The 57671-nt window shown below is 56.8% G+C and carries 39 protein-coding genes and 2 pseudogenes; 20 read left to right on the forward strand and 21 right to left on the reverse strand.

Features of this window, described 5'->3' with window-relative positions:
• Together SO156_RS32120 and SO156_RS32125 are read left to right on the forward strand one after the other, a co-directional pair.
• Window positions 1-189, forward strand: a 189-nt coding sequence (locus tag SO156_RS32120) for a hypothetical protein (protein ID WP_498537557.1), incomplete at its 5' end; no start/stop codon positions are given.
• A 1604-nt stretch (window positions 190-1793) separates the two neighbouring features.
• On the forward strand, window positions 1794-2735 hold the full coding sequence (locus SO156_RS32125) for a dihydrodipicolinate synthase family protein (RefSeq protein ID WP_498537558.1): 942 nt from the start codon (window positions 1794-1796) through the stop codon (window positions 2733-2735).
• 724 nt (window positions 2736-3459) lie between these two features.
• Here the strand turns inward: SO156_RS32125 and SO156_RS32130 are convergent.
• The 3 genes from SO156_RS32130 to SO156_RS32140 form a co-directional block, all read right to left on the reverse strand.
• Window positions 3460-4266, reverse strand: coding sequence for a GSU2403 family nucleotidyltransferase fold protein (locus tag SO156_RS32130; RefSeq protein WP_498537559.1), 807 nt, complete (start codon window positions 4264-4266; stop codon window positions 3460-3462).
• Window positions 4267-4602: a hypothetical protein gene (locus SO156_RS32135; protein ID WP_498537560.1), complete on the reverse strand. Its 336-nt coding sequence runs from the start codon at window positions 4600-4602 to the stop codon at window positions 4267-4269.
• Between the two features lie 736 nt (window positions 4603-5338).
• Window positions 5339-10909, reverse strand: coding sequence for a trifunctional serine/threonine-protein kinase/ATP-binding protein/sensor histidine kinase (locus SO156_RS32140; RefSeq protein ID WP_498537561.1), 5571 nt, complete (start codon window positions 10907-10909; stop codon window positions 5339-5341).
• 689 nt (window positions 10910-11598) lie between these two features.
• Here SO156_RS32140 and nolL point away from each other — a divergent pair.
• A complete protein-coding gene (gene nolL / locus SO156_RS32145; RefSeq protein WP_498537562.1) occupies window positions 11599-12723 on the forward strand; it encodes a nodulation factor fucose acetyltransferase NolL in 1125 nt (374 codons plus the stop codon).
• Between the two features lie 733 nt (window positions 12724-13456).
• On the forward strand, window positions 13457-14098 hold the full coding sequence (locus tag SO156_RS32150) for a hypothetical protein (protein WP_498537563.1): 642 nt from the start codon (window positions 13457-13459) through the stop codon (window positions 14096-14098).
• A gap of 1129 nt (window positions 14099-15227) precedes the next feature.
• Here SO156_RS32150 and SO156_RS32155 read toward each other — a convergent pair.
• Window positions 15228-15470 (reverse strand): annotated as a pseudogene (locus tag SO156_RS32155) (IS481 family transposase); the annotation flags it as partial.
• A 242-nt stretch (window positions 15471-15712) separates the two neighbouring features.
• On the opposite strand from SO156_RS32155, the gene SO156_RS32160 reads away from it, so the two are divergent.
• The 11 genes from SO156_RS32160 to SO156_RS32210 all read left to right on the forward strand — a co-directional run bounded on the left by SO156_RS32160 (window position 15713) and on the right by SO156_RS32210 (window position 29895).
• On the forward strand, window positions 15713-15907 hold the full coding sequence (locus SO156_RS32160; protein ID WP_498537564.1) for a hypothetical protein: 195 nt from the start codon (window positions 15713-15715) through the stop codon (window positions 15905-15907).
• 1197 nt (window positions 15908-17104) lie between these two features.
• A complete protein-coding gene (locus SO156_RS32165; protein ID WP_498537565.1) occupies window positions 17105-17353 on the forward strand; it encodes a hypothetical protein in 249 nt (82 codons plus the stop codon).
• Between the two features lie 156 nt (window positions 17354-17509).
• Window positions 17510-18985, forward strand: coding sequence for an acetyl-CoA carboxylase biotin carboxylase subunit (locus SO156_RS32170; RefSeq protein WP_498537566.1), 1476 nt, complete (start codon window positions 17510-17512; stop codon window positions 18983-18985).
• A gap of 1 nt (window position 18986) precedes the next feature.
• The gene (locus tag SO156_RS32175) at window positions 18987-19490 is read left to right on the forward strand and encodes an acyl-CoA carboxylase biotin carboxyl carrier protein subunit (RefSeq protein ID WP_498537567.1); all 504 of its coding nucleotides are present in this window, start codon (window positions 18987-18989) and stop codon (window positions 19488-19490) included.
• 1 nt (window position 19491) lies between these two features.
• Entirely contained in the window at window positions 19492-21099 is a 1608-nt protein-coding gene (locus tag SO156_RS32180) for an acyl-CoA carboxylase subunit beta (protein ID WP_498537568.1), read from the forward strand.
• 1244 nt (window positions 21100-22343) lie between these two features.
• Window positions 22344-23093 (forward strand): P-loop NTPase family protein, encoded by a 750-nt coding sequence (locus SO156_RS32185; RefSeq protein ID WP_498537594.1) that lies wholly within the window; start codon window positions 22344-22346, stop codon window positions 23091-23093.
• Between the two features lie 33 nt (window positions 23094-23126).
• A complete protein-coding gene (locus SO156_RS32190) occupies window positions 23127-23798 on the forward strand; it encodes a hypothetical protein (protein ID WP_498537595.1) in 672 nt (223 codons plus the stop codon).
• Window positions 23799-24100: 302 nt separating this feature from the next.
• Window positions 24101-25621, forward strand: coding sequence for a class I adenylate-forming enzyme family protein (locus SO156_RS32195; RefSeq protein ID WP_498537596.1), 1521 nt, complete (start codon window positions 24101-24103; stop codon window positions 25619-25621).
• A 269-nt stretch (window positions 25622-25890) separates the two neighbouring features.
• On the forward strand, window positions 25891-26322 hold the full coding sequence (locus tag SO156_RS32200; protein ID WP_498537569.1) for a LysR family transcriptional regulator: 432 nt from the start codon (window positions 25891-25893) through the stop codon (window positions 26320-26322).
• 1059 nt (window positions 26323-27381) lie between these two features.
• A complete protein-coding gene (locus SO156_RS32205; RefSeq protein WP_498537570.1) occupies window positions 27382-28203 on the forward strand; it encodes a transglycosylase domain-containing protein in 822 nt (273 codons plus the stop codon).
• A gap of 384 nt (window positions 28204-28587) precedes the next feature.
• Window positions 28588-29895, forward strand: a complete 1308-nt coding sequence (locus tag SO156_RS32210; protein WP_498537571.1) for an MFS transporter — start codon at window positions 28588-28590, stop codon at window positions 29893-29895.
• Window positions 29896-30029: 134 nt separating this feature from the next.
• On the opposite strand, the gene SO156_RS32215 is transcribed toward SO156_RS32210, so the two are convergent.
• Window positions 30030-30245, reverse strand: a complete 216-nt coding sequence (locus SO156_RS32215) for a helix-turn-helix domain-containing transcriptional regulator (protein WP_498537597.1) — start codon at window positions 30243-30245, stop codon at window positions 30030-30032.
• A 77-nt stretch (window positions 30246-30322) separates the two neighbouring features.
• Entirely contained in the window at window positions 30323-31465 is a 1143-nt protein-coding gene (locus tag SO156_RS32220; protein ID WP_498537572.1) for an IS630 family transposase, read from the reverse strand.
• A gap of 512 nt (window positions 31466-31977) precedes the next feature.
• On the opposite strand from SO156_RS32220, the gene SO156_RS32225 reads away from it, so the two are divergent.
• A complete protein-coding gene (locus SO156_RS32225) occupies window positions 31978-32223 on the forward strand; it encodes a hypothetical protein (RefSeq protein ID WP_498537573.1) in 246 nt (81 codons plus the stop codon).
• 269 nt (window positions 32224-32492) lie between these two features.
• On the opposite strand, the gene SO156_RS32230 is transcribed toward SO156_RS32225, so the two are convergent.
• A complete protein-coding gene (locus SO156_RS32230) occupies window positions 32493-33401 on the reverse strand; it encodes a LysR family transcriptional regulator (protein ID WP_498537574.1) in 909 nt (302 codons plus the stop codon).
• A gap of 377 nt (window positions 33402-33778) precedes the next feature.
• Between SO156_RS32230 and SO156_RS32235 the strand changes: the two genes are divergently transcribed.
• Window positions 33779-34393, forward strand: coding sequence for a VOC family protein (locus SO156_RS32235; RefSeq protein ID WP_498537575.1), 615 nt, complete (start codon window positions 33779-33781; stop codon window positions 34391-34393).
• Window positions 34394-34558: 165 nt separating this feature from the next.
• Here SO156_RS32235 and nifA read toward each other — a convergent pair whose 3' ends face one another.
• The 10 genes from nifA to SO156_RS32285 form a co-directional block, all read right to left on the reverse strand.
• Window positions 34559-36376: a nif-specific transcriptional activator NifA gene (nifA, locus tag SO156_RS32240; RefSeq protein WP_498537576.1), complete on the reverse strand. Its 1818-nt coding sequence runs from the start codon at window positions 36374-36376 to the stop codon at window positions 34559-34561.
• A gap of 1844 nt (window positions 36377-38220) precedes the next feature.
• On the reverse strand, window positions 38221-39210 hold the full coding sequence (locus SO156_RS32245) for a nodulation protein NodZ (protein ID WP_498537577.1): 990 nt from the start codon (window positions 39208-39210) through the stop codon (window positions 38221-38223).
• Window positions 39211-39444: 234 nt separating this feature from the next.
• A complete protein-coding gene (locus tag SO156_RS32250) occupies window positions 39445-41493 on the reverse strand; it encodes a carbamoyltransferase family protein (protein WP_498537578.1) in 2049 nt (682 codons plus the stop codon).
• A 166-nt stretch (window positions 41494-41659) separates the two neighbouring features.
• On the reverse strand, window positions 41660-42448 hold the full coding sequence (locus SO156_RS32255) for an ABC transporter permease (protein ID WP_498537598.1): 789 nt from the start codon (window positions 42446-42448) through the stop codon (window positions 41660-41662).
• On the reverse strand, window positions 42448-43362 hold the full coding sequence (gene nodI / locus SO156_RS32260; protein WP_498537579.1) for a nodulation factor ABC transporter ATP-binding protein NodI: 915 nt from the start codon (window positions 43360-43362) through the stop codon (window positions 42448-42450). Before nodI ends, SO156_RS32255 begins: the two co-directional genes overlap by 1 nt.
• Before the next feature lie 9 nt (window positions 43363-43371).
• On the reverse strand, window positions 43372-45078 hold the full coding sequence (gene nodU / locus SO156_RS32265; protein ID WP_498537580.1) for a nodulation protein NodU: 1707 nt from the start codon (window positions 45076-45078) through the stop codon (window positions 43372-43374).
• Window positions 45079-45090: 12 nt separating this feature from the next.
• The gene (gene nodS / locus SO156_RS32270) at window positions 45091-45720 is read right to left on the reverse strand and encodes a nodulation methyltransferase NodS (protein ID WP_498537581.1); all 630 of its coding nucleotides are present in this window, start codon (window positions 45718-45720) and stop codon (window positions 45091-45093) included.
• 14 nt (window positions 45721-45734) lie between these two features.
• On the reverse strand, window positions 45735-47096 hold the full coding sequence (gene nodC, locus SO156_RS32275; protein WP_498537582.1) for a chitooligosaccharide synthase NodC: 1362 nt from the start codon (window positions 47094-47096) through the stop codon (window positions 45735-45737).
• Between the two features lie 15 nt (window positions 47097-47111).
• Window positions 47112-47771 (reverse strand): chitooligosaccharide deacetylase NodB, encoded by a 660-nt coding sequence (gene nodB, locus SO156_RS32280; protein ID WP_498537583.1) that lies wholly within the window; start codon window positions 47769-47771, stop codon window positions 47112-47114.
• Window positions 47768-48361, reverse strand: a complete 594-nt coding sequence (locus SO156_RS32285; RefSeq protein WP_498537584.1) for a NodA family N-acyltransferase — start codon at window positions 48359-48361, stop codon at window positions 47768-47770. The genes nodB and SO156_RS32285 overlap by 4 nt, the downstream gene beginning before the upstream one ends.
• 965 nt (window positions 48362-49326) lie before the next feature.
• Between SO156_RS32285 and SO156_RS32290 the strand changes: the two genes are divergently transcribed.
• Window positions 49327-50295: a LysR family transcriptional regulator gene (locus SO156_RS32290; RefSeq protein WP_498537585.1), complete on the forward strand. Its 969-nt coding sequence runs from the start codon at window positions 49327-49329 to the stop codon at window positions 50293-50295.
• A 355-nt stretch (window positions 50296-50650) separates the two neighbouring features.
• Here SO156_RS32290 and SO156_RS32295 read toward each other — a convergent pair whose 3' ends face one another.
• From SO156_RS32295 to SO156_RS32305, 3 genes are all read right to left on the reverse strand, one after another.
• Window positions 50651-51763: a branched-chain amino acid ABC transporter substrate-binding protein gene (locus tag SO156_RS32295; RefSeq protein ID WP_498537586.1), complete on the reverse strand. Its 1113-nt coding sequence runs from the start codon at window positions 51761-51763 to the stop codon at window positions 50651-50653.
• 123 nt (window positions 51764-51886) lie between these two features.
• The gene (locus SO156_RS32300; protein ID WP_498537587.1) at window positions 51887-52345 is read right to left on the reverse strand and encodes a MerR family transcriptional regulator; all 459 of its coding nucleotides are present in this window, start codon (window positions 52343-52345) and stop codon (window positions 51887-51889) included.
• A gap of 227 nt (window positions 52346-52572) precedes the next feature.
• Window positions 52573-52791, reverse strand: a complete 219-nt coding sequence (locus tag SO156_RS32305; protein ID WP_498537588.1) for a hypothetical protein — start codon at window positions 52789-52791, stop codon at window positions 52573-52575.
• A 936-nt stretch (window positions 52792-53727) separates the two neighbouring features.
• Here SO156_RS32305 and SO156_RS32310 point away from each other — a divergent pair.
• Together SO156_RS32310 and SO156_RS32315 are read left to right on the forward strand one after the other, a co-directional pair.
• On the forward strand, window positions 53728-54627 hold the full coding sequence (locus tag SO156_RS32310; protein WP_498537589.1) for a LysR family transcriptional regulator: 900 nt from the start codon (window positions 53728-53730) through the stop codon (window positions 54625-54627).
• A 98-nt stretch (window positions 54628-54725) separates the two neighbouring features.
• Window positions 54726-55715 (forward strand): annotated as a pseudogene (locus tag SO156_RS32315) (thiamine pyrophosphate-dependent enzyme); the annotation flags it as partial.
• A gap of 207 nt (window positions 55716-55922) precedes the next feature.
• Here the strand turns inward: SO156_RS32315 and metC are convergent.
• On the reverse strand, window positions 55923-57164 hold the full coding sequence (gene metC, locus SO156_RS32320; protein WP_498537590.1) for a cystathionine beta-lyase: 1242 nt from the start codon (window positions 57162-57164) through the stop codon (window positions 55923-55925).
• Between the last annotated feature and the right edge of the window lie 507 nt (window positions 57165-57671).

A 57671-nucleotide genomic window follows, 5' to 3' on the forward strand; every position in this document is an offset into this window, starting at 1 on the left:
AATCCACCAATTGCTCTGCAACCGGTTCGCGCCCGAGAATGCCGACAATCCCGCACATGCGGATCAATATCCCCCAACCTCAAAGGTAACTTTCAACGCAGCTTCATTGTTCTGCGCACGCGATCGCCCAAGATACTAAAACAACTATTCGAGAAGATTGATGATTTCGGTTCAGCGATGTGCCGTTAGCTTCATGCACGCTTACGCGCGAGGTCGCTTCAGCAGTCCCATTTCCCCAAGCCGCAGCGCGCCTTCGGTGAGAGCGATCGAATACCAGCACGTGAAAGCAGCAAAGCAAACGACCGCTTCGAAGCAATTCGAATAGTCATGCGCGAGTCGACGGATCCCGCATTTTATCGCAAACCATGGGACGCATAGCATCTTCTCCCGATAACGAAGATAACAATCGTAGTCACAATAGGGCTGTCGCGTGGACATATCTCGCAAGTAACCTGTCTCCAAGCATCGATGACACTCGGCGCAGATAGACGAGTTGCTTGGCGTCCTGTGATTTACCAAAATGAACTTCATGATCGTTGGCTGCGCTGAGATTCATTCATGGAGGACCAACTCGACAACAGAGGTGCCACTTGCTGTTAGAACGAAGCGCATAGCTTATTTACGAAACCTCCGCCTCCACGCTGTCCCTCACGCTCGGCACACAAAAGAGGCCCGGCCACATTCAGTGGCCGGGCAAAGTCAGTCTAGGGAGGAGCGACGCTACCAACATCGCGCCAGCTTCCATCGGCAGCAGGAGGGCTACCACCGATGGTCCATTTGCGGCGAGGGCATTCGCCGCTAACCTTAGGCCACAAAAGGCCAATGTCCGTTCCGAGCGAAATTTGGCGTCTCTTTCTTCTGTTCAATTGAACCAGAGTCCAAGGAATTCGACCTAACGATCGGCCCGATACAAGGATTTGGCGAACAACGGCCAACCCTTCGGGCGGTGCCGGTCGCGCCGAACCTGCGGCGCTAGGTGAGTGGCCAGACTGCAGCGCGTGGCTTGATGCCTGACCCACACCAAGAATGTTTCTTCTCGCCTAGGCAAAGATCGATAATCATTCTGATGAGACCGAGGCTTTTCTCCAAACCGACATTCTTCTTATGCGACATCCAACAAGGTTGGTAAAATTCATTGTATTGATGTACCGCATCAACATTATGGATATTGTGGACTCGCTCATTCGATCTCGAGACCGCCGGCGCATCATCCGTAAGAGTTTGGGCAGGTCAGCAATCGAACTGGTTTGCAATTAGTCCTGGGCTTGGCTTTATATCGTGCGCCGAACGGAGCCGTGCTTTCGGCAGGTGAGCGGCCAAGCTTTTTCTACTTCGATCGCCGCTCAACTGGCTGGATAGGACGTTTTGGTTTGGAATTTCTAGAATGGGTATCAACTTGGGAGGCGGCAGCACTACGATGCTGCGCGGCGAGCCAGGGTTGGGTGGCCTATCGGTTCCATCTGCCAAAAGAACGGATCCGGCCTGATGGCAAACAACTGACTGATTTTGGTCAAGAAGCTTGCGATCGGTTTGCAAACGGTGTCGTCTGCGTCTGTCTGGCGGCTATCGTTACCGACATGCTATAAGAGGGCGCGCCTTATGCGCGCCGCCGCCAGCCGCTTCTCGTCGGAATTCGCCTGCCTTGAAGGCGGGCAGTACAATTTGGCGGTCACGCGAGACGGCGCATGGAATCTGGATAGAAATTCGGCGCCTATTTCCGCGGTTCCGAGTCGGTTTGCTTTGCTCACGCCCGGAAAATAACGAGGAATAGGAGGCGGGCCATGCCCCGACACGTGAACTATGTCCCGCATGGCGTGATTCCGGCGGTGCTGCTGCCATTTGATGGCGATCTCACGATCGACGAGGTGAGTTTCCGTAAGCACCTTCGAGACGTCGCCTCTGTGCAAGACCTCTCGGCCATCACCGTCAATGCGCACTCGACCGAGGTTGGCTCCTGCAGTTTCGACGAACAGCGCCGGGTGCTTGACATCGCGCAGGACGAGATCGGAACGAAGCTGCCGTTGATCAACGGCCTCTGGGCCGACGGCAGCATTGAGGCGGCGCGCGTTGCACGCATGGCAACACAAGGCGGCGCTTCCGCGCTCTTAGTATTCCCGCCGACGCTGTTCACCCTCGGCCAGTCGCCGCAAATGGTGCTCGCACATTTCAAGCGCATCGCCGACGCGACTGACCTGCCGCTGATCGCCTTCCAGTATCCGCTCGCGACCGGTCAAGGCTATCCGAAGGACACGCTGCTGAAGCTGTGCGCGGAGGTACCGACCATCCGCGCCATCAAGGACTGGGTCGGTAACGTGCCACATCACGAGTGGCACGTGCGCACGCTGCAGAAACTGCCGCGGCCCGTGAATGTGCTCACCACGCATAGTGCCTGGCTGTTATCTTCCCTGGTGCTTGGCTGCAATGGATTAATGTCTGGCTCCGGCAGCGTGATCCCCGAATTGCAAGCGCGCCTGTTCCGCGCGGTGCGGGGCAACGACTTCGCCGAGGCAAGGAAGCTCAACAATCGCATCGAACCGCTGATGCGAGTGTTCTACGCTGATCCATTCGTTGACATGCACAACCGCATGAAAGAAGCGCTGGTGCTGTGCGGTAAATTGCCGCGCGCAGTAGTGCGCCCGCCGCTGGTGAAGATCGAGCGATCGGAGATCACGCGCATTCATCAGGGGCTGATCGAGGCCGGTCTGCTCGACAAGAGTGCGCACGATCCGGTGTAAAGAACACAGCAGAAAAGGATTATCTACCTCGGTTGCCGTATCCTGGATCGGGCGCGACGCCTACACGCGCGTGCATCGCCGCCCAATGCGGGATGCAAGGGCACCTCGACGTCACCACGACTTCCGTTCACCAGAGAGCCCGTCCAACGCCATGGGCCTCAATGATTGAACGACAGATGGCCAGTCCCACACCAATATCCTGGGCTTTGGTGAAGGCCTGAAGCAGGTATTCGAATCCAATCATGGACCAGAATCTCGCACGCCGACCAGTATGCCAGTCGAGCGATATCTAGCCGTGCTAATCAAGAGCTCCCGCGCTCTCTCCTTTACTCCGCTCATCGCCTCGGCCGCGCTGATGATCAAATTGATAGCCAATTGTTGGAGTCGAACTCGATTCGCCAGACTGAGCGGCAAGGTTTCCGCGAGTTGCATTTGCACCGCATGTTTTTGGGAAACTGATGGGGAAGTCCTCACCTGTGCCCACGAGCTGCAAGCTACGCGCAGCACGTCGAACCACTGATAGTCATGGAGATGACACCCGCGGTGCCTAGGGTCATGATCGATGACGTTGGTGTGATCGGCAAGCCAAGAGCTACATCATGGTCGGCGGTGCAGCCATGGCCGAACCGATCATGTTGGGCCAAACTAAAGCTGCCGCCGCAATGCGGCCGAAAGCGATGTGGCGCCTGCGGATCGAAGCCTCTACTCGGCTGCCATCCGCAACTCATTTTGACCGCGTTGTAGAAGTTTCCCCTTCGGAGAGCTTAGCTGCGTAGTGGGCTAGGTCCAACCCAAGCTGCGTGACGCCCTTCTCTAGTTCGGATCTGAGCGAATTTCGGAAGTCATCGTCGTAAGTCGCGATGCTGGTGCGGATTGCGGCTTTCCATTGATCGCCGCGATCCCATGCTTCCGCAAACGCGGCGGCGACATCAGCGTGCTGCCGGTTCGCAATCATTGCCTCGATGATCGATCTGGCTTGAAGCCGATCTTTCGAACTCTTTGCGGTCGCATCGCGATCCTCCTTGCGGCGAGATCCGATGATGAGCTTATGGATGGCGTATCTTTCTGGCGACGGAATGAGAACCGGCACGCCCACACCATGCAGCAGGACCGCGCGGATGGGCTGGTGGATCAGGTAGTCAAGGAAACGGAGCGGAAGTGCTGCCGCCTCGCCCAACGCTGGCATCGGGACAGGCTTGCCCGCCTGATCATCGGACCATTGGTTCGGCGTCAAGAACTCCACCTTGAAGTTTTCCCTCGATACGAACTGGGTGGAGACCGTTCCGTCGGCCTGGCTCGGAACCTCCCGGAAGGTCGTGTCGACCTGTCGAAGCACCTCCAGAATGGGCGGCATAGAGTCCTTGATGGCGACCGAGGTTTCGTGAAACTGTGCAAAGTCGGCGTCGCCGGTCTGCATCGCGGCCGCATCGAGTCGCCTGCCGAGCACGGCGGAGTAGCATTGGTAGGCAACTGTGCCGACAAGCACTCCCCTCATGCGGAAGAAGCCAGCCTTCGCCAGCGCCTCCACCACTTAGCCAGTCATTGGTAGGGCGTGCGGCAGATAGGCCTCTCGCGTCAATGTGGAGACGAGACGGCGACGTCCCTTCAGGTCGGCCTTCAAATCCTTGAACGCCTCGACCCTGTTGGTGATTTCAGAATCGTCCACCGGACCAACATAGCGGCGGTCCTGGCCGCCGCCTTCGGGCTTGGGCGTGTCGAAGTACCAATATTTCTTGCCCTTGACCTCGACTGCCACGAACCGACCGTTCGAAGAGAACTCGGAGGTGAAGCTGTCGTCGAGGCTGCGCTGGACCAATTCGGAATAGAGCGTCTGGTATGTAATATCGAGACGTTGGCTTGGCGCCATGGCAGGCCCCCGTTATACTGTTTTCGCCGAAATAGTATAACCAATGGAACCTAAAGTAAGCCCGTTACATTAAAATCGCGAAAATAGCAGAATACATAATATATTCAACGGCTTAGTTGTCAAAGAGAGCTTTCCACGTACCAACTCCGTCCGCGGAGAAGTGAACCGGTCTGACAACCCAGCACTTCCTTTTAACATGAGCCAAGAGGAAGATTGGTGCGGCCTCGCCCGGATGAGCCTACGCCTGGAATCTCCAGTTCTAGGCGGCAGTTCGTCCAGACGATAAACCGGATGGGAATGCCGGATCCGAACGGCAGGGCGAGCGATGCACTTAACATGGCTGATGGAGTGTCCAACCCAGATGCGGGTTGGCGCTGGTCGCGTATGCGACAGCCTCAAGTGTCGTCTGTAGCTGTGCAGGCACGAACGCAAGAGCCACCTGTTTCGCGCCAAAGCGCAAGGGCATTTTGCTCCTCTTTGCGCGTTGGCGGCGATCGCGCGCAACGAAACCGCGACGGGTTTGCTAAATCCTCGAGACTTGGTCCGCCACAACGCTAGGTGAAAATGTGGAACGCCCGTAAAACCTCGTTGCCGGAACGAAGCACGATTCGCTCGAACTTGCCGCCGTGCAATTCATCCTGGCGGCAAAGGTCGACCGAGCAAGGAGCACGATTGTTTTGAACCGCACGGACGATATGCGATCGGACTTGGCCGAGATCTTCGCCCCCGTCGCATCTCATGCAACTGGTATTCCATCGGCATGAAAAGCGGGATCGGTATCGCCCGCCTCTATAGGCAGCGTGAACTGAAAGACGGCGCCACGAGCCTCTTTCGCGTTCGCCCACATCCGGCCTCCGTGGGCCTCGATGATTGAACGGCAGATGGCTAGGCCCATGCCCATACCCTGCGCTTTGGTGGTGTAGAAGGCCTCAAAGAGGTGCTCCACACTGCTTGAACCCAATCCTGGACCAGAATCTCGCACGCTGACCAGTACGCCAGTTGAGTCAGATCTAGCCGTGCTAATCAACAGCTCCCGCGCTCCCTCCTTTGCTCCGCTCATCGCCTCGGCTGCGTTGATGATCAAATTGATAATCACTTGTTGGAGTTGAACTCGATCCGCCAGAATGAGCGGCAAGGCTTCCCCGAGTTGCGTTTGCACTGAGACACTATTCTTCATCACCTCTGCGCGAGTCATGGCTATAACTTCAAGTACCACATCATTGATTGCCAAAGAGGCCTTCTGTGGGGGCGACTTCCTGATGAGCGCGCGAATCCGATCGATGATTTCTCCAGCTCGCGTACCATCTCTGATAATCAAACCGAATGTCTGCCGGACCCGCTCTAAGTTAGGCGGTTGAGCATTGAGCCAGTTCAGCCCGGCCCCCGCGTTGCTGACGACGCCCGCGATCGGCTGATTGACTTCATGCGCAATCGAGGCGGTCAGTTGTCCCATCGTGGTGATGCGATTGGCGTGTGCGAGCTCGATTAGGGTCTCGCGATACCGCCGCTCGCTTTCGCGGGCTTCGGCTTCCGCCCGCTTGCGTTCGGTCAAGTCGACGACAAAAGCCACACCTTGTTGCTCATTGAACGCGGCCGCCCCGATCAGCACCGGGACGCGGGTACCGTCCTTGCGGACGTACTCCTTTTCGTAAGCCTGGATGGCTCCAGTAGCTCGTCTCTCTATCCGAGCGCGCTCAGTGCGCTCATTCCAGTCTGGCGGAGTTAGCTCGCTCCAGCGCAACCGGCCCGTGACGAGATCCTCGCGGTCGTATCCAACGATCTCGAGAAAGGCATGATTAGCCTCGATAATGTCACCCTCATCGTTAAAGATGAAGATCCCGATAATGTTGGCGTCGACCAGGCGCCGGATTTTCGTTTCACGTTCCTGAACATCACGGTACAAACGGCTGTTTTCGAGCGCTATCGCAGCTTGCGAGGCAAGCAGCTTTAGCACCGAACTCCGGGCCCGCGCGAAGATGCCAGCCGCCAAGTTATTTTCGAGGTAGAGCATGCCGATGAGCTTGGCTTGAGTGATTAGCGGCAGGCACAGAACGGAGCGCGACCCGCGTTCGCGGATATAGGGATCGTTAGCAAATGAAGACTGGACGGCGGCATTATCGAGAATGACATTTTCACCGGTGCGCATGACGTAATGGAGCACCGACTCTGGGAGAGCTGCCGCGGTCACTGCTTGCTCATGCATGTGCACAAGAAGCAATTGACTGGCCGTTGTCGCCTCTGCTTCGATCCGCGGTTCATTGCCACGGAGCAAAATCAAAAGACCTCGCTCGGCACCGGCCTGCTCAATTGCGGTGCGCATCAGCCTATCAATGAGCCTTTGCAGGACAATCTCACCAGAAACCGCCTGCGAGACTTTGATCACCGTAGCGAGGTCGAGATGCTCAATCGGCGCCCCTATGCTTGTGCCGGACAGGGCTCGAGTTGCATCCTCGTCATTCAGATAGGGATACAACTCGCCGAGTTGACGCACTTTGCCGTCCGCTCCCCAACGCAAATAGTTGTAGCGTGCATCTCTCAGATATGTCTTTGCGATCCTCTCATACCCACGCGCAGCGTAAAACCGCCCCGCAAGTTCGCAGGCGATCGCTTCATGATGGGGAAAACCATTAGCCGCTGCGGATCGTATGGAGTGCTCGTAGAGGCGCATTGCTTCTGCATCACGCTTATCGAGGCTTGCGATTTCGGCTGAAACCAAGGCAGCTCGGTGTTCAAAATTCTCAGGGCAATTCATCGCCCAGGCCTGAAGGTGTTTGTGATGGGCGCTTATGATACCTCGATGCAGTTGCTCTTCACTCGTGGCTGAACCGTCGCAATGGCAAGAGTGAGACAGGGCACCGTAGAAGTGGAATTCCGCTGTTGAGACTTCTGTCGGTATGGTCCACATTTGAGGCTCTGCCTTTGACCTCGCATTGATCGCAGCGACATAGTCACCGGCTAGGAAACGCGCCTGGAGCTTACGGATCCAATAAATGGCGCCAAGGGCGGGTACCTTTGGTTCTTGCTCGAGCGAGCGCTCGATGGCCAATTCGTCAATTTCTTCGTCATCAAAGCAGCCGAATGTGCGCGTGAGGCCACGCAAAGTGCGAACGAGTCCAAGCTGCAGACGTATGATGTCGGCTGCGAAGCGGAACTTCATCTTTCGAGCGGTGACGAGGTTTCTCTCTATTTCGCGCTGTATGCCTTCGAGAGGATCGCCCTCGGCTATCATGCTTGAAGTCAAATGGGCGAGACTGTAGGCCTCATAAATGAGATCGCCGACTTCAGTGGCCGCCTTCAACGATCGCGATATCAAATCGCGACCGCCACGGTGTTTGGTCCAAGGGATCACAGTCGATCCGACGGCTAGATAGACCGGAGCCTGAAAGCGGCTCAACCCGTGACGATCGACGAGATCGCAGGCGAGCAGACCAAACCGATAAGCCGCCTGATAATCGCCGAAGCGGCCACCTAAGACCCGGTTAAGCCAAGCGTAGTGTGCGCACGAAGCATCAGAGTTGCCATAATCGAGGCTAAGATTCACCGCTCGGCATATGACCAACGTGGACAGGTTGGCGTCAGTAAATACCGCGGGAGGAAGGATCCGCGTCAAGACCGTTAAAATAGCAAGGCACGTCTCATCTTTCATTAGAGGCAGATCTGCTATCCTTTCAATCTGGCCATCAGTGATCTTGGACCACATCAGCTGATACTCGGATAGAGCCTCCTCCTGCGTTGGACGTGGCGACCATTCAAGCCCGACGCCGCGCAGATAATCCAGACCCACCGCCACCGCGCGCTCGAGGTCGCCGCGCGTTAGATACAGATCGATTCGCAAGCAGGCTACACTGGCCTGTTCGACCGCATCCATACCACGCCTGGAAAGCGCAGATAGGCGCTCCTCCGCGGCATCCAGCTCGCCGGTCAAAAATTCGCATTCGGACCGGTTCAGCTCCAGTGCGAAGGTTAGGTCGCGTTGATTTAGCCACGAGTCTTTCGCGAGCAGCGCAATACCTGCGATCAGGTATGTGAGCGCAGATGCGTAAGCTGCGGACGCTTTGGCACGCTGGCCGGCGATCAGGTTGAATTCTGCGAGCTGCTCTCGCTCCTTACTGGAGGTTATTAGGGACAGACCTCGATCGAGCTGATTAACAATATTAAAGATAGCCGCTCGACGGCTCTCCGGAGGTGTATATCCCGCGAGCATCCGGCCAATCCGCAGATGAGCTGGAGCGCGCGCCTCCTCCGGGACCAACGAGTAGGCCGCCTCCTGAATTCGATCGTGAATGAAACTGTACGTGTCTGCGTGCCGCTCGACTAGATCCTGATGGATCGCCGGCCATAGCAGCGCGTGCACCCGCGCCTGCGAAGTCCCGAAAACAATTGAAAGTTCCGATGTTTCGGCGATGTTACCGAAACAGGCGAGCTGCTGTAGCGCGTTCTGCGTTGCGGCTGGTAGGCGGGTGAGTTTCCCGACCATCAGGTCCACTACGTTATCGGTGTACCCCTTTTCGTGGATGCGTTCGAGATCCCAAGACCAGCGCGCCGCGCTGTGATCGAAGGTCAACAGCTTCTCTTCGGCAAGTGCAGAAATGAACTGAATGACAAAGAACGGATTGCCCACAGTCTTCTGGTGAACCAACTGCGCGAGTGGTGCTGCGCGCTTCGGCTCGCAGCGAAATGCATCCGCGACGAGCTGCTCGACATGCCGGGGCGTGAGTGGCAGAAGCGTGATCTCTTCCACGCTCCTGCCCGCGCCGCTGATGCTATCGAGCTTGCGCTTCAGCGGATGGCTGGAATCAACCTCGTTACTCCGATACGCACCGATGAGCAGCAGTTGTAAATCGGCCTCTGTCAGGAGATGCTCGAGCATGTCAAGTGTTGCCGCATCGAACCACTGCAAATCGTCCAGGAAGATCACCAAGGGATGGTGTTGGCGGGCGAAGACGCCGACAAACCGGCGAAATACCAGCTGGAATCGAGTTTGCGCTTGCTGGGGCGGAAGCTCCGGAACGTCAGGCTGTTCGCCGATGATCAGCCGTAGGTCGGGAATTAGGTCTGTCATCAGCCGTCCGTTCGGACCAAGCGCATCCAGGAGTGCGTTGCGCCAGATCGCGAGCTCAGCGTCACTTTTGCCGAGAAGAGGCCGGACAACACCCTGAAACGCCTGAACTAGCGTCGCGTAGGGAATGTCGCGCTTGAATTGATCAAATTTGCCGGACGCGAAGACCCCGCGCGAGGGCACTAAAGCTTTATGCAGCTCATGGACGACGGACGACTTGCCGATGCCGGAGTAGCCGGCGACAAGTACTAACCCTGGCGCGCCGCTCTTGACGACCCGATCGAAAGCGGCGAGCAGCGCCTCGATCTCGGAGCCTCTCCCGTAGAGCTTCTCGGGGATCAGCAGGCGATCTGGTGTATCCTGTTCGCCTAGCTCAAATGGTTCGATACGTCGATAGCTTGACCATTCGACGAGACAGCGCCGAAGATCGTGCTCGAGGCCGGCGGCCGTCTGATAACGATCCTCCGCGGCCTTGGCCAGCAACCTCATCACTATCTGGGAGAGCTGCTCCGGGATGCTTTCGGATTTGTCTCTCGGTGCTATTGGTTTTCTCGCGATATGACAATGGATCCACTCCATTGGGTCTAACGCGGCGAACGGCAAGGCACCTGTGAGCATCTCGTAGAACGTGACGCCGAGTGAGTAGAGATCACTGCGGGAATCGATCGAACGGTTCATCCGTCCCGTCTGTTCGGGCGCCATGTAGGGCAGTGTGCCCGCGATGAACTCGGGCGGTTCGCTCGCCTGCCGCTCGCGCGGGTGACGCGAAGCAAGACCAAAGCCGGTAAACCGGGCCTGTCCGTCTGGACAACTCACCAGAATATGCGCTGGCTTCACGTCTCTATGGACCAAGCCGCTCCGGTGAATACTACCGAGAGTTGCCGTAATGCTAACCGCCAGTCCCAGAAAGCAGTCCAACTCCAGAGGTGCGCCCAGCAAGTGAACCAGGGGTTCACCGGCCGGATCCTCCAGAACCAGAGTGGTTCGGCCAGCTTCGCGGAGTAGCTCCAGAGGCCGCACCGCCCATTTCCCCCCGAGCCGTTCCCCTAGTTCATATTCATGAGCCAGGCGGTCAAGTGCAGCACGCGGAGGATGCAATGCAGCCGGTCGCACAATTAGAACTGGTTTTCGATCACCATCGGCGGTCCGACGCCACGCGCGGCAGAAGACGCAATCACCGTCTTCCCAGAGGACCGCCGAATCATCATGTCTTTCCATGTCGAACTGAGGCGGCTTTTCCTGCGACATTCGACCGTCCGGTCGATGAGATTACGCTCAGTTAGAACCTGCCATATATTACGCAACATGACAATTTCTGCTCGCTGAGGAGCCTCTCGGATCTCCCTTTATCTGGAGCGATCCGAGCCGGGACGCTGGTCCTGCACGGGAGGAAGCCGCCCTCAGAAACGCAAGGACGGTGCGCCATTTGCCCACCTCTCGCATCGTTTTCAGATACAACCATGAGGCGATTGCGACCCGAAGAATTCATAATCGCTCGCATTCATAGCGGTAGGTACCGCTCTCGCAAGGGACATGACTTGATGCACAATCCAAACGTGATCCGCTCGACGAGCGCCAATGCCGCTTTCAAGGCGCCGCGAGTGCGATCGCGAGAGCTGAGCACGGACATCACGTGAATTCGGTCTTGATGCGGCGACACCACGAACGTTTCCCCGCAAGGTGTCTGGAGGAGATACAAAGTGCGCGACGAAGCCGATTAGCCAATGTGCAAGATGCGTTGCACGTTCCGGATTGACAAAGGTCTGAGTGCCATCACGGCCGATCCGGCCACATCCAGAGAGCCTTGAATTTACCCAGAAAGCATCCCGCTTCCTACATCCTCGCTGCTCTCAAGCGTTGAGGTCATCTTCCATTGAGAATGGAAATAGGGCAGAACCAAAAGCGGACAACCTGCCAACGGCGTGCGCACGGGAACAATGGTTAGAGAGCTTGATACTAGCAAGACACCAACAGCGTCGACAGAACGCAACTCGCGCTCAGCCGACAGAAATCTGGGTTTTGATTTCGCTAAAGGCATCCTCATCATTCTGGTGATCGTGGGACACCTATTACAATATGTCGTCTACAGAGATAATCAGTATTGGTATTCACCATACTTCAAGACGATCTACATGTTTCACATGCCCCTCTTCATGGCGATCAGCGGATATCTGTCCTCGGGCGCACTTTTGCGAAAATCGTTCACTCGCAGCGTCAAGGACCGCGCGGTGCAGTTACTGCTGCCTATGCTGTTCTGGTGCACGCTCATGGAAACCGTTAAGTTGGCCGCATTTTCGCCCGCGCCAAGCGTAGTAAACGGTGCGCTGGAATTCCCAAGGGAGTTCGCTGGCACATACTGGTTTATATGGGCAACGTTTGCTTCTTTTCTTCTCGTTAAACTTCTCATCGCTGCTAATCTGCGGTCGACATGGATGGTATCCGTATCTGCGGTCCTGATCGCACTCGCGCCGGTCACATTTTCGATATTCCCCCTGATCAGGTACACTTATCCGTTCTTTTGCCTCGGGTTCGTGCTCGCCAAGTCTTCTGACTGGCGGACGAGCGCCCTCTTACGTCACAAGTCGCTTTTGCTTCTCTTGCTCTTTGGTCTCGCTTGCTTGTGCTTCATGGCTTGGGACAAGGAGACTTATGCCTATAACAATCTTGTTCTGATTCACGATGCACAGTCGGCCAAACAAGTATCGCTGATGTTCGTTGGCTCTGCAGCAGCCTCAGCTGTCGCCGCGGAAGTGATGCTGCGATGCTGGAACTTTTGTGGTTCAAGTCGGATAGCTCGCTTTGTCGCGGTAGACCTGGGTCAGAGCACCCTGCTACTTTATCTCCTTCAAGGAAGCGTCTTTCGTCTCATGGACCTGGTCCAGTTTGGAGAGCTCTGGGATCCATCGACCAGGATCGCGGTCGCGATTTCGCTTGGTGTGACCATTGTTGTTATCGCGACAGGCATTCGCTGGATGGTGCAAGACTTTGGATTAATGTCGCGAATTGTTCTCGGAGCACCGCCACGCTCAGGTCTGCTGAAAACTCAATCTGTTTCTACTTAGCCCTGCAAAACCAGAGTCGCTGATCGAGACTTGCGACAGAAACACTTGTCAAAAGCCATAGTGCCCAACCTACGCCGCCGATATAAAAGCACTTCGAGGGCGTAGCACCGCCGCCTCAACGAGGGGCATCAGAACTCCAAGCATCGAACGGTGCAGAATCTCACGATCCCCTGACTAAGTTATGATCGTTGGTGCTGGTTAGAGATTATCTTTCCGGTGATTGCGGCGGTCTCAGTCCGCCGCTCAACTCCTCTCGATCTGAAGTCTGGCTTCTTAACAACGATCATGTCCTCGCACGAGAACGCTCGCGCCTGAGCCGTCCGTTCGGCAGCTCCCAGCGCAAAGCTCGACCAGACGCGGTCGAATTGTGTGCCGCAACGAGCCAGGCCGGTTGACTGCCGTGGACGTAATCCGAGATGGAGCCATTGTCGCACCGTTCTATCCATGAGGTGAATGCACTCCATCATAACAATCTATTTTACCGAATCTGAGGAACACTGCTAGTCAACGCGGCGGTTGAGCTCGGGGATGGAGCAGGTCGTGAGGATTAATCGTCGGCTGTTGAGGGCAGTTCCTCCAGGTGGCCTCGTTCGCCACCTGCTCAACAGCAAGGCTTCAGAAGGGCCGTTCGCACGGTTATCGGCAGGTCTCGTCAAGCGGCATCCTCACGCGGGCTGGTGGCCAGCGCTGCGCAACAGAAGATCCGTGTGCCAGAACGATACATGAGGCAGCCATGACTATGACAACGTACGTGCCTAAAAAATCGAGGCCAGTTGAGGGCCTGAACCAAGCATATCGGGAGATAGTGGTTTGTTTCTTTTCGCAGCTCCTCCGATATTTTGTCCTTCCTCTGCGCGCTTTCGCCCACTCATCGCCCATTCGACTGAAAGCTGATACTGATCCACATATCCCCACAGCGCCGCCGCCTCGAGAACGTGCTGAGCACCTTCATCCCTGCAATTCGCGTATTCAATATCTTAAGCAGACGATTGAGCTACAAATTGAAGAGGTTGCAAGGCTGATCTGCGAGGACGAGAGCGCGCTCGAAGCGACCCGGCTCCTCGATGCACTTACAAACGAGCTCGTAGCGGCGAAGCTCGGCCTATGCCCGGAAATCGGCGAACAAGCCGACAGTGCGGCCATCAAAGAGGGCCCGAGCCGTCTGGAGCAGGAGTACGGCAAGCTATACGAGCCAGAACAGCTTCTGAAACTGGGACGGCTTTTCGATGAAGCCGTCTTGGCATTACCCCCAAGCATGCGAACTCCTTCCAACCGAACAGAGATCGCCAAACTCATTTTAGGACGTACATCTTTTACTCGGGTCGAACTTGGACTTCTTGTTAAGTTGATTATCGCTCTCGTAGCTGCCGCATGATACAGCTGATGGCCTTGCCATCGCTACGAGATGAAGGACATAATTTTTTGCAAAAGAGACGTCGAGCTGCTTTCGCCTCAGCGTGGGGTGGCTCGACAAGACGACGTTTTAGTATAGCGCCGGCACCTGATCTCGCCGCCCAATCTCCAAGTTCACGCCAAAGCGGACTTCCTTCCCGGCATCGCTGATACACTTATATGAGCCGCAGCATCATCCATGCCGGCTATCCGCCCCGGTGGGCAATGAACGACACATCGCTTGGCGAACTTTTTGCGCAACCGAACGCCGCCCGCAAATGCAGACTAGCAGATGCTTCCGCGGCTTCTCGGCACTCTATCGATCCAAACCAATGCGTTGCTTTGCTCGTAGTGGCTCAATTACCAACGTTCAACCGGCCGCTCGAATTAGGGCGAGGACAATGGCTACCCACGTCGCCACACAGAACAATAAGCCAGCGCGCCATGCCCATACCCTGAATCGACGGCGCCAGTTGACTAGCTCCGAGGCGGAACCGGTGAAGCAGCGGCCCCGCACGACTCCTACCATCTGGCTGTAGTCGTGAAATTCAAACTGCGAACGATTCTTGCGAATGTACTTGATCCGATCCTGAGGTGAGAAGCAGTAGGCCCATATATTTTCAGCCTCCTCCTGTTCGTCCTTAGACACGCCGCATTTGGCAGCTACGGGATAGTCGCCTGGTACGATACCGTGCTCTATGCCGAGCGCGTAAGTGGAGAGCGAATGCAATTGCGATTGAAGCATGGTGGCTACCTTTAATGTTTCGCGCTCCACGCCTACAATGTGACGTTACGTGCATTTCAAGCTTTTCCTCAGGTCACCACCAAATCTAGTTGGCTCCAACCGTGACCCATTGCTAAGCCTGCGGACATGACCTCCCAATCGGCAGCGCAGCTATTGCGGACGTCGGAGGTGCGCTGACAGCAACTGTTCGGCTCGCCTCGCAAGCGCTGCCGCCTCTCATGCCACCCTCTCTGCTTAGTTCGTCGTTCTCATTCACGCCGCGCGGGCGGCCGTAGAACCGACGGTTTTCCGTTTGACCCGCGCGTGGTGCCGTCTTGCGACAGAGCGGCCCACTTTTTCATGTCTCGCAACGTCTCAGGATCGCTTTGACCCCCGGCAATCGGCTGATGACATGGCGATCGAGGCAACGATGCTGGGATGACCGCTCAGATGCGGGATGGTCGGTTGCCCCGCATAGAAGCAATCATCGAGTGGCAGCAGCGTGTGCTGCCCGGAAAGCGACGATGATCACCTCTTCCTTGACGAAAAGGACAGTCGACCAGGCTTCCCCGGGACCAGTCGAACGATCGGCGATCCCCTCGCGCTGCTTCCACTTCGCGCAGTCTTCTGGTTGGCAGAGCGCGGCATACAGGAATATTGCACGGCCTCGACCTGCCGCGGCCGTAATCCCGCTTCCAATCTCAAGACCCAAATCCGCGAGCGCGATCGGAAGCCGCGCCCAATACGTCATCGGAAACCTGTGCTGTGAGTAATAATCTCCAGATGTAACCTAACGTAGCGTTAGATTTGTGTTTTGCGTTGGCTCTGTTAAGCAGAAGGACGGGTGGGGTTTAGCTAAAGAAGTGACGCTCGATGAAACAATTCTTGTTTGTGACTGCGACCGCCATAGCGATTGCAGCGACGGTGCCGACTTTCGTCGCTGAGGCCGCAGGAACGATCGACACCAATGCGCAGGTCGCCGATACGTTAGATGTATGCAGCGCCAACCCGGAGATGGAGTGGCTCTGCCGAACCTTTTCTTACTTGGCCGACCCGGAGTGCAGATAGAGTCGTAGAGTCCGTCTAATTAGCGGCTTCTGATTCCCTCGCGCAGAGGTGTTTCGGCGCGAGGGACTTCGATGAAGGACTGTTCTGAACCCGCGACTGATCTGATCGGTCACGCCCATGTGGCGACAAGGAAAAACATGCGGGGTTGAATCCCGACGTCGCTGCAGGGCATCGATTTCTGCTGCGCGAACTGCTGGATTGCGGCTTGGGCACATTGAGATAGAGGGCGCGCCGAGCACGACATTTACTCTCAGTCAACACCGACGTAAATCCAATAGCTGCCCCATACGTGCAAAGAAGGCGCGTCGCGCATTGCGCGGTAGTCGTACGCAGCGGACAAACCTTATCTTTGGGGCCAACCGATTGTCCCAGCATCCGAACAACGCGATGGGCAACAGCCGCTGCCACGAGCCGATCCCTTCAAAGAGATCTTAACCTCGCCTATCCTCGCGCTACAAGAAGGTAGGATCAAAACGACACTTACCAGGATCGGCCACGATGCAATGTGATTTCGCGGGATGAGCCGCGAAGTCGTCTCTCATTTTTCCATGTCGCCCTGCCTCTAGACATTGTCGCAAATGATACGCCTGCCGCTGCCATACGAATTCACACAATTTCATCAAGTATGCCACCGCGAAGGCTTGAATCGTACGTAGCGTCAAATTGTAAGGTCTCGAACAAGTGGCGGTGGTCTCCGGCGAGGCCGACGCTCGAAGTCGTTTAGGGATCGTCAATGTCTAGCCTGTCCAGGTCTACGCCGCACGACATCATCAGGATACAGCCACACATACAATGTCGCATCGTACTCATCGTCACAAACCGGATAGGTGTCCGGTACAGCACCAATCCTACGCGCAAGGCGCGTGCCCGACACAGAACATTGTGATGGCAATGAACGACGTGCAGTTAACTGGCATCCCGCGCCGAGCTTAGCAAGTGTCTGTCATCTGCCATTTTCGGATGCGTTCGAGTTCACCTTGCAGTGACGGCGACCGCACCGATGGCCAGAACCATCGCTCCGACTTCTACCGTCAAATAGACCTCTTGCCGGGAACGTCGCTAATCTGAGCTTTTGGCTTCCTTTGTTGAGTGTCGTGCACGACACCCAACACGGCACAACTCACCATCAAAGAGGATATCGTGAACCGAATGCAGCGTCCCCTACCTGATCGGGCCTATCGAGCAGGTTGCCATCTCATGGCTTTCATTGTTTTTGCGACTTTGATTTCTCTAACCTTTGAATGCGCAATCGCAGGAGACCGACAAGCGACGGCGGAAGAGCAGAAGGCTTGCACCCCGGACGTGTTTCGGCTGTGCAGCAGTGCCATCCCCGATGTCGAAGCTATCACTGCCTGTCTTCGCACCAAGTTCACCAGCCTGAGTGACCAGTGTCGCTACGTGATGAAAGTGCATGAAAGCGCAAAAGCAAAGGTAGGCTCGAAATGACTTCAGCACATCCTTTGATGGTCCGGCTCGGCGTTTCCCGCCTCCAAAGGAGAGGCGCCGGGAGTTTCGCCTTTCTGTGACTGCTACGAACAGCTGCTCGTAGACCCAACAGCGCTCGAACGTCGTGCTTCCCACCCTCTTTGGACGAATACGCGGATGCAGGTACTGCCCTTCAATACAGTTCTCATCGCCAATAGGGGCGAGATAGCTGTGCGCATCATCAAGACGTTGCGCAAGTTAGGGTTACGATCAGCTATCGTCTATCACGACGTCGATGCGGGCACGCCGGCGGTCTCTATGGCGGACGCAGCGATTGTCATCGACGGTCGCTCACCGAGCGCGGCCTATCTCGATGCCGAGCAAATCATCGCTTGCGCCGTCAGAGCAGGTGCCGGCGCCTTGCATCCCGGCTATGGCTTTCTATCGGAGAGCGCTGACTTCGCGAGAGCCGTTGCAAGGGCAGGCATTGCGTTCGTTGGGCCCACTTCCGAAAGCATCGATCTGATGGGTGATAAAATCCGCGGCCGCAGATTCGTTCAGCAAAGTGGATTTCCCGTCGCGCCTTCAGCCGTCGAAGAAGACGATCCAGAGACCTTCCTTTCTAGAGCGCGAGCCCTTGGCTTCCCTTTGCTGGTGAAGCCATCAGCGGGCGGCGGCGGCAAGGGTATGCGGATTGTGCGCCATATCGACACCCTCGACGACGCAATTGCTCAAGCACGCCGGGAGGGGCAGCGGTACTTCGGGGACGGCCGGCTTTACGTCGAACGCTATGCTGAACGCCCGCGCCACATCGAAGTGCAGGTGCTAGCTGATTCCTTCGGAAACGTGGTTCACCTCTTCGAAAGAGAGTGCTCGGTGCAACGCCGTTTCCAGAAGATCATTGAGGAGACGCCCTCACCTGCCTTGTCGCCGGAATTGCGGAAACGGGTCTGCGAAATGGCGGTCGGCATCGCTCGTAGCGCCAACTATCGAAATGCGGGAACTGTCGAGTTCATATTTGATGGAAGTGAATTCTACTTCCTTGAGATGAACACCCGGCTTCAGGTTGAGCATCCCGTAACCGAGATGGTCACCGGCATCGACATTGTTGCCGAACAGCTTCATATCGCTGCGGGTCACAAGCTGCGCTTTTCACAGTCCGATATCGTCACAAAGGGTCACGCGATTGAGGCCAGAATATATGCTGAATCTCCTGAACGCGACTACGCTCCGACGACCGGCAAGATACTCAAGCTGGAGTACCCAGAGACTGCGGGCGTACGAATTGACAGCGGAATCGTTCAAGGTCAGCAAATCACGACAGCATTCGATCCCTTACTCGCAAAGGTCGTCGTACATTCGCACACGCGCCGTGAAGCTGCATCAACTTCCGAACGCGTAATGCGCGAGTTGGTCCTTCTTGGCTGCGAGACAAACGTCGATTTCCTTGCGCGCCTACTCGTTGACGAGGCGTTTTTGAGTGGACAGATCCATACCGGGTATCTTGATGACAATCCGCACGTGGCAGTTGGCCAATGTGCGAGCGACCTACCGGCCGTCCTAGCAGCCGCCGCGCTCCTGACCAGGCCCGTTCGTGATTCAGCAGATGCCGTACCCACGCTCCACGCAGAGCTCGGCAAGTGGAGAAACTGACGTGAAGCACTCTTTTTCGCTTGATGTCGAGAAGTATGTATTGTGGCTCTCACCTGGCCAACACGGCTATCATCTTCACCTGGATGACGAGGTCATTGCGCCGGTGACATTCTCGCATCAACTCGACGGCAGCGGTCTTCTTGTCATTCCGAGCGACACCATCCCGGTCAAATTCGCAATCGGGGGTGATACGCTTTACCTGCATATCCGCGGTAGGACGCACATCTTACAATATCACGATCAATTGCGAGCACTCGCTTCGTCACACGCGCAGGCGGATGATCTTGTGGCCCGCGCACCGATGCCGGGCGTCGTGGTTTCGACCGAGGTTTCACCTGGTGATGTCGTTTCCGCAGGCGCTACGCTGATGTTGGCCGAGAGTATGAAGTTAGAATTTGTCGTACGCTCCCCGCGGAACGGTGTGGTCGAGCGCATACACTTTAAAGTCGGCGAAAGCTTCGAGCGAGACTCAGCGCTGGTTACGTTTTCCGAGGAAGGACGCTGAAATGCAGCGGATCGTTTCTCGCGCGGACACCCGATCACAAGAATTCCGCCTCAACGAGCTCCATAACCGACGGCTTGCGGCCGAATTGAAGGAACGCCAACGTTCCGCTCGATTCGACCGACCGGCACGAGACCTTTCGCGTCTGCGGCAGCAAAATAAGCTATTTGTTCGAGATCGGATCGAGGCGTTGCTCGATCCCGAAACTCCGTTTCTCGAGCTTTCGACTCTCGCCGGCAACAAGGCCTATGATGGCGAGGTGCCGTGCGCGGCGCAGGTCGTCGGCGTCGGCATAGTCGCGGGTCGCGAGGTCATTGTTCATGCAGATGATTCCAGTGTGAAGGGGGGCGCTTGGTATCCACTATCCGTGAAAAAGATCGTACGGGCATTGGATATTGCAATTGAGAACCGCCTCATGGTGGTCCATCTTTGCGACTGCGCCGGCGGGTTCTTGCCTCTGCAAGCGGAGTTCTTCGCAGACCGCTATCACGCGGGTCGAATCCTGCGTAACCAAGCAATTCTCTCTAAGATGGGAGTGCCGCAAGTTGCCATCGTCATGGGGCACTGTTCCGCGGGAGGGGCCTATGTTCCGGCGCTCAGCGATTACAACATCATCGTGCAGGGGACTGGAGCCATCTTCCTCGGCGGGCCTCCAGTCGTAAAGGCAGCCACCGGAGAGGTGGTATCTGCCGAAGAGCTTGGTGGCGCTCACATGCATTCGAGCGTCTCAGGAACAGGTGACTACTCCGCGACCTCCGAGATGCATGCGATTGCTCTTGCCCGGGACATTGTTGCTCGCCTGACGCGTCCGACGAAGGAAGCCATTGATCGATCCGCTCCGGAGCCTCCGGTCTACGATGCGTCCGAGCTATACGGCATTCTTCCAAAAGATCCTCGCGTTCAGTTCGACATTCGGGAGATCATCGCGCGCTTGGTGGATGGCAGCCGATTCCATGAGTACCAGCCGAACTATGGCCAATCCCTGGTATGCGGCTTTGCGCGGCTCCACGGATATCAGATCGGCGTTATCGCGAACAATGGTGTGCTGCAGAACCACAGCGTGATGAAGGGCGCTCACTTTATCCAACTCTGCGACAAGAACCGGACGCCCCTGCTCTTTCTGCAGAATACCACCGGCTTTATGGTTGGACGGGAGTACGAACATGGCGGCATCACCAAAGATGGCGCCAACCTCATCATGGCTGTTTCTGGAGCGTCGGTGCCCAAGCTTACAGTGATCTGCAACGGCTCCCACGGAGCAGGAACATACGCCATGGCTGGTCGCGCATTCGATCCACGCTTTATGTTTACCTGGCCACAATCGCAGATTTCGGCCATGGGGGCCGAGCAGGCAGCGGGCGTACTCACCCACGTCAAAGCAAGGCAATTGGCTCGTGAAGGCGGGCGTTTGTCCGATCAGGAACTGGCGGCCATTCGAGAACCAATCATGACGGATTATCGGGAGCGATCGAGCGCCTACTACGCAACTTCCGAGCTTTGGGATGATGGCATTCTTGATCCCGTAGATACCCGAAACGCACTCTCAATCGCCTTGAGCGCCTCGCTTAATGCTCCAATCGAAGCACCGCACTACGGCGTTTTCAGAATGTAGCGTAGGGTCGCGTCTGCTCGAACAGCGATTGCGGCGGACGATAGAGCGCATCCTCGCTTGCAGAGAGGCGCAGAGCAAGAATGAGACATGCCAAGAGCCACCAATGCAGTGCCCGAAATGTAACGCCAATGACCTAACCGCATTTCACGACCCCTGGAGCGGCCGACCGGTGCTCGCCTGCAATGCCTGCGGTGACCATGTTGAGGACGATTTCACCCATCGCCAGAGAGCGTACGCGATTATCGCGGATATCGTGGCGTCAAGCTTGATCGGTGAGCACCAGGGTGGTCCGCAGGGCGTTGCAAGCGAGATTCTGGCTGCGCTCGAGAATGCTGGCCTGAGGATCGCTCGCGCCTGAACTATAATAGGAGCCCCCATGAACGATGCGACTTTCTACCCGCGCACAGGAGATCGTCCGCCCGGGCCGCGGTCATTCGACAGCGGAGCGAGCCGCTCCCTCTTCGCGGTCGTCGGCACCATCGTGCTAAGGAACGCTTGAATGCCAACACTTTGGATTCGGAGGTGGATAGGCTGCGCGCTACTCGTCCTTGCCATCATCGTCTGCCTTTTCGGGCTCAATAGGCTGGACATGACCGGAAATTTAGAAGGCGGGAGTTCGTCCCCCCTCTCGGTTCAGTCAGACGCTCCAGATTTGGATTCACCTCCGCCTGGAGCCGGAGCTCCGCCGTGCGCGCACCGGAACACGCTATGCATGGACAATCCATAGCCCATAGCCTCAGCCTCAAGCTTATTCGAGACCCATGAAACGAGCTAATCAATCTGCCTCTTCAGATATCTTAGGAACGAACATGCAAGTTGTCCCTGTCATGCTCCACATCACGATGGCGGATCGTCATTCTAACTTCGCAAGCTCTGAATCCGCTGTCCTCGAGAGGTCTGCGTGATGATGCCAAGTTCCAATCAGCCTTCGATGACTATCGGTTTGCCGAGTATCGACGGCCTGTCGAGGACGCGCTGCCTATCATCGCGCGCTGCAAACCGCGAGTACGAACCACGACGGTGCGTCGACGGCTTTATCGCCCACTCCCGTTTCATCGGCTCTTTGCCGCCATCATCCTCGTGCGGCCCTGGCGCGAGACCCCCGACACTCGTGTCGTTGACGTCTTAAGACATCGCGCGATCTCTTGTCTCTGCCATGTTCGGCTCCAGAGCATCGCAAGACGCATACAGCCGCACTTTGCGGTTCTCCCCGGTTAAACAAATATCTTGAGGTAAAGACTCCCATGGCAAAGCCAGTTGTGATTGTGGTCGGCGCGGACAAGGGCGGCGTCGGCAAAACGACCGTCTCCCGGACTCTTCTGGACTATTTCAGCGCGAACAATGTGCAGACCCGCGCATTTGACACCGAGTCGCCCCGCGGAACGCTGAAGCGCTTTCACCCCGCGATCACTGAAATTGTGGATATGACAAGGACCGCGGACCAGATGAAGATATTCGACACGCTAAACGCGGGCCTCTCCGTCAGCGTGATCGACGTGCGCGCAGGACTGATGTCCCCAGCACTAGCATCGCTGCGCGACATAGGCTTTTTGGACGCCGCGCGATCGGGCCAAATCACCTTTGCCGTTTTCCACGTATTGGGATCGTCTATCGCCTCGCTGGACGAGATCGCCGAGACGAGCAATTTCATGGCCGGCGCAAAATACTTCCTGGTCAAGAACTTCATCAATGACACCCAATTCTTTCAGTGGGACCAGTCGACCTACAATTCCTATTTCCACCGCATCAAAGACGCCACCGACCTGACAATCCCGAAACTCAACGAGATGGCCTATGAACAAGTCGAGGTCGCTTCCGTCCCGTTCGTCAATTTTGTCGCGAACAAGGGGCCGCACGATGACACCGCTAACTATTCCTTCGTGCTGCGCGGATACGTCCGGCATTGGCTCGCCAATGTGTGGAGCGAGTATGACCGCATCAACCTAACAGACCTCGCCGGCGCCAAATCGGTGACCCGCGCCGGAGAACGATAGTCATTCGAGGACTTATGCAGCGCTGGATGCGCAATTTTGGTAACGCCGGTCTATATCATCTGCTCTGCGAGCCCGCAGGTCGGCAAGACGCTGATCGCGCGGCTCTTGAGCGAGTTCTTGCTGCTGAAGAACGGCACGGTGCTCTCCTTCGACCTCAACTTGAAGGAGCCGTCGTTGCTTGACTACCTTCCTTCCATCACTGAGACAGCAGATGTCATGGACACCTATGGCAAGATGCAGCTAATTGACCGACTAATCATCAACGATAGCGTGGCCAAGGTGATAGACCTTGGCTTCCACGCCTTCGACGAATTCTTCAAGGTGTGCAGCGAAATCGACTTCTTACGCGAGGCGATACTGCACAACGTCGTGCCAATTGTCCTGTTCGTACCTGACATCGACCGTGTCTCATCGCGAGCCTATGAGATGCTACGCTGGCAAGTTCCGCGGCATATTCTGATCACCGTGCACAACGAATTCGTTGTTCGCGGCGAGTTGTTCGAGGCCATGAAGCGCGGCCGCACGCTCCGGATCGCGGCGCTGCCTGTGTTTCTGAATGCCTTTATCTGCCGATTAGGTTTGTCTTTCACCGGCTATCTGCGCCAAGAAAAGGATTCCTCGACTGAACTGCATCAGTGGATTCGACGAAACTACACCATCTTTCGTGATCTCGAATCGAGTCTGCTACCCCGGCGCTCGTTGTGAACCGTGATCCACGACGAACACCGAACATACGCTTCGACCGGTTTCCATAACTATGTAACGGCCACTTAATGCCGAACACGATCTGGTTCCGAGCCCACCGCCCAGCCACAGCCTGGGCTGTACGAGATCCGGGCAGATTCTTCACTTTGCAGCCGATCTCGCGTGACACGCTTTCCCGTTCAGCTAAACCGGCCCCAGAAACGTGACGCACGATCGCAACCTTCAAATGGACGCTGACAAGTCAGGTTCATAAAGCGCAGGCATGAGCCTTGTGAGAACCCAACGACCGAGGATGAAGGATGGTGGATCTCTGTACACTGATTGAGCGCAACGCATCGTTCGCTCCTGACAAACCCGCAATCCATTTCGAGGGCGATACCTTAAGTTACGGCGACCTTAATAGACGCATTGATCGGGCTGCGCGGGCCCTGAAAGGTGCGCTCGGCGTCAACAGAGGCGATCGCGTTGCCGTCCTCAGCCTCAACCGCCCTGATTACCTCGTTCTCCTCTACGCTTGCGCGCGGCTCGGGGCCATTTTAGTGCCCTTGAATTGGCGGCTCGCGGCTACTGAGCAGCTTTTCATCTTGTCCGACGTTGGCGCTAAGGTTCTGGTCATTGAGCGGGCTTTTGAAGCACTTCTGTCCATTCTAGCAGAGGCACTGCCCGAGCTCGCGACTGTGGGCCTCGACTTTGCGCCTTCCGGCGCTCACGCGTGGGAGGACCTGTTGGATCAGACACGGCGGGACAGCTATTACCCTTGCGCGGACCTGACCGACCCGTTTCTGATCGTCTACACTTCAGGAACCACAGGCCGGCCGAAGGGAGCGGTGCTGCGCCAGGAAGCTTTGTTGTGGAACGGCGTGATGAGTCAGCATATGCACGCACTCACATCGGACGATCATGTACTGACCGTATTACCGCTATTCCACGTCGGCGGGCTGAACATTCAGACGACGCCCGCATTACAGCTTGGCGCGACCGTCACCATCCATTCGCGGTTTACGACTGACGCCACCTTTGCTGCACTCAAGCATGATCGACCAACTTTGACCGTCCTGGTGCCTGCGATCATTCAGGCCTTGACCGACGACCTTAGGTGGTCGACGATCGATCTGTCGTCGCTGAAAGCGGTCTCGGTGGGCTCAACGACAGTGCCGCAGCACCTGGTCGATCGCTTGGTTGCGCGCCGGGTGCCTGTTCTCCAAGTTTACGGTTCCACGGAAACGAGCCCCATTGCGGTTTATACGAGGCTCGGCGGTGACCTTTCACGGGAGGGGTCGACCGGCCTACCCGGACTATGCTGCGAAGCGATGGTCACGGATGACGGCGGCAACGAATTGCCCGCGGGGACTCCGGGTGAGATCGCGGTGCGCGGCCCCAATGTTTTTCGCGAGTATTGGGGCAATCAAGCAGCCACGTGCGAGGCGATGCATGACGGCTGGTATCGTACTGGCGACATCGCCTGTCGCGACGCCGACGGCTATTTTTGGGTTCATGACCGCAAGAAGAACCTGATCATTTCCGGCGGGGAAAACATTTATCCGGCGGAGGTCGAACGTGTACTTTTAGAGCACGCTGATGTTGCGGAGTGCGCGGTCATCGGCCGGCCGGATCCAAAATGGGACGAGGTACCGATCGCCTATGTGGTCAGGCGACCCGATTCCCGGATGAACGCGGAGGCACTCGTTATGCATATGCAATTGCATCTGGCGCGCTTCAAAGTGCCACGCGAGATCATTTTCACGGAAGAATTGCCGCGAACGGTACTGGGCAAGATTCAGCATAGTGTGCTCAGAAAACTCGATTCTCAATCAGGCGAGTAAGGCTTCAGCAATTAACGATCGGATTCTCAGTCGCTTGCAACGGTTCCTGTGCCACCGTACCTATGCACTTCGCTCGCGCGTGCAGCAAGAAGCTCATCCAACTCTCACGTGATGGTGTCGATTAACAGGAAATACCGGTCTAATGTTCAACAGGACCTCGGACGACGATCGTTTTGCGCGGTATTCATCCGGCGTAGCTCGTTTCCCAACCGTCGAGGCAATTTCGACGAGTACCGGGCTAGCGAATTGAATCGAACAATCGGTGGAGGATGGACACCTCCTTAGGTGTACACCGCCGCCTTTTCAACGCAATCATCGTTGCTAAACGACTATCCTCGTTTGGAGCAAAAATGCCAACATCCCGCCGGTTTCTTCCGTCCACCGCAAGGCTTGCAGCTTTTGACGCCGCGGCCAGAACAGGCAGCGTGACCCTAGCAGCTCGCGAGCTCAGCCTCACCCAGAGTGCGGTCAGCCGGCACATCAAGAGCTTGGAGGAGCAGCTCGAGATCGCACTTTTTGCGCGCGTGGGCCACACGATCCGCCTGACCGCTGCCGGCGAGGCGTATGCGCGCGATGTTCGAGAAGCGCTGGGGAAGATCAATACTGCCTCCTTCAACGTTTGCGCCAAGGGCGATACGCTCGATCACGACGACGATCTTGCTAAACTTCAGCACGCACAGGCCGGCACCGCGACGTCCTAAATTCCCGGCGCAAAAATCCAGACATGACGATCACTTCGCGACGCGCCTTACGCATGTCCGGTTTCGGCGATGGAGAAGATCGGCGAGAGAGGCTTTCGGATCAATCTCACCGAGACACACCGTCATGGATGGCGTCTCCATGACAGGGAGACCCTTCGGCGCCAGCGAACCGCCTGGCCTTTCTTTCGAGCGAAGAATGTCATCACCTCTGGCGGGCTCGATCTCAAGGCCGTAATTTTTCAACACTTGACCGGCCTGGCGCGGCCAAGCCGAGCAGACGAGCCGCCCTTGTCTGGCGGCACTGCCCATTTTTGGGGGCGCGGCAAAGCCGCCAAGTCCTAGAATTCCGCCTCAATGCGTGGGCAATCGCGGCTACGCGCGGGGTAGCGAGCACAGACTTAAGGGAGCTGGTTTCCGCTCGGGGCCATTTCGAATCTGCCAACGAAAAATCATTAAGCTCACGGACCAGATCGACTGCAGCCGGCGGTAACGACCGTTCTCGCCGAAATTTCCGGGCGAAAGTTGACGCACTTGCGAAAGATGTCAGCTGTTGCCGATTTTTCGCTTCAGCGACCGCGCGAAGACGCCACACTTGCCCTCTATGTGAGCGGCCGAATCTGCTCGCCGATTTAGAGAGCAGACTCCACATCAGACAGCGGGAGCATCGATGCCTGGTCAGAACGTCATTTGTTTCGATACGCCTCGCAAGATGCGGCGCTCGAAGAAACTGCAGCTCGAGCGACTTTCAGGTGAGCACCGGCGATCCGTCGTTCTTGTGACCAGGATGGATCAATTTGGACTGTCCGACTTTTCCAAAGACGAACTCCAGTCATTTCGTTTGGCTTCCGCAATCCTAGGCGGACCCGTGAGCTGAAATTGAGACACGCACTCGGCCGCAGCGTCCTCCTCGCGCGGCCCCACGCACATAGCAAGAACTGAAAGATCCACGTGAGTCAGACTATTCCGCCGAAACGGTGGACCACGCTCCGGCACTCCTTGTCGGCCCCTCAGCTGTCTTCCGGTTCCGCCCTAGTATTCTACGCAAGGGAGTTGCGGACATTGTATGGCCGTTACTCGCGACTATTAGACCGCATCTCTCTCGGCCGACGGCAGCGCTGGCTGCTTCTCGAGCCCTTTTCCGAAACTCTGACTCTGGTTTTTGGCGGACTGATCCTGTTGTTGGCGTTTGCGGTTCCCACCATTCGCGCTCCCTTGCAAGAGGATTGGCTGAAGGCTTGCAACGTCGCGGCGTGTCTGTTTGATCAGTTCGGCGATCCGATTGGTGGCAGGCCGGTTGACCGTGGTGTTTCGACCCCGCTTGAGGATTTTCCCGATGCTCTGATCAAGGTAACGCTCGCAACCGAGGACCGCCACTTCTACGACCATTTCGGCATCGATTTCCCCGGTGCTCTCCACGCTCTCCTGGCAAGAGCAAACAATCACCAGGATGGCTCCTCGATCACTCAGCAACTCGCCCGGACTTTGCTTTCGAACACCGAGCGCAGCATCGGACTCAACATCAAGGAAGTATTCCTTGCCGTCTGGCTCGAATGGCATCTGACCAAAGATGAAATCCTGAGACTTTACCTAAACAGTGTCAATATGGGCGGCGACTCCCTCGGCGTCGATGCAGCCGCGCGATTCTACTTCAATAAACCGGCCCGCGATGTGACGCTCGCGGAAGCTGCTATGCTGGTCGGCCTGATCAAGGCGCCGACAGGTTATGCCCCTCACATCGACCTGACCACAGCGCGTGCTCGCGCCAACGTGGTCCTGGACAACCTGGTCGAAGCCGGGTTTATGACTGAAGACCAAGTGCTGAGAGCACGGTCCGATGCAGCCAGAGCAGTCGCGCGAGGTATGACGACTTCACCGAATTAACGCAGCTTTCCCACCGTTGTTCAGACCGGTATTTGACATCATGCGTCGCCACTGGCCGTCATCTGGCGTTCTGTCGCAAAACTCCAGCCGAGCTTGTGTGCTCGGCGAGCATTTCGTCTGAGCTCATTGCGGAGTGAGCGTCTCTTGACATTCGATTTTGCGCTGCCGGCTAGTGGCGACTTCTACACGGCGCTTAAACACTGTCACGCAGCGCCCCACTTCTCTTATTAAGAACGTACCGAAACTTTTACTTCTGTGAACTGTCGCCGAAAATATGCCGATGATCTAAGGCGCTTTCAGAATTTGTCGGCCACACCTTCCGATAGCGAATCACAGCCGGACTGGAATGCGTTATTCCACAATGGCCAACGGGGAAACGCCGATATGTCGTACTCAACTGTCCCACACGGATCGAAATCACGGGTTGGTGCGATTCTGCGTGCCACAAGCGGAAATTTTCTCGAGCAGTTCGACTTCTTCCTGTTCGGTTTCTATGCCAACGCCATTGCGAAGGCATTCTTCCCATCGGATGATGAAGCCGCTTCGCTGCTCAACACCTTTGGTGTGTTCTGGCTGGGCGCATTAATGCGCCCGATCGGCGCTATCGTGCTCGGCGCTTATATTGATCGGATTGGCCGTCGCCAGGGTCTCATCGTCACGCTCTCCATCATGGCGATCGGGACGGTGGTCATCGCATTCTGTCCGACCTATGCGACCATCGGTATTGCCGCTCCCGTAATCGTGCTGCTTGGACGCCTCCTACAGGGTTTTTCAGCTGGCGTAGAAGTCGGTGGCGTTTCGGTCTACCTATCGGAGATCTCGACTCCGAATAATCGCGGCTTTTACACCTCACTCCAGTCCTCAAGCCAGCAGGTCGCGATTTTCGTCGCAGCGAACCTCGGCTACATCCTTAGCGAGATGATGCCACCTGATACCGTTCTTGTTTGGGGTTGGCGCATTCCCTTCTTTGTCGGCTGCTTCATTATTCCGCTGATCTTCTTGCTGCGCCGAACGCTCGAAGAAACGCCGGACTTTCTGGCCATGAAGACACATCCCACTGCTCGCCAGGTCTTTGCCTCGGCAGTCGCAAACGCGCGTATTGTCGTCCTTGGCATGATGATTGCGATCCTCACGACCACAACGTTTTACTTCGTTACCGTTTACACACCAACATTCGGCAAGAACGTGCTAAAACTCTCTTCACGGGAAGTGCTGTTGGTTACCACCCTCGTCGCTGTGACCAACTTCATTTGGAATCCGGTTGGCGGCGCTGTATCCGACCGGATCGGCCGCAAACCTGTTCTCCTGACCATAGCCATCCTGGCATTACTAACCACCTATCCAGCCCTATATTGGCTGGTGAACGAGCCGAACTTCGGCAAGATGCTTGCGGTGGAAATGATGTTCTCATTCTACTTCGGCACCTATAGCGGCGCCATGCTGGGGTGCTTAGTGGAGATCGTGCCGGCGCACGTGCGCACCACATGCTTCTCGTTGGCCTTTTCACTGGCGGCCGCGCTGTTTGGTACCTTTACGCCGTTCGCCTCGACTTGGCTGATAGATCAGACAAGTGATCGGGCTTCGCCCGGATTCTGGCTAATGTTCGCAGCCGTACTCGGCATCATCGCAACACTTACCGCCTACCCAGGCACCCCTCAAGCCGTCGAGAGTGGCAAAGCTGTCGCAGCCTGAGCGCGCCAATCGTGAGCTAGATCTCGAAGTGGTCGAACAAAGTCGCAGCTCGGGGGCTTGCGCTGGGCGCGGCTCCACCATCGTCGCCGGCCAGCTCCCCGTGAACCGATGGCGTTCGCTTATCGGCGATCCACCTATGCTAGCGCGCGCTGGCCGCTCGGGTGACCAGCTGAGCCAGCGATCCGCTCTCTCGGCACAAGAGTTAGCTTGTAGCCTAGAGCGTCCGTCGCCTTGCTCAGTTCATCGAGCGTTGGATTGCGGACCACGCGAAACGTTTCGTAGATCGCTTCGCGGCTTAGTCCTGTCTTGCGGGCGAATTTCGAAACTCCCCGAGCCTTGGCTAATCTCAGATAGCTGCAGCAATGAACGAAGGGTCTTCGTTCTCAAGCGCTGCTTCTAGTCGAGCGTTTCCTTGGTTCGAATCATATCAGCCGGCCTCGGCGAGTTTGTAGGACCAAGTATGGATGACCGGATGGCGGTTCACTTCGTCGATGCCGGCCATGATGCGCTGCTTCAGCTCGTGTTTTGATGTCACCCGGATATGGCGCAACACCGAGCGGGCAAACTTGGAGAAGAAGCCCTCGATCAGGTTAAGCCACGAGCCGTGCTTGGGGGTGAAGGTGAGTTCGAAGCGTCCTACGGGTTGGGCGTTGAGCCAGGCTGTGGTTTCTCTCGATATATGCGCGGAATGATTGTCGAGGATCAGCTTGATTGCGGTGCCCCTCGGATAAGCGGCATCGAGCAGCTTGAGGAATTCGATGAACTCTCGGCTGCGATGGCGATCTCTCGCAAGCGCATGAACCTTGCCGGTCAACAGATCGATCCCGGCCAACAGACTGAGCGTGCCATGACGTTTATACTCATGATCTCGCGCAAAGGTGGCGTGGACGCCAGGCTCGGGCGGCAAATCCGGCGCCGTCGTTGCGATAGCCTGGATTCCCGGCTTTTCATCACAGGAGACGATTGCCACCGGCTTGCCCCTCTTCGATCTGGCAGAGGCTTTTTTCAGAACCTCGACTTCACGATAGACACACAGAACCTCGGCCATCTTCTGTTCGAATTCGGCGTCGCGGTTCTCCAGATAGTAACGCACCTTGTGCGGCTTGATTTCCTCTTTGCCGAGAATCTTGCACACCGTGCCCTGGACCAAATTGGCCAGACACTTGTGCCCAGCCGCCGGTCCGTGCTCGCGCACATGGCGTGCCAGCAATCGTGTCGTCCACAATTCATGCGGATAGCCGTGATCCTTGGCCTTGTCGCACGCCAGCGACACCAGCCAGGCCTTGGCCTCCGGCGTGATCGTGGGCTCCTTGCCCGGCCGCGGCCGATCATCAAGGGCTGCCAGCACCCCGTGGGCCAGCGCCCGTTCGACACAGCGCTCGACGGTCTGGTGATGGACCCCAAGTTTGCGCCCCACGGCACAAAACGACGGATTGTCCCGGTAGGCCAGCAGCATCTGCGCCCGCGAGACCCGGCTCGCTGGCTCGGTTCTCGACCGCGAAACCGTCGTCAATGCTCCGATCTCATCGCTGGTCATCGCCAATTCGACCGCCTGCCGCCATCCTGCCATGACCTCGCTCCTCGTTGCGTCAACCGCAACCGAGGAATCCGCCAACACTCAATCCGTTCCACCGCAGGCTTCTTGGAATCGGTCGTCTAGATAGGCGGCCTACTGATCCGCCGGTGGTCCTGAACGTTGAGCTTGGTTGCCTTAGGGCGCTTATCAAACCTGCTTCACCATTTGCTTGGCTCGTGGACCTCCTAGCTCCGCACAGGTCTAACGTATTCGCCTATCGATGGGCGATGCCAGCGGCCGTCCCGCGTCGGGATAATTGAACAAACAATTGTCCTCAAATCTACTAGAATACCGAACTCAGGGAAGTCTGAAGGAGTTTTGCACAGTGGCGGTCATCATCGCTTCAACAAACGCCTGTATAGACCCGACAGCAATCGACATGCGTTCTACGAGCTGAATGAGGACTGGGCAGGCCCCGCCCCGCTTAAGCGCCAGCTTTTCGAGCTACCATTTCTGACCAGCGGCGAGTCGTTGCTGAAAAGGATATTTTGTTGGAGTCTCTATCCATGGATCATGCTTCCCCTAAGCAGGAGCAAACCTTTGAAACTCTGGTACGCGTGGCCTTTGAGAAGTCATGGCGTTTCGTAGAGAAAGATCCACTCCTGACCCATAATGCGGAGGCGCTGCTGCGCGCTCGGCTGCGAGTCCATTTGGAACGCTCATTGAGAACAGGTGAGAAGAACGTACTTCATCTGGCCAACAACGCTATTGGGAATCTACGTACCGAACTAGGACGGCGGCCAGGATTATAGTCTCTCCCTCAACCCTGCGCGGTTCCATGGGCGCTGATCAGGCGCCCTGCGTTGGCTGCGCTCTACACTCCGGACTGTCTCATCCCTCAACGACAACGGCTTCAGCTGGCCGATTTAATCCTCCGAGAGGAGGCTCTTCATCAAGCCCCGGCTACGGCGGCACGAAAGCTTTATGTCGCGATCGGCCGAACAAATAGCAAAACATTCCCCCGCCGCGACCAAAAACCTGTGTGGTCGTTCTGGACGTGTCGCGCACTCGCATGTGGGGCTCAGCCTAACTCCTTTGCCGTTGCCCTAATCATCTCGAGAAGCCAGATCAAGCCCGTGTCATTCGATCTGTACCTGTGCCACTGCACGGATAGCTGCATGGGCGGAAGCTGGAACGGAAGCTCGACGATCCTGATCGGTAGCCGGCCAACTACCTCTTTTGCGAGGCGCCGGCGCGTTGTCGCAATGCGATTGGTACCAGCGACCAGCCCGGGCATCGCACTGAAGCTATAGGTGGTGACGTCTATCCTGCGTTGTACGCCGGGCCCCGTCGCAAGGGACGTTTCGAGTGACCGATCGTCTTCGGCGCCTCGCATCACAACATGGGGCGCCGCCAAGAATTCTTTCCTGGAAAGTTTGCCGATCGCGTAGCGTCCCTTGTTCCACGCGACAGCGCAGAACTCGTCTTGCAGGACTATTTCCGAGGGGTGACGCTTCAAGCAGAACTCGTTCGGAATGAAGAGTAGATCGACCGCTCCCTGTTCGAGCAGCCGCTCCGGTTCGGCGTCCTCGCTCACAAGGTTGAACTTCACGTCTGGTGCGATTCGTTCGCAACGTCGAAGTAAGGCTGGTGCGATCGTCGCGAGAGTATACTCGGAAGCCAGGATAGTGAAGCAGCGTTCCGACTGCGAAGGGTCAAAACGCGAGCTTGTCGCGACCGTTCCTTCGATCCGAACAAGCAGATCTCTCACTGATTCCTTGAGCGATGCGGCTCGTGGTGTGAGTTCCATCTTGCGGCCCACTTTGGCTAGAAGTTCGTCTTCAAAGTAATCACGCAGACGCTGGAGCGCGCTGCTCATGGCGGATTGGGTCATGTTCATTCGTGCCGCGGCCGCGCTCACATTGCGTAAGTGAAGCAGGTGATCCAGCGCGACGAGAAGATTAAGGTCAAGCTTGTTATTGAAACGCATCCATTCCTTCCTGCACAGCCAGTTAGCTCTATCAACGTAAGAAATTTCCACAATGGATTTCTAAAACGGTGGACGAGACGCTTCGCGGTGGTCGAGGACAATGCGGTGACTTCCAAGTGGACAAACAGTTTCCGCACAGCGGCCGGAAACGCGCGTTGAAAATCCCAACGGGCGCGAGAGTGGCGCTCGAGCCACGATGACGGCACCAACGCATTGCATCGCAAAGTGAGTCGCCGAGACCGTTGGCAGTCTCATTGCGTGAAACAGACACTGCCTGGAGACACGTACAATGAAAATCGTCGGATTGGACAGCCTCATTTCGGCGTCGACGAATAGCGGACGCCGCCCGGTTTCTCACAGACTACGGATTGAAGCCGATGCAAGGCTCAGAACGCGGTGGACGCTTTGAGGCCATTGACGGCACGTCCGTGGTGATTGCTCACGAGAGCGATTTGCGACTGCCCGCGCCGCCGAGCCTGGGTTGCCGACTCCGAAAGACGGTGATGGGCGTGGCCAAGACGGCAACGCTAGACGCAATTGCCGCAGAATTGCGCCGCGACCGCGATGTTCACTATCTCGATGACGGATCCATCGAATCGATCGACGACGCAAATTTTGCGATCGGCTTCAGGTTTCGGTCAGACGGGAAATCGTACTTCAGGGCGAATTCCCGAACGCTCCGGGGACGTACATATTCCGGCCGATCAATAGCCTTGGCGTTTTGCCACCAGCCTCTGTTATCCTCCCACGTCGCACACTTTGTACCCGACGTCCTGAAAGCGGAAGCATTTTACGAAAATCGGCATGGTTTCCGCTGCACCGACCGCTTTACCGGCACCGGTCTGTTCCTGCAGCCGGGTGGCAGCCTCGACCATCACACGTCTCCTCGCAGCGCCCCCGCACATGCAGGGGCTCAAACACTTCGCTTTTCATTTCGGCGGCCCGAGGTGACGACCAATGGTTATCGTTTTTCTTCGTGCTCTGCCCTCTAAGGAAACGAGTATGCTCAGTGCGCCCGGTGCCCTCGGATCAATAGCGAAGCGATGATGGACGCCTGATCATGTCCTCGATTCTCATTGACTGCTTATTGGACGCGCACGCCTCCATCGATTGGCCGCAAGCTCGCGGTCTGACAGCATCGGCCAAGTCCAAACCGCTCACAGGCGCTTAATTTCGATGCAATATTTTCTCAGCGCATAGCCGATTTGGCGCGGCGTTAGTCCGAGGAGGCGTGCCGCCTTTGCCTGCACCCAGCCGGATTTCTCCATTGCAGCAATGAGGCGCTCGCGATCCGTCAGCTTCGCACCACTCACGAGCGCCCCGTCGGCCGGCGCCGTCTCGAGGGGTGGAGTGAGGACCGCAACCGACGCAGTTATGTCAGGGGTTGGCATAGCTGGTCTCGCCGACAGCTCGCCGGTCACTGCGGCCCGCCGCTTCGTTTCATCCAATCCGCTCTTCCACAACAGCGCGGAAAGGCACTGACCGTGACAGCAAGCAAAATCGCTCCTGACAATGAACGGCCCTGGTGCCAGAGTTGCAGTCCGCTGCACGCAGTTTTCGAGTTCACGCACATTGCCCGGAAACCCGCAATTCATCAGCACGTCCATGGCACTCGGATCGAAAGTTAACGTTCGACTGTTCTCGCTGTTGAAGCTTTTGAGAAACTCAGTGGCAAGCAGCGGAATGTCGCTGCGCCTTTCGCGCAACGCCGGCAGCAGCAATGGAACCACGCTAATGCGATAATAAAGATCGGCCCGAAACTCGTTTTTTGCCACCGCCCCTTCCAGGTCTTTGTTGGTTGCGGCAATCACGCGAACATCAACTTTCATGGTGTGGCCGCTGCCGACCCGCTCGAACTCTTGCTCCTGAAGAACCCGCAACAGCTTTGCCTGGAAGGCGCCTGAGATTTCGCCAATCTCGTCCAGAAACAGTGTGCCCTTGTCGGCGAGCTCAAAGCGCCCTTTGCGTGAATTAAGAGCGCCGGTGAAGGCTCCCTTCTCATGACCGAACAATTCGGATTCCAGCACTGTCTCCGGCAGCGCTGCGCAGTTCATCTTGATGAACGGCCGCTTGGCACGCGGGGATAGCTCGTGAATAGCTTTGGCCACTAGCTCCTTGCCAGTGCCCGATTCACCTCGCAACAGAACCGTGGCATTCGACTTGGCTACCACCGCGATCTTGTCAAGCAGCCCGCGCAGCGCCGGACTGGTACCTATAATACCATCGATGTGAACTCTCTTACGCTCTCGCGCCGGCTGCTTGAATTCGAGGAGCTCCTTCTGCCAGCGAGAGCTCTCCGCCATGAGGCGCTTGCGGTCGCGCGCCACCAAACGATGGAGCTTCACCGCCTGTCCAATGAGGTTGGCGATCATGGTGAGTAACCGGACATCGCAATCCGGCGGGAACATCGAATCGATGTCCGGCACACGCTCGATGGATAGGGTTCCGACTACTTTTCCGTCGACGCTGATGGGAACTCCCATGAACGATAACCGTACGTGGTCGGACGCGCCGAGCACGTCCATATCAGCTACGCTAAACGCTGGATGCGTGGCAACGTCGTCAGCGACAAACGGGATACCCGTTGCCACAATCTCCTCGATCGCCTTTTGCGGCAGGCGCATCCGGTAGCGCTCATCGCTTCCTTCGCTCCAGCCAGCGCCGACCGCAATCTCCGGCACGTCATCATCTGCCAGGAGAGAGACGACGCCATGCCGCATCTGCAGAGAGGACTGCAGCAAATCGATCACACTTGCCAGCGCGACTTCGAGCCGCGAAGGGCTGGCGAGCATGTTCGATATTTCGAACAGTCCTCTGAGCGCGATTTCGTTCAATGGCAGGACCACCGAATGGTTCGCACCGTCGCCGGGGTCATGCCATTCGGATTCGCTAGCAATATGAACCGAGACAACACCGACGTCGCCCTTCCGCGTCGTGTTTTCACTTAGTTCGCACTTCGAAGCATTGTCTTGCATCTCACTCTCGATCTCGCGCGCACTCTGATTGCGCCAGGAGATAACACTTTTTCATGGCACGAGTATAAATGATACACCTTCATTGATTCACACTCCTTCACAAAATCGCGCAAGAGCTCCATTCGAAAAAGACCCGCGTAGATCTACCGACAATCAGCAGCGTTCTTTCGTATGTGTGCAGATTTTGTCACATAAGTTCTACGTCATCGCACGAGGTCGAGCGTGACATTCGAGCCCAAAGAATGTGCTTTTCGTTCTCCCATCGCGTTTCGGCTATTGGCAGTAGCTGTGTCCACCCAGTGCGATCAAGCGAGCCACATTGCCGCCTGCGGGCAATTGCGTGCCGGCAGATACATCGGACTGCTTAGAAGCGCGACATCTGTGAATCAGAGGATTGAACGCCACCAGGCCAACAGGTGCCTCCGCTGACAGACATTAATCGGGCCTTCCACGCTTCGACTGACGTCGTCGATGATGCAGCGGCGTGCCATCCGGCACCTTGGGCGAGACGGTCATACCATTGGGCGATGCAGCAAGCGCATGTGGCAACACTCATCAAGTTCGGTCATGCTGCGCGGCGGCCGTCTGCGACAGGCCAACTCGACTCGCCATCATTATCCGGCGCCGCTTCCTACGGATATAGATCGCAATCGGCGGCTTGCCATGCGCAAGGTGGTGTGCCACCCCGAAAAGCGCCTTCTAGCGGTCTGGCCCATGCCGCGGCTCCCCGTCAGCACCAGCATATTCCATCTTCCCTCCTGCAGTAGGTTACTGCGGCGTAAAACGGACCTCGACGTCCATTTACGATATGCAATACCGGATCGCATCGTCGGCTGCCGTGTCGAGAACCAAACCCGTCGTTCATTCCGTTGTCCTTGCCGCGGTCACTCACGCGCACGTCGGTGCAGGATTTGGGCCAGCGCAACGCGAAGGGCGCCGAAACGATTGCGACGCAGTGTCGCGCTTACAAACAGCTTAGTGGGTTAAAGCAATAGCGCGTTCGCTTTCTGACAGCCGCGAGCGATGTCGCTTTGTCAATTATTGATCTCCAGTAGCCATCCTGACGGACACGCGCTATCGGCTGACCTCTTCTTCCCCCAAGTTCAACCAGGACAATAGTGTCCTCTTTGTCGGAAACGCTTCAACGCCGGGGGCTTCTTATTTGCCGGCCGAACCGACAAAGAGACAGCCGCTGGCGCGTCTATTTTGGCTCGATGGCCTTGGGTGCGTAGGAAACAAACCGTCCGGTCTCGTCGTCGCGTGGTGAGAGCTCCAGGCTGCGACTGCCGCCCTTCCCATCGACCATCCCTCGATCGAATAGACCACGGAGCCGCCTGAGTGCGACAGCCTATTTCTCGGATACGCTTTTGGCTACCGCGGCGGCGCAATCCTCACCACGGCAGCCAATCGGACGTCGTGAGCCTCATATGTCAGGTTCACCGGCTCAGTGGTCCTGCAATTCAAGGGTTCTTGACGGGTTTGATCCGACGGTGGCGTTTGTTTCGGCGCAATGCTGTGATCTCGAGTGAGGCTATTGACTTCCAAGACTCTGCCCAATCACCGGCACCGCCTGTTAGTCGACCCGAAGATGATGTTGTCCCATGCTTAAAGGACGCTTTGGTCTAGCTGATGCTCTGCGGGAATAGCTTTGTCAGCACACGGGCCTCGGCAGGCCCGGACGAGCCCGCCAGCGGCCTCAATCGGTTAAGGCTCATCTTACCCGGGAAATTGTCGGCCTCACTCGGCGCGGCGCATTTTGAAAGCGCTCCGCCAATACATCCGGCGACGAAACAACACGGGACATGCAAACCGGCTTTATGATCTGCGAGTGCAGATTATGCAGGTTACGCGACGACGTGAGGTTCGCGCGACTCCTCGGTTATGATCAAGCGACCGGGATCATTCAACTCGAACTCAATGATGCGTGGCACTACAAGGCGCGCATAGCGCGTAAAGGCGCTTGTCGGCGGAAAGCGAATTACGGTATCGCATCGAGCGAGGAGGTACATCTCCGTGAGAGCAGAAAACCCGCCCTCCGCTCCCAGTTCTGCACTGTGTAATGGTCCTGCTTGATCCGCCTGGAAACGCTTCGAAATGGTAACGAGGTCTGGAAACGCGGCCGACACCTGATCCAGCACCTTCGGGCTATCCGTACATAAAAACACCTTGACTGGATTTGTGTCGGGAAACGCCTTGGCTCTTTGAATGGCAGCGCATACCTGCCGCAAGGCAAGCTCCGGATCGACCCAGTACGGTGTATGCCCCATGATATTTTCGCCATTGCCGTGTCGAACATGGACACCTACTACGCTTTGACCTTCAAAGTGCTCCTGATGGGTCGCGTCAATCCGTGCTTGAATTTCAGGCCGCAGTTTTATGGCCCGAAATATTTCTCGCTCTGCGTCTTGATCACACCCCCACATCAAACAAGCATCACACACCACAGTATTCGCCTGAGTGTCATCTTGGGCGTCGAAGAGCTGCCTCAGCTCATCCCGCTCTCGAAAAATTTGTTCATCAGGCCGATAAATGCAATCGATGGACGGCCGATTCCACCAAGTCGGAAAAAACGGCCCTGGGAGTGAGAGTTGATTGACTTGGTCATCGCAAATCACGCGCACGCCAGCGATGTCTTGAATCGGTTGGAAGAACACCCCAAAGGCGTTGGTGAAGGGTTCATCGAGATAACACGAGCCGCGCCAATCGATGACCAGTGTACGCCCTGTCCGCTTCGCGTACTGCCAAGCGGCCGCCAACGACCATAGGCAATCCCCAAAACCGGTACGTCGCCGAGAAACAACGAACCTTTCCTTCTTAGACCCGTCAACCAGCATTTTATTTTCCTTGCCACGACATACCTGAAGGCTCAGGGAGAAGCACAACTGTACGAGATGTCTCGCCTGAGGCTGTCATCCGGTTCATGGCGCCGACAAATCGCCTCGTAGAACCTTCTCGGCGAGCTGGCCATGCGATGCAGGGCGCTCGTGCTTCGGTGAACACCCTCCTTCCGGACCCACTCGAACTCTCATTGCGAGAGATCTGAGTAGCCATAATCATCGATCGGGCCTTTATGCTGGCTCCGCCATCAGATCGCAGTCACTCTCTACACGAGTAGCGCGTGAGGGAGGATGCAGGCGAACACGGCGCTGCTCCCACAGGCTCCGCAGTTTCTTGACGAGAGCTTCGCGCCCGGCCTGATCCAATGCCATCGAGTTGAAGACGTCGAGAAGGACGGCTTCGCCTTTGACCCGCATCAGCAGATTGTACACATCATTTGAAATCCGGACACCATCATCGCCCGAAAACGCCGCGCGGATCTCGCATACCGTCTCCTGCCGATCTCGTGCTGTGTGTGCCCGGACCCGATGGAGGGACGCATAAGGCGGCAATGAGACAGCGAGCGAAGTCCAATCGTCCAGGGTAACGGAGCGCTTTTTGACAAGGAACGGGCCAACGACAAGAGCATCGAGCTCGGTCGTCAGGAATGTTGCGACGGCGTCTGCAACCGAATCCACGATCGGCTCGGCATTGTTGTTAAAGGACGTATTGAGCAGAACTGGGATACCCGTTCGCTTCTTGAACTCGTCGATAAGGTCCCAGTAGGTTGGATTCGACTTGCGCGACACTGTTTGCAACCGCGCCGTACCATCAACATGCGTAATAGCGCCGAGCAAGCCGCGCTTGGACTCCTGCACGCCAACCACGAAATTCATGAAGGGAAACTCGCTCTTCCCGGCCGGGAGGTCGAAATATTCGTGTGCATCTTCCTCCAACACAGAGGGCGCGAACGGTCGATAGCCTTCGCGCTTCTTGACCATCGCGTTTATACGATCCTTGTTCGCTGCAGGTCGAGGATCGGCAAGAATGCTTCGGTTACCGAGGGCACGCGGCCCGAATTCCGACCGCCCCTGCACCCAGCCAATAACTGCACCGTTTGCCATCCAGTCGGCGGCCCTGCCCGCCACATCATCGCTATGTTCAATCTCGAGATGTCCGGCCCATGCATTCAGCTCCTGCTCCATGGCGCGGTCCGCTCCGAGATCGGGTCCCCAATAGACCTCCTGGAGCCGCTCTCGCGGCGCGGGCTGGCCTACCTCGCAAGACATCATGAGTGCAGCACCCAATGCGCAACCAGCGTCGTGTGCCGCGGGTTGCACAAATATGTCTTCGAACATCCCTGAATACAGCAACTTACCGTTCATGGTGCAGTTGTGGGCCACCCCTCCAGCCAAGCACAGGCGCTTCATGCCGGTCGCTTCTCGATAATGCCGAAGCATGTGAAACACTATTCGCTCCAGCGCTTCCTGCAAGGAGGCACTCACATCTCGATGCTGCTGCGTGAATGGCATTCCCTTTCGACGCACTTGGATATTGCGGAGCAACGTCGGTCCTATGCGATCCAGGTGGACACGGTAGCCACCGTTGTCGGTGAGTTCATAGAACTGCTCGAAGAGCTTGCGATATGGAGCAGGATCTCCGTAGGGAGCAAGACCCATGACCTTGTATTCGTCGAACAGGCCATATCCGAGATACCGGATCGTCTCGAGATAGAACAATCCCAAGGAGTTGCTCTCCGGGAAGCTCTCGAGTTGCCTAACTTCGGTTCCAGACCCGATGGCCACGAGACCAGAGAGAAATTCACCACCGCCATCGATTGCAAGGACCAGACTTTCCTCAAATCCGGACATTGCAAACGCACTTATTGCATGCGCCCGATGGTGACTTACGAATGAGACGCGCGACGGATCAATGTCGGTGCCGCACTCCTGCGCCAGCATCGTCCGCAGCAAGAGCCTGGCATCCATCGGAATAGCGTTGGACGGCTGCGAAACAAACAGGCGCTCGAGCATAGCGTTGCAGTAAGATTCGGTCGCATAGAACGCAATGCGATCGACCTCGCTCAGTTTAACACCGGCAACGTCGAGGCAGTACTGGATCGATTGGGTTGGAAACTTGTTAGAGTGCTTGACCCGATTGAGACGCTCTTCTTCGACGGCCGCTATCACACGACCGTCGCGCACGAGCACAGCAGCGCCATCGTGAAGAAATGTGCTTGGAAGCTCGGGTCGGCATTCAAACACCTTGTCTAGTCCGCCGCTCACGCCGAGACACAGCATCTTACTCTCCGTTTTATTGTGAGAATACTCGATTTGAATTACCCGTCTCACGATCGTTCGTCGCTGCATGCAGACGCACGACGTCATCAGCCCGAGTGACCTTTGCGATTTTCACGTAGCTCCACACCATGGTGCGCGCGTTCGTCAACTTTACCACTGCGGCCTCTCAGCGCATGAGGCGCCTCAGAAGCAGGGCAACCGACAACAAGAACGGCATAACCGCATAAATACAGAGTGCGCCAATATGAACCCCGACGCTGCCGACTGGCCGCCCAAGCATCGCCGGGCGAATGAGCTCAATCGAATGCTTCAGGGGTAACAGGCTGGCTGCGAACTGGAAGGCGGCGGGCAACTGGTTGATCGGAAACACCGCCCCGCAGAGAAACACCATCGGTGTAAGGATGAGCGTCTGGTAGAATACGAAATAGTCGTAACTTGGCGCTAGTGATACGACGACCATCGCCAAGCTCGCGAAGACGAAACCAGTGAGAGCGATTGCGGGCAGCGCATAGAGCATGGATGGCCATGCTGCATAACCCAGGCCCGCAGCAACGATCGTAATTCCTGTACCCGCCAACACGGCTTTGCTGGCTGCCCACGCCACTTCACCGAGCAGAATATCGCCAAGTGTAAGCTGTGTGCACAGCATTGCCTCCCAGGTCCGTTGAGTGTGCATGCGGGCGAACGTTGCGTAAATCGTTTCGAAGCTCGCGGACGTCATCGCGCTGGTCGCAACCATGCCCCCCACAAGAAAGTCGATATAGGACGTCCCGTTGACGCGACCGACGATGAGCCCGAGACCAAAGCCAAGACCAAGTAGGTTCGTCAACGGATCGGCGAGATTGCCGAGTAGCGAGGCAAGCGCAACCTTCCTCCAGGCCAAATAGTTGCGACGCCATACCGCGATCCAGTTGAACGCGTTAGCGGGCATGGCCGCGCCATAAGTCATTCTCATCATATCTCTATCTCGCGTCCGGTCAGTCGCAAGAACACATCCTCGAGATTCGGCGGACGCTCCAGAAGGCGCAGACCCACAGCTCTCCGTAACTGCTTCCGCACTTGCTCCAGATCCGGTGCATAGCAAAAGATGGTCTCGCCGCTTAGTTCAATGCGCTGTGCGTAAGGCTTGATCAGCTCAATCGATTCATGCGTATTGCCACCATAGATCTCCATGACATTACAGCCAATCTGCTCGACAATTAGCGTCTGAGGCTCGCCTTCGGCGATCTTGCGTCCTTCCTCAAGCACGCAGAGCCTGTCGCACAGCCGCTCGGCCTCCTCCATAAAATGGGTCGTCAGCAGGATCGTCTTGCCGCGCGCGAGCAGCGCACGCAGCCGTTCCCAGATCAGATGGCGCGCGTGTGGATCAAGACCGGTCGTTGGTTCGTCCATAATGAGCACATGCGGGTCGTTGATCAGAGCTCGTGCCAGAACCAGACGGCGCTTCATGCCGCCGGATAGCTCGGAAACACGCGCATCCGCCTTGCTTTCGAGGCGCGAAAATTCGAGCAGTGACGGGATGACCGCCTCTATTTCACGTGCGCTCATGCCGAAATAGCGTCCGAAAACCAGCAAGTTCTCGCGTACCGTGAACTCGTTCTCAAGGTTGTCGAACTGCGGGACAACGCCTACGCCGGCGCGGGCCAAACGCGCGTGTGTCGGCACCTGCTTGCCGAGCACCCTAATCTGGCCAGAGTCCGGAGGCGCCATGCCAAGTATCATACGCACGATGGTGCTTTTGCCCGCGCCGTTCGGTCCAAGTAGTCCGAAGCACTCTCCCGCCGCCACAGTAAACGACAGCCCGTTGACAACGGGTTTGCCACGATACGATTTGTTTACAGCGGCAAGGTCGATCGCTACGCTCGACATGCGTTCATCTCAGCTCGTCAAAAGCAGTTCGGACGACGGCACCTTGGCTTCGAGCGTTTTGGTCCAGAGCAAACCGTCGCACCAGATGTGTTCGATGCGCCCCCATTTGCAGGCAGCTGCGACGTCGGGGAAGAAGCCTCGTCCATGATGGTTGGCGCTCGTATTGCAGAGCAGCGGAAGGCCCGTGAGTTTCTCATATTCAATGAGCAGTTCAGCAACCTTATGCTGGGATGTTCTGGCAATCGTCTGCAATCGTGCAGATCCGTCAAGATGCACAACGGCTGGGATTCTCTCTCGCCACTCTGCCCGTGTCTGATGATCGAAGAGCATGTAAGGGTCCGGCGACCCAGGATCGAAAATATCCGCCGCTCGGTCCTCCAAACATATCGGCGCAACCGGACGGAAGTGTTCGCGAAATTTGATGTCGTTGAGATAGTCCTTCATTCCGGGCGATGTCGCGGCGGCAAGAATGCTTCTGCCACCCAAGGCACGCGGCCCGAGTTCGGCGCGACCAGCAAGGAAGACTACGGGTTTATTACTTGCAAGGAGAGCGGCAAGCTCACTTATGCTGCAGGGCGCGGCTTCCCATTCTGCTGATGCATCACCAGCTGCGAGGGCCGGGCCACCATAGACCGACCACTCCAGCGGCACGAAACCCTTGTCCGCGACCAACGCCGAGCAAGCGGCCCCGATAGCCGAGCCACTGTCGTTCGGAAACGGCGGGACCCATACCGCATCGAACAGGCCGGTTTCACGTAACGCACTGTTCCATTTGATATTAAGACCACAACCGCCGGCTATGCAAAGATTGCGCGGTCCGGAAACCTTCGAATGCCGCAGCAAAGCAAGGCCCATCTCCCGCACGAGCAGACGCTCAAGAAAAACGTGAAATGATGCAAGTATATCTTCGTGTCGCTTGGCCTCTAGTCGAAGTGCGCTTTCGTCGAAGAAGTCGTGCGTCGCGGCAAGTGACGCCTCGGCGTCATTTATATTCGCGCGGTAGCGCTGGGCAGGCTCCGTGTCCGCCGCAAAGTGCTTCTCGTAGATCTCCCTAAATACCGTCACAACGTCTTCATCAGGCGTCCCCAGACCGATATAGGCCATCAGTTTGCCCGCAACGCCAAGGTCCCAGTTGGTCCGGCTCGCCTGCCGGTAGGGCCCAAAGTGATGGCCCGCGACGGCATAGGCATGCCCTATCATCGGGAACAGGCACTCGAGGAAGCGGCCGCCACCGGGTTTTACATAATAAAGTCGCGGAAAGATGCAGCCGTCCCACACGAGGCAGAAAGCGGGCTCTCCCGCTTTCGCAAACGGGCTTGTGCAGTAAGCAGAGGCAATATGGCCCGTGACGTGTGCATAGCTCTTATAGGAGAAGCTATTGCCGTCGAGCACAAGCCCGTTCCCCTCATGTGAAGAGAGGATACCTTCGGGGCGTTCAACGTACGGCGCACCCTTGAGAGTGAGAAGCTCCGATCCACTCAGGACCTGAAATTGTGATTCGATTTCCCCGTCCCAGCCGTCGATGACGAACTGGTCAATATCGCGGGGATGAAGGCCGTATTCCGCCAACGTGAGAACAACCGTGTCGAGATTCTCGATGGCAGAGTAACGTCGATTGTTGTCGCGTTTTTCATGCTCGATGCAAAAGACCAGACGTCCATCCTCCACAAGGGCGATGGACCCGTCGTGCGTCAACTTGATGCCACAGATGCGCATGGTGCCTCAATGCTAAGGTCGGTTGTTGAATGAAACGGAAGAGCCGATCGAATTCCGAAAGCAAGCAAGCAAGCAGTCTTCGTTGGCCGAATCGCCTCGACATTGCACACGTTCGACCTCGACCAATGTTTCGTTCAACATTGCGATGATCGTCTCGGCACCAGCCGCATGTCCCCAACCTCGGCAGGTGTCATCACGCGCTGATCCGAAAACCAGATGCCCATCCGGCGCAAGCATTCGCACCAAATTGCCAATGGCCGTACGCATCTCGGCAACATCGCGGAGGTAGTAGAGCACTTCCGCTACCACGATCAAATCGAACTGGTCTGTCCTCGAGAACCGTTGAATGTCAGAGACTATCCATGTGATGTGCGACCATCGCTTCGTCCGTTGACTCGCTCGGCCAATCGCTCGTGGCACGACGTCGACGACTGTAAGTCGCTCGCAGTGGGGCGCCAGCTTTTCCGTGAATGCGCCCGCCGCGCACCCGACCTCGAGCCCATTTGTGATGAAGCCGTTTGAAAGCGAAAGCCGGAGCATTTGCGTGTGACGCTCTCGCTCAAACGGATTGCCGTCCAGCCGCCATGGATCATCGGCAGCCAATTCTCGCTCTAACGATTGGTAACCGTTTTCCTGGTTCATGAGCTGTCCACTCCTCAGTCCGCATCACTCGCCGCTGCAAGTGCAGTCGTGTCACCGCTAGACGGGCGGCGCGAACCATCCCACTTGCGAACTTGCACAGCGAGTCCCGAAGTTCGGGTGGGGTCTGGTTGGGGCTCGTGGTCTTCTTTAAGCGCTTGGTCTCCGCCAGACCCGAGAGCCTTGACTGATTTGCGTGAGAGCCAATCGCTGTTGCTTAGCGTACACAACGCATATGCTTTGACCGGAAGTAGCAGAAAGATATTGATGGGCGTGTGCAGGGAAAACGCAAGAAATCGCAGTTGACGCGCGCGCAAGGCTGCTACGCCGCATCGTACCATGGTCATCGATGCGATCATCAAACATGTCCACCACGGCACTGTTGCCGTGAGCGCGAGCTGCGCGATGCCTACAACAACCGAAAGAGCCAGAAGAAGCGGGCCGATGTTTTGCCCAATAACATCTAACGTCAGGTATCGATCGAGACCGGGCAAAAGGCGCAGCCCAAGCAGCGTGTCTCGGAAAGTGCTCCTGGCCCAGCGGAGCTGTTGGCGCAGATACGGACCTAACTTATCTGGAACGACTGTCGCGGCGTAGGCGTCTGGAACGTACTCGGTTCGAAATCCTGCCTTCAGCATAAGAATCGTAAGATGGCGATCCTCGCCGAAGTCGCTCGGCTTTCCTCGAAAGAACTGCGCCTCGTACTGATCCAGCAGCAAATCGAGGGCGGATCGTCGGTACATGGCACACGGTCCGCAGCAGCACATGACCGCACCGAAACGAGCTTGAGCTGCGCGCTCCTCATTGCACGCCAACCAGTACTCCATGTCGATCAAGCCGGTTAGCCAAGTGTCGCTGCGGTTGCTCGCCGTCAGCTGCCCCATGGCAGCACCGATACCAGTATCCTGCATTCTCAGTGCAAGCTTCCTGACTACATCGCTCGCGAGTATCGTGTCCGAATCGACGTTAAGCACCAACTCTCCGGATGAGCGCCGGATCGCGGCAATCTGTGCTTTGCGTTTTCCAACGTTATTCCGCAGGAGAATAAAGTTGAACCTCGGATCGTAGGCATAGGCATGGTGGACGGGTGCCACGTCCTCCCGATTTCCAGAGCCGTCATCAACCACATAGACGCGCAGCTGCCCGACGTAGTCTTGGCTTGCAATGGATTCTAAGCAGGCCGACAGCGTACCCGGATCCTCGTTGAAGCATGGTACGATCACATCCACACTCGGCATAGATTCGGGGTGGACTGCATCTGACGTCGTCGAAGACACTGGTGTCGGCGAGGCATGGAACGCCTGCACGGTCTTGTAGACCGCGGAGAGCAACGCATAAGAGGAGACGACTACAGTGCTGGTTGTGGCAAGCAGGTTCATGGGACGCCGATTTGTTCAGTGAAGTTGGGGAAGCGGGCAGATCGCGAAACCGCGATCACGCAGGGCTGGAATAAGTTGGGAAAGTGCCTTCAGTGTCTGGTTGCGCAGACCTGAATGAATGCACCGCCCCAGCTCATCGGGCGGACATCCGTCGTGCAGAAGCACAATCGCACCAGGGCGGACAGATGCTAACACTGCGCCAACGATCGCATCGACGCCCGGGCATGACCAGTCGCGTGGGTCCACTGACCAGTGGAGGGCCGCCAGTCCGGCCTGCGCTGACTTGGCCAGCACCTCTTCGGTCCAAATGCCATACGGTGCACGCACGTGTCGCACCACGGCTTGGGGACACACGCTCACGATGGCCCTACTCGCAGTCAGTATTTCGTATTGCACTTCGTCTGGTTCGCATTTGGACAGATCCGGATGTGTCATCGTGTGGTTTGCGACCTCATGCCCCTCAGCGATCATCCGTCGGATTAGCTTTGGCTCATCCGCGGCGTAGGTGCCAAGGACACAGAACGTCGCCGGCGCACGGTATTCCGCCAGCACATCGAGAATACCCGGCGTGCAAAATGGATTAGGCCCGTCGTCAAACGTCAAATAGACGCTGTGGCGGACGGTATTCCTGGCGCGTTTGCTGCGCGCTTCGAAGGAGCAACTTGCGGCTTTCACAGTTCTGGCCCATTACGCTCGATGATTGTACCGGTGGGCCACTCGCTCATCGACCGCGCTATAGGGAAAACTACGAGCAGCGCGTCATCGACGCGAGTTGGCGGCAAGTTGGCATAGATATCGGGAAGCGTGGACCGCACGCGAATGCCCGGGACGATTGTCGCCAAGCCGGGGAGGCCGAGTAGCCTAAAGATATGCTTTTCGAGTTCATGTCGAACCGTGCCGAACCCGAAGGGAACGCCAAGCTGCTTCAGCACGGGATACATCACGCGCATGGAATGAGAGATTCCGAGCCCCTCGAGATCCGGGCGTACCGCGTACAATCCAAGTTCAGCCACCAACAGATCGACTTCGCCGACCTTGATGAACCGCCGCAGCGCGCCGATATGAGCGGCCACGCCGCGTTCATCGTAGCCAATCACACGGAGCTCAGGTCTCGCGCCTGCCCAGCTTCGATTGCCTTCAAACGGCTGCGCGTTAAACGCCCCGGTCGGACCGTAAGTATTTCGAAAGAACTCAGAGATTGCGACGTGGTCGGCAAGTTGTAAGTCATTTTCCCAGCACGTCCTCCATTGGAGCTGAGGGCGCATGAAAGACTCTCCTGCTTCTTGCTGCGTTGCTGAGGCACGCATCAGGCGAGCAACGAACAGCGTGACGGTGCTCGTTCGATGGTGTCGCCAGCGAATGGGTTTGATGTTGACTTGTTGACGGCGTTTGGGTTCGACCGCGCGGGCGGCAGGGCTTCTTGGATATTCCGGATCTTGTGGGGGCCGTCGCTAACCGTCGCCGTCGTGTCCGTGCTGGTCGCAATCGGCTCAGTTACAGGTCGTGCCCCGTCTACTATCTTGCATTCTAATTTTCGTTCATTGCCCCCGAACGCCCATTCTCCGCGACGGCTCTGTGCAGCACTCACGCTATCGGAGGACCAGGCATTTACCCAATCATATCGTGGTAGACGCCTTCCATTGAAGCGTATGTAGAGACTATACGATGGTTTAAACCGCGCTCCTGACGGCATTGTTGAGCGGCATGCAGTTGCTAAAGGAGACGACGCTATTGTAGAAACTTCCTGGCACGGACGAAGGAGCCGCAACTCCGCTGCACACGACGTCACGCTCCTCTCACCGCACAGACAATATGCCGATCGCGCAGTTGGAAAGCGGAATACGACGATGTTAGCCGCGGCTTTATTTGCCTCGTCCAATATCTGGCACTGACCTTGATGCACGCGACGACTTTGGTGCCGCTCATTTGTTTTCTTGCGAGTATGAGGGCTCGCCGCGTGTGTGATCGGCGATCGATCGCACAAGCGGTTAAGACTGGAATCGATGCAATCTTTTCGGATGTGACAACGCCATGACGAACGTCCTGCTAAGGTGTTGCGCGCAACCGCGAACGAAGCGCCACCACCAATATTTGCGATCTGCGGTGCCACGCTCTGCTTCTCCGAAACGTACGCTAATGCGCAGGAACTGGAGATTTCCTAACCGGCGCTGTGCTAACTGGTAAAATCGATTGTTTGGATGAGAAACATCTACACTGCGGATAGGTGACTATGCGTTTTCGAGGACTGGATTTGAATCTGCTCGTCGCGCTCGATGCGCTGATGACCGAGCGCAACCTCACGGCGGCAGCTCGCAGCATCAACTTAAGCCAGCCGGCCATGAGCGCGGCAGTTGGACGCCTGCGCGCATATTTCAAAGACGAGCTCTTTACGATGAAGGGCCGCGAACTTGTTCCAACTCCACGTGCGGAAGCTCTCGCCGCCCCAACGCGCGAGGCTCTGCTTCACATCCAATTCTCCATTACGTCCAGGGATACATTCAAGCCGAGTGAATCCGACCGGCGCTTTAGGATCTGCCTGTCAGACTTTGCTACGATCGTGTGGTTCCGAAATGTCGTGGAGCGTGTTGCGCGAGATGCGCCCGGCGTCAGATTCGAATTGATGCATCACGCGGACCCGTTCGATCATCCTCTCGAACGCGCCGAAATCGACTTTCTCATCGTACCCGAGCTATACATGTCGGACGCGCACCCTAAAGCGACTCTTTTTGACGAGACCCTCGTGTGCGTCGGCTGCCGCTCGAACAAGCAGCTATCGCGGGCACTCACATTCGATAAGTACATGTCAATGGGCCATGTTGCGGTCAAGTTCGGGCGCTCTCGCGTGCCCGCTGTAGACGAATGGTTTATGCAAGAGCACGGCCTCAAGAGACGCGTTGAGGTCGTAGTGCAGAGCTTTAGCTTGATCCCTCCCATGCTGCTTGGCACCAACCGAATAGCGACGATGCCCCTCACGCTTGTGAAGTATTTCGCAAAGATGATGCCGCTACGGATCACTGAACTCCCACTACCGCTTCCGGGCTTCACCGAAGCCGTCCAATGGCCTTCCCTTCACAATACTGATCCAGCAAGCATATGGATGCGCGAGATATTGTTGCAGGAGGCAGCGCGTTTGGTTCCTCCGCACGCCGATCCTAAGACACGCCGAGGACTTCTCGCGGACCCGCCCTTCGCCAGCTAGAGATACAGCTTTGGATGCGTCGGAACGGCAACCGCGGATCGTAAGCCGTTAGGCGAAGAGATAGCGATTGATGACGCTTACAAGTCGACACGGCATCTCTTCGCCAGTCTTTTCAAGGCCATCTTTTTTGACACAACAACGCGCCGTTGCTTGCTGACGCCAGATCTGGCTTTCGTCGCTATTCTCTCAGATGAACCTGGCCACCGGTTGATCGCCTCGTGTCCTTTTGGCAATTTCGTTTGCCATTCGCAGATCGCCTCCTCGGCCATCCGCAAGACTCGATTGGGCACACGATTGGTCCGATAGGACGCGAATTAGCTGATATTCAGGTCTGGTTCGGCTACCCGTATCCAGCTCACTCGACCCTCTCAATCGTGTTGTCGTGCCAACGATTAACTATGAAACCGGGCAACGCATTGTCGCCTTTAGGATCAAACCGCACTTGGCCGACTACAGTCTCAATCTCTTGCGAGCGAAGCGCTTTTGCCACGCGCAGAGCGTTGAAGGAGCCAGCGCGCTTCACTGCTTGAGCCCACGCCTGCACGGCAGCATAGGCGTAAAGTGTGTAGCCTTCCGCAGACCGCTGTGATGCTCTCAATCTGGCTACGACGTCGGCGGCCGCCGCGTTTTGGGTGGCGTCTGGCATGAATGTGAAAAGAGTGCCGTTTGCAGCATCGCTCGCAATCGCCCAGAATTCTCCGGTCATCAGCGGATCGTTAGCCATGACAGTGAGACGCGCCTGTGCGTCTGCGGCTTGCCGCACAATCAAGCCAATCTCCGTATAGTAGCCACCACCGATATAGACGATTTCGATTCGTTCCCTCTTCATCCTTGATACCAGCGCCGTGTAATCCTTTTCGCCGGCCATGTAGCTTTGCCGCATGACAATCTGCAGTCCGGCGTCGTGAAGACGAGACGCAACGATATCTGCTATGCCCTTGCCAGCGGTGCTCTTGTCATCGAGGATGGCGATCTTGCTCTTGGAATAATGCCGCAGGATATAGTCGGCGGCTACCACGCCTTGCTGGTCGTCACGGCCGCAGATCCGAAAAATCGTCCTGAGGCCTCGTTCGGTCAGCTGAGGATTGGTTGATCCGGGCGAAATCTGAATAATTCCCGCTTCAGCGTAAACGTCGGAGGCGGGAATTGAGGAAGAGGAACAATAGTGGCCAACGACCAGCCTGACCTGGTCAGCCGCCAGCCGATTGGCCACTGCGACGGCCTGCTTCGGATCGCAGGCGTCGTCGGCAACAGTCAATTTGACCTTGAGTTCGGGAAGCAATCCGGAAGCGTTCAAGTCATCCACGGCCGTGCTAGCGCCGTAGCGCATCTGAGCACCGACCGCAGCATTGTTTCCCGTCATAGGTCCAGCCACTGCAACGTAAACATCGTCAGCGGACGCGGCCGATACCAACACGGAAGCCAGGACCGCTGCACCGGCGACTAGATTCATGCGAAAAACTGCCATTTGACGCCCCTGACGTTGGTTCGCTCCCGCTCTCTTACCTTGGTCGCGGTTATTGATGCTCGTATCGGAACGTCGCGTCGTCTGACCGTTCGTCCGCGTAATTCAATCGTTCGTCCACGCCTACTATCGATCCACGTCATCGGACGCACGTGCCCGCCGGCGCGTTTGACCGCAGCTCTCGCGCGACATTGCATCAAGGCGGGCAGGTAGTTCTTCCACACTTACATCCGATTCCGTGTTCTTGGTGATGTTGCGCAGCCGATCGCGCAACTTGGTTGCCCGCGCGACCTGAATCTCCGCTCGCTCCAGTTGTTCGCTCAACAGGTCGGGAAGCGAAGTTCTTCCCTCCATCGCTTTCCGTATTTCATGAAGAGAGAATCCGAGCTCGCGAAGCGCCAGAATGTGATAAACCCTTCTAACGCTTTCACAGTCGTAAATCCGGTGACCACCATCCGTACGCTGCGAGGCGGCAAGCAATCCCGTATGCTCATAATGACGCAGCGTGCGCACCGTCACGCCGGTCGCCTCCGCAAGTTCGCCGATGCGTCGCCAACGACGCCTGAATGGTGTAGGTCTGGTCATGTTACTCAGTTTTCAAACCTACAACCTAACGTCACGTGAGGTTCAAGGGGTTTTGGCGCCTCGCAGAGCTTGTCGCCAACTTTTCGATCGCAATATCGAACTTCGCCTTCCGAGGAGCGCCTCAGCAGGCGGACATGACATGCAGAATGCACGCCACCACACTGCGGTGCAGACGTCGAATGACGCCGTCATGGATCTATCCAAAGAATAATTGAACCTTTGCTCGGCTACACCACAGACGCAATGGCCACCATCAGCCTCTTTAGGAGGATCAGTTCGGCCTCACCGGCGGCTGTACGTCCAAGCACAAGCTTAGCGATCTCCGTTTGATTGATGGGAGTTCGCATACTTGCCGGCAGCGCCGCCACCGCCTCATCAAAGATCTTTCCTAAGGTGGAAAGGTCTTCCGGATCGAAAACACCACCTCGTACCTGCAACACTTTCACCGTCTCTCCTGTCAAACACAACGCCAGCGGGTCGGCTCCTTGCAAGGGCGTTTGGCTGCGTTAGGGCAAAAAGAAGACCGACCTGCGGCGCGCGACCAAACGCAGGTCGATCTGTCGCTCGATGCAACATGAAAGCGCACTGGCGCGATGAAGGCGCGCAAACGCAATATCGACTGGATTTTGCGGCTCGATCTACATGGCGGAGTGGTTCATCGCCCTAGCGCAGCATCTGCACCAATCGTGGGCGAAATTTATGCGCAGAGATTGCGCAATCATTCATCGCGCAACCTCATTTTTTCAAAGCCTTCGTGGACATTTTGATTTTGCTCGCCCCGAATCGTCTTGCTCTTGATGAACGAGCCGAAGATTGAACAGTTATCGAGCACCTGACGCGCTAAGGCATGCAATGCATCTCGGGCGCCTGAAACACAAGGCGGTATACAGCGGAATTTGCTCGATCTATCAATCAAGTCAGGGGACGTACCAACCACGGGCACAAGCGCGCGCCGATTGTTCGATCGGACCCGTCCATTGCTTGTCTTTAGAACGAGACGATGCGCAGAGAGACGGTGCGCGGAAGTTAGGTCACCAGACCCGATCTGGTTTCCCGGATTGCATTCAAACAGAATGCTGCTACTAGCGGATCGCCTGCAGTCTTGGGCGGCACCAGCATAGCATCACGATGCGACACTTCGGCATCGTGCAGCGAGTCGAGCGGCTCACGGGCCTCTCCGCAAACCACAAGAGCATGACCAATATGTACGGCAACTCGTTCAGAACAGAAAACCGCTCTCGACGAGCAGAACAAGAATAAAGTTTTCGACTTGGCGGAGCCATGCGGTCGCGGACCGACCGGTGCACGGGTCTCTGGCGCGGGCTTACGGATCCCTCTCGAATGAATTGATTGACTAGAGTCTATTCAGTTTTGGAATTCACATGGAGCTTCGGACACTACGCACTTTCGTGGAGGTCGTACGGCAAGGCGGGTTTTCCAAGGCCGGCAAAGTCGTATTCGCGACCCAGTCGACCGTCAGCAAGGCGGTCAGGCAGCTTGAGGACGAGATTGGCGTGCCGCTGCTTGATCGGATCGGCCACCGTAGCAAGCTTACTGCTGCCGGCGAAATTGTTTATCGCCGTGCGATCAGGCTACTGATGGAACGGGACGATCTGATTTCCGAACTCGGCGATCTGCGCGGTCTAAAATGCGGCATTCTCAAGCTCGGTCTTCCACCGGTGGGTAGCGGCACTCTGTTCGCAAAGCTATTTGCGATCTACCGCGAACGCTATCCAGGCATCGATATCCGGCTCGTGGAGTACGGAAGTGAGCGGCTCGAGGAGGTTTTGCTATCAGGCGAGATCGAACTTGCGGCCTCGCTTCTCCCCGTGTCGGAAGGCTTTGAATGGCAGGACGTCAAACGCGAGCCGCTCACTGTTTTGCTACCGGTTGACCACAAGCTTTCGCGGTGCCGATCTCTCGATCTTCCGGCATTGCGAGACTTTCCGCTCATCCTCTTCGAAGCTGGGTTTGCATTGAACCGCGTGATTTTGGACGCCTGTCAACGGCACGGCTTCGAGCCGCGTGTCGTCGCGCGTAGCAGCCAGATTGATTTCATCGTTGAGCTTGCTGCGACGGGCATGGGGGCCGCCTTTCTGCCACGGATGATCGCAGAGCAACGCAAGCATCTTTCGATTGCTCGGGTACCGCTCGAAGAAGCCGATACTGACTGGCACATTGCAATGATTTGGCGCCGCGGCGCCTATCTGTCGCATGCCGCCAGGGCTTGGCTCGATCTGGTGGCTTGCACGCGCGGCGATGATCATTCCGGCAGCGACTGAATTGCAGTCGAACAATTCATTTCCACCATATCGCGCCGCGACGTAGATACGTCTGCGAGACGTTCGCGCTTCGCTAAGCCCCGGACGAAATATGCGCCATGGCACAGACTGTCGCAGATCAGTTCGCCAACACTCTTGCTGAGGTGGGGGTCAGGCGCATCTATGGAATTGTCGGAGATAGCCTGAATAGCCTTACCGATGCAATCCGCCGACAGGGACGCATCGAATGGATACACCTCCGGCACGAGGAAGTGGCTGCTTTCGCGGCCGGTGCCGAGGCACATCTGACAGACAAGCTCGCGGTCTGTGCCGGAAGCTGCGGGCCGGGCAATCTACATCTCATCAACGGCCTATTTGATTGTCATCGTTCGCGCGTGCCAGTGCTCGCGATCGCGGTACACATTCCGTCGGCAGAGATCGGTGCCTCGTATTTCCAGGAAAGCCACCCGGAGATCATCTTTAAAGAATGTAGCCACTATTGTGAGCTGGTTTCTGGGGCCAATCAGATGCCACTCATCCTTGAGGCAGCCATCCGCGAGACTATAGGAAAGTACGGCGTTTCCGTTGTTGTCATTCCTGGTGACGTCGCGCTTCGTCCTGCGCTCGATGCGCCACGGCCCAAGCCCGCTAGTTTGTGGCCTCCACAGCCGGTGGTCTTGCCGACGACCGCCGAACTCGATGGCCAAGCTGCAATGTCGATGGCGCAGGCAATCGGGGCACAGGCCACGCATCCCCACCGACAGGTGATTTCTCTCTCGGGCGACGGCGGCTTTACGATGTTGATGGGCGATTTTCTGAGCCTGGCACAACTTAACTTGCCGGTGAAAGTCGTCGTCTTCAATAACGGTGCGCTCGGCTTCATCGAGCTCGAACAAAAATCGACTGGATTTCTGAACTTCGGGACCAAGCTGCACAATCCAGACTTTGCCGAAATTGCCAGGGCCGCTGGCGTTTATGGGGTGCGCCTTGAACATCCCTCGGAGGTAGAGGACGGCATCGCCGCAGCGTTCGCGTATGACGGACCAGCGTTAATCGATGCCGTTGTCAATCGGACCGAGCTCGCCGTGCCGCCTTCCGTGACGATGGAGATGGCCAAGGGCTTTTCTCTGTACATGCTCAAGGCGATCATGAACGGCCGGAGCGACGAAGTCGTCGATCTTGCCAGGACCAACCTCTGGCGCCGAGCCAAGGAAAACCGTGTAGCGCCCATTGCACGTACCGGGTTGAACAAGCGTCAGCGGCATAGCCTGAAGGCGACGCCGTTGCGACATCCGCTTGAGATCAAAACACCAGGGCTAACTGACGAGTTGGCGTCGGTCGACTTCGATCGCTTTCGGGCACGCGATACTATCGACTGCAACGTCGCAGGCGACGTTCAGCGCATTGTGCATGTCCGCGATCAACTCGTTGGCACTCTCCAGGCCCGCGTGGATGCGAATCAGCGGTCCTGCGAACGGAAGCGCGGCTTCCGTTCGCTTTGGTGGCTCGACAAGCAACGCGAGGCTCTCGTACCCGCCCCAGGATAGACCAATTCCAAAGAGGCGCAGGGTACCGAAGAGAACTGAAAGTTGCGGCCGCGACATTGGTTTTAGAACAATCCCGAAGAGTCCACTGGCGCCCAGAAAATCCCTCTTCCAAATGGTATGGCCGGGATCGTTGGCAAGGGCGGGGTGCAACACTCTGTCGATAGCTGGATGCGTCTGCAGGCTTTGCGCGAGAACGAGGCCATTTTCCCAATGCCGATTCATGCGCAGACCTAGAGTACGCAATCCCCTCAGTCCCAGATAGATGTCATCCGGCCCGCCGAGTTCGCCGAAATGCTGCGCAGTTGACTTCAATGCGGGCCATGCCGCTTCATTCGCAGTGGCAACGCCAAGGAACGCATCGGAATGGCCAACGATGTACTTCGTCGCAGCCTGGATCGAAATGTCGACCCCGTGATCAAATGGTCTGAAATACAGAGGTGTTGCCCACGTATTGTCCATGATCACAAGCGCGTCCGATTGATGTGCAACCGCTGCGAGTGCCGGCACATCTTGAACCTCGAAGGTCATGGACGATGGCGATTCCAGATAGATGGCTCGTGTATTCGCGTTGATCTTTGCTGCCAGTTCTGACGGCTCCGTTGGACAGAAATACTGTGCCTTGATCTGCAGCGCCGCAAGAACGTTGTCCGCGAAGGCTCTAACAGGCGCGTAAACGCCGTCGCTGATCAGAACATCATCGCCCGCCTTCAAACACGCAAGCAGCGAGTGAGTGCAAGCAGACTGCCCGGATGGAAAGAGAATCGACCGAAATCCGCCTTCTAGTTTGCAAACTGCGGCCTCAAGCGCGCGAGACAGGGGCGAGCCGAAGCGACCGTAGCTAGGATGGTCTTTGTTCCGATCGTCCCAATCCTCCAAGGTTTCCGAAACAATGGTAGAGCCGCGATAGATCGGCACATTGACCATCCCGGCGTGTTCTGCCGGCGCACGACCGAGGTGACAAAGTAGAGTTTCCGTGTCTCGTACGATGTTGTCGTCGTTCAGATCCTTCATGACAGGTTCTCTTCCGTCGCATTCCGCTCTGGTCGTGGCATGTCGTCGCACCCGAGTCATCAGCCCTGCGTCAGCTGCATTGCAGGTGCAACAACAATGCCAATCTTGGCCAATTCTACTGCGACTGCATGTCGGTGACGTCTCTCGAGCGATGAATGACGATCCAATACGACTCTGAGCTATTGCGTTCGCGCAATTGCGATGGAGTGGATCACTTTGTTCTTTGACCAGATTATTTGTGGCTTGGCGGTTTGGTCCGCCCTTACCGCGGTCGAGTCACGTTGTAGCGAGTGAGACACATTGTCCGAAGACCATCGAAACCCCTTGAAACGAACGTAACGTCAAGTTGTACACTACCAGAATTGGTAGGACATCGGGGCCTTCAATGACGTTCGAACGAGGATTGTGAATGTCTCAAACGCAGTTGTTTGCGCCGCGCCAGTTCGTCACCCGCCTCGATCACTTTGGAGGAGCCCGGGAGCATCTTGTGTGTCCTCAGGAGAGCGG

This window comes from Bradyrhizobium sp. UFLA05-125 (assembly GCF_059803515.1).

Coding starts and splice junctions, on each gene's coding strand:
- SO156_RS32245 (WP_498537577.1), bottom strand. CDS start 39,210: ATGCTGGTTGACGGGTCTAAGAAGGAAAGGTTCGTTGTTTCTCGGCGA.
- SO156_RS32290 (WP_498537585.1), top strand. CDS start 49,327: ATGCGTTTTCGAGGACTGGATTTGAATCTGCTCGTCGCGCTCGATGCG.
- SO156_RS32295 (WP_498537586.1), bottom strand. CDS start 51,763: ATGGCAGTTTTTCGCATGAATCTAGTCGCCGGTGCAGCGGTCCTGGCT.
- SO156_RS32135 (WP_498537560.1), bottom strand. CDS start 4,602: ATGGCGCCAAGCCAACGTCTCGATATTACATACCAGACGCTCTATTCC.
- SO156_RS32210 (WP_498537571.1), top strand. CDS start 28,588: ATGTCGTACTCAACTGTCCCACACGGATCGAAATCACGGGTTGGTGCG.
- nodI (WP_498537579.1), bottom strand. CDS start 43,362: ATGTCGAGCGTAGCGATCGACCTTGCCGCTGTAAACAAATCGTATCGT.
- nodC (WP_498537582.1), bottom strand. CDS start 47,096: ATGAACCTGCTTGCCACAACCAGCACTGTAGTCGTCTCCTCTTATGCG.
- SO156_RS32165 (WP_498537565.1), top strand. CDS start 17,105: ATGGCTTTCATTGTTTTTGCGACTTTGATTTCTCTAACCTTTGAATGC.
- SO156_RS32185 (WP_498537594.1), top strand. CDS start 22,344: ATGGCAAAGCCAGTTGTGATTGTGGTCGGCGCGGACAAGGGCGGCGTC.
- SO156_RS32255 (WP_498537598.1), bottom strand. CDS start 42,448: ATGAGAATGACTTATGGCGCGGCCATGCCCGCTAACGCGTTCAACTGG.
- SO156_RS32200 (WP_498537569.1), top strand. CDS start 25,891: ATGGACACCTCCTTAGGTGTACACCGCCGCCTTTTCAACGCAATCATC.
- SO156_RS32140 (WP_498537561.1), bottom strand. CDS start 10,909: ATGTCGCAGGAAAAGCCGCCTCAGTTCGACATGGAAAGACATGATGAT.
- nodS (WP_498537581.1), bottom strand. CDS start 45,720: ATGAACCAGGAAAACGGTTACCAATCGTTAGAGCGAGAATTGGCTGCC.
- SO156_RS32250 (WP_498537578.1), bottom strand. CDS start 41,493: ATGCTGTGTCTCGGCGTGAGCGGCGGACTAGACAAGGTGTTTGAATGC.
- SO156_RS32220 (WP_498537572.1), bottom strand. CDS start 31,465: ATGGCAGGATGGCGGCAGGCGGTCGAATTGGCGATGACCAGCGATGAG.
- SO156_RS32300 (WP_498537587.1), bottom strand. CDS start 52,345: ATGACCAGACCTACACCATTCAGGCGTCGTTGGCGACGCATCGGCGAA.
- SO156_RS32230 (WP_498537574.1), bottom strand. CDS start 33,401: ATGCGTTTCAATAACAAGCTTGACCTTAATCTTCTCGTCGCGCTGGAT.
- nodU (WP_498537580.1), bottom strand. CDS start 45,078: ATGCGCATCTGTGGCATCAAGTTGACGCACGACGGGTCCATCGCCCTT.
- SO156_RS32310 (WP_498537589.1), top strand. CDS start 53,728: ATGGAGCTTCGGACACTACGCACTTTCGTGGAGGTCGTACGGCAAGGC.
- SO156_RS32160 (WP_498537564.1), top strand. CDS start 15,713: ATGAAACAATTCTTGTTTGTGACTGCGACCGCCATAGCGATTGCAGCG.
- SO156_RS32225 (WP_498537573.1), top strand. CDS start 31,978: ATGGATCATGCTTCCCCTAAGCAGGAGCAAACCTTTGAAACTCTGGTA.
- SO156_RS32180 (WP_498537568.1), top strand. CDS start 19,492: ATGCAGCGGATCGTTTCTCGCGCGGACACCCGATCACAAGAATTCCGC.
- SO156_RS32235 (WP_498537575.1), top strand. CDS start 33,779: ATGCAAGGCTCAGAACGCGGTGGACGCTTTGAGGCCATTGACGGCACG.
- nolL (WP_498537562.1), top strand. CDS start 11,599: ATGGTTAGAGAGCTTGATACTAGCAAGACACCAACAGCGTCGACAGAA.
- SO156_RS32285 (WP_498537584.1), bottom strand. CDS start 48,361: ATGCGCCCTCAGCTCCAATGGAGGACGTGCTGGGAAAATGACTTACAA.
- nifA (WP_498537576.1), bottom strand. CDS start 36,376: ATGCAAGACAATGCTTCGAAGTGCGAACTAAGTGAAAACACGACGCGG.
- SO156_RS32150 (WP_498537563.1), top strand. CDS start 13,457: ATGACTATGACAACGTACGTGCCTAAAAAATCGAGGCCAGTTGAGGGC.
- SO156_RS32170 (WP_498537566.1), top strand. CDS start 17,510: ATGCAGGTACTGCCCTTCAATACAGTTCTCATCGCCAATAGGGGCGAG.
- metC (WP_498537590.1), bottom strand. CDS start 57,164: ATGAAGGATCTGAACGACGACAACATCGTACGAGACACGGAAACTCTA.